The 40,914-nt window shown below is 59.4% G+C and carries 36 protein-coding genes; 22 read left to right on the forward strand and 14 right to left on the reverse strand.

Going from position 1 to position 40,914, the window contains the following annotated elements:
* Nucleotides 1–548: 548 nt before the first annotated feature.
* The 3 genes from ccoM to ACP7EE_RS26445 all read right to left on the reverse strand — a co-directional run bounded on the left by ccoM (nucleotide 549) and on the right by ACP7EE_RS26445 (nucleotide 1,448).
* Nucleotides 549–662: a cytochrome c oxidase subunit CcoM gene (ccoM, locus tag ACP7EE_RS26435; RefSeq protein WP_003222396.1), complete on the reverse strand. Its 114-nt coding sequence runs from the start codon at nucleotides 660–662 to the stop codon at nucleotides 549–551.
* Between the two features lie 150 nt (nucleotides 663–812).
* A complete protein-coding gene (locus ACP7EE_RS26440; RefSeq protein ID WP_420648190.1) occupies nucleotides 813–971 on the reverse strand; it encodes a hypothetical protein in 159 nt (52 codons plus the stop codon).
* A gap of 135 nt (nucleotides 972–1,106) precedes the next feature.
* Entirely contained in the window at nucleotides 1,107–1,448 is a 342-nt protein-coding gene (locus ACP7EE_RS26445) for an aspartate-semialdehyde dehydrogenase (RefSeq protein ID WP_426205544.1), read from the reverse strand.
* A gap of 241 nt (nucleotides 1,449–1,689) precedes the next feature.
* On the opposite strand from ACP7EE_RS26445, the gene rapA reads away from it, so the two are divergent.
* Entirely contained in the window at nucleotides 1,690–4,536 is a 2,847-nt protein-coding gene (gene rapA, locus ACP7EE_RS26450; RefSeq protein WP_426205543.1) for an RNA polymerase-associated protein RapA, read from the forward strand.
* Nucleotides 4,537–4,720: 184 nt separating this feature from the next.
* Here rapA and ACP7EE_RS26455 read toward each other — a convergent pair whose 3' ends face one another.
* Nucleotides 4,721–6,070 (reverse strand): spinster family MFS transporter, encoded by a 1,350-nt coding sequence (locus ACP7EE_RS26455; protein ID WP_426237902.1) that lies wholly within the window; start codon nucleotides 6,068–6,070, stop codon nucleotides 4,721–4,723.
* 302 nt (nucleotides 6,071–6,372) lie between these two features.
* Here ACP7EE_RS26455 and ACP7EE_RS26460 point away from each other — a divergent pair, with 302 nt between their 5' ends.
* Together ACP7EE_RS26460 and ACP7EE_RS26465 are read left to right on the forward strand one after the other, a co-directional pair.
* Entirely contained in the window at nucleotides 6,373–6,741 is a 369-nt protein-coding gene (locus ACP7EE_RS26460) for a YkgJ family cysteine cluster protein (protein WP_426205541.1), read from the forward strand.
* A gap of 147 nt (nucleotides 6,742–6,888) precedes the next feature.
* Nucleotides 6,889–9,171, forward strand: coding sequence for a putative bifunctional diguanylate cyclase/phosphodiesterase (locus ACP7EE_RS26465; RefSeq protein WP_426237904.1), 2,283 nt, complete (start codon nucleotides 6,889–6,891; stop codon nucleotides 9,169–9,171).
* On the opposite strand, the gene ACP7EE_RS26470 is transcribed toward ACP7EE_RS26465, so the two are convergent.
* Nucleotides 9,062–9,958, reverse strand: a complete 897-nt coding sequence (locus tag ACP7EE_RS26470) for an NAD(P)-dependent oxidoreductase (protein WP_426237906.1) — start codon at nucleotides 9,956–9,958, stop codon at nucleotides 9,062–9,064. The two genes, ACP7EE_RS26465 and ACP7EE_RS26470, sit on opposite strands and share 110 nt — an antisense overlap.
* 198 nt (nucleotides 9,959–10,156) lie before the next feature.
* Between ACP7EE_RS26470 and ACP7EE_RS26475 the strand changes: the two genes are divergently transcribed.
* Nucleotides 10,157–12,358, forward strand: a complete 2,202-nt coding sequence (locus ACP7EE_RS26475) for a hypothetical protein (RefSeq protein ID WP_426237908.1) — start codon at nucleotides 10,157–10,159, stop codon at nucleotides 12,356–12,358.
* A 319-nt stretch (nucleotides 12,359–12,677) separates the two neighbouring features.
* Here the strand turns inward: ACP7EE_RS26475 and ACP7EE_RS26480 are convergent, their stop codons facing one another.
* Nucleotides 12,678–12,983 carry a DUF2288 domain-containing protein gene (locus tag ACP7EE_RS26480; RefSeq protein ID WP_420648198.1) on the reverse strand — a complete coding sequence of 102 codons (306 nt, stop codon included), beginning with the start codon at nucleotides 12,981–12,983 and terminating at the stop codon, nucleotides 12,678–12,680.
* 353 nt (nucleotides 12,984–13,336) lie between these two features.
* Between ACP7EE_RS26480 and ACP7EE_RS26485 the strand changes: the two genes are divergently transcribed.
* From ACP7EE_RS26485 to ACP7EE_RS26525, 9 genes are all read left to right on the forward strand, one after another.
* Complete coding sequence (locus ACP7EE_RS26485) at nucleotides 13,337–14,464, forward strand: branched-chain amino acid ABC transporter substrate-binding protein (protein ID WP_426205536.1); 1,128 nt, start codon at nucleotides 13,337–13,339, stop codon at nucleotides 14,462–14,464.
* A 230-nt stretch (nucleotides 14,465–14,694) separates the two neighbouring features.
* A complete protein-coding gene (gene livH, locus ACP7EE_RS26490; protein WP_420648200.1) occupies nucleotides 14,695–15,618 on the forward strand; it encodes a high-affinity branched-chain amino acid ABC transporter permease LivH in 924 nt (307 codons plus the stop codon).
* Nucleotides 15,615–16,871, forward strand: coding sequence for a high-affinity branched-chain amino acid ABC transporter permease LivM (locus ACP7EE_RS26495; RefSeq protein ID WP_420648201.1), 1,257 nt, complete (start codon nucleotides 15,615–15,617; stop codon nucleotides 16,869–16,871). The genes livH and ACP7EE_RS26495 overlap by 4 nt, the downstream gene beginning before the upstream one ends.
* The gene (livG, locus tag ACP7EE_RS26500) at nucleotides 16,868–17,635 is read left to right on the forward strand and encodes a high-affinity branched-chain amino acid ABC transporter ATP-binding protein LivG (RefSeq protein ID WP_420648202.1); all 768 of its coding nucleotides are present in this window, start codon (nucleotides 16,868–16,870) and stop codon (nucleotides 17,633–17,635) included. The genes ACP7EE_RS26495 and livG overlap by 4 nt, the downstream gene beginning before the upstream one ends.
* Nucleotides 17,636–18,337, forward strand: a complete 702-nt coding sequence (locus ACP7EE_RS26505; RefSeq protein WP_420648203.1) for an ABC transporter ATP-binding protein — start codon at nucleotides 17,636–17,638, stop codon at nucleotides 18,335–18,337. It begins immediately after the preceding gene.
* A 186-nt stretch (nucleotides 18,338–18,523) separates the two neighbouring features.
* Complete coding sequence (locus tag ACP7EE_RS26510) at nucleotides 18,524–18,829, forward strand: DUF2282 domain-containing protein (RefSeq protein WP_426237910.1); 306 nt, start codon at nucleotides 18,524–18,526, stop codon at nucleotides 18,827–18,829.
* 26 nt (nucleotides 18,830–18,855) lie between these two features.
* The gene (locus ACP7EE_RS26515) at nucleotides 18,856–19,743 is read left to right on the forward strand and encodes a DUF692 domain-containing protein (protein ID WP_426237912.1); all 888 of its coding nucleotides are present in this window, start codon (nucleotides 18,856–18,858) and stop codon (nucleotides 19,741–19,743) included.
* Nucleotides 19,740–20,498, forward strand: a complete 759-nt coding sequence (locus ACP7EE_RS26520; protein ID WP_426237914.1) for a DNA-binding domain-containing protein — start codon at nucleotides 19,740–19,742, stop codon at nucleotides 20,496–20,498. The genes ACP7EE_RS26515 and ACP7EE_RS26520 overlap by 4 nt, the downstream gene beginning before the upstream one ends.
* Nucleotides 20,495–21,010: a DoxX family protein gene (locus tag ACP7EE_RS26525; RefSeq protein WP_426237916.1), complete on the forward strand. Its 516-nt coding sequence runs from the start codon at nucleotides 20,495–20,497 to the stop codon at nucleotides 21,008–21,010. The genes ACP7EE_RS26520 and ACP7EE_RS26525 overlap by 4 nt, the downstream gene beginning before the upstream one ends.
* Here the strand turns inward: ACP7EE_RS26525 and ACP7EE_RS26530 are convergent.
* On the reverse strand, nucleotides 20,959–21,867 hold the full coding sequence (locus ACP7EE_RS26530) for a LysR family transcriptional regulator (protein WP_426237918.1): 909 nt from the start codon (nucleotides 21,865–21,867) through the stop codon (nucleotides 20,959–20,961). The two genes, ACP7EE_RS26525 and ACP7EE_RS26530, sit on opposite strands and share 52 nt — an antisense overlap.
* Before the next feature lie 104 nt (nucleotides 21,868–21,971).
* On the opposite strand from ACP7EE_RS26530, the gene ACP7EE_RS26535 reads away from it, so the two are divergent.
* The 3 genes from ACP7EE_RS26535 to ACP7EE_RS26545 all read left to right on the forward strand — a co-directional run bounded on the left by ACP7EE_RS26535 (nucleotide 21,972) and on the right by ACP7EE_RS26545 (nucleotide 24,993).
* Nucleotides 21,972–22,571, forward strand: a complete 600-nt coding sequence (locus ACP7EE_RS26535) for a short chain dehydrogenase (protein WP_426237920.1) — start codon at nucleotides 21,972–21,974, stop codon at nucleotides 22,569–22,571.
* A 59-nt stretch (nucleotides 22,572–22,630) separates the two neighbouring features.
* Complete coding sequence (locus ACP7EE_RS26540) at nucleotides 22,631–23,284, forward strand: COG3650 family protein (protein WP_426237922.1); 654 nt, start codon at nucleotides 22,631–22,633, stop codon at nucleotides 23,282–23,284.
* A 95-nt stretch (nucleotides 23,285–23,379) separates the two neighbouring features.
* A complete protein-coding gene (locus ACP7EE_RS26545; RefSeq protein WP_420648211.1) occupies nucleotides 23,380–24,993 on the forward strand; it encodes an NAD(P)/FAD-dependent oxidoreductase in 1,614 nt (537 codons plus the stop codon).
* Nucleotides 24,994–25,144: 151 nt separating this feature from the next.
* On the opposite strand, the gene ACP7EE_RS26550 is transcribed toward ACP7EE_RS26545, so the two are convergent.
* A complete protein-coding gene (locus tag ACP7EE_RS26550) occupies nucleotides 25,145–26,239 on the reverse strand; it encodes a PLP-dependent cysteine synthase family protein (protein WP_426237924.1) in 1,095 nt (364 codons plus the stop codon).
* A gap of 249 nt (nucleotides 26,240–26,488) precedes the next feature.
* On the opposite strand from ACP7EE_RS26550, the gene nhaA reads away from it, so the two are divergent.
* The 5 genes from nhaA to ACP7EE_RS26575 all read left to right on the forward strand — a co-directional run bounded on the left by nhaA (nucleotide 26,489) and on the right by ACP7EE_RS26575 (nucleotide 31,214).
* Complete coding sequence (gene nhaA, locus ACP7EE_RS26555; RefSeq protein WP_426237926.1) at nucleotides 26,489–27,676, forward strand: Na+/H+ antiporter NhaA; 1,188 nt, start codon at nucleotides 26,489–26,491, stop codon at nucleotides 27,674–27,676.
* Nucleotides 27,677–27,796: 120 nt separating this feature from the next.
* Entirely contained in the window at nucleotides 27,797–29,017 is a 1,221-nt protein-coding gene (locus ACP7EE_RS26560) for an S-type pyocin domain-containing protein (protein ID WP_426237928.1), read from the forward strand.
* A 7-nt stretch (nucleotides 29,018–29,024) separates the two neighbouring features.
* Nucleotides 29,025–29,279 carry a colicin E3-like toxin immunity protein gene (locus tag ACP7EE_RS26565; protein WP_426237930.1) on the forward strand — a complete coding sequence of 85 codons (255 nt, stop codon included), beginning with the start codon at nucleotides 29,025–29,027 and terminating at the stop codon, nucleotides 29,277–29,279.
* 116 nt (nucleotides 29,280–29,395) lie between these two features.
* Complete coding sequence (locus ACP7EE_RS26570; RefSeq protein ID WP_426237932.1) at nucleotides 29,396–29,893, forward strand: hypothetical protein; 498 nt, start codon at nucleotides 29,396–29,398, stop codon at nucleotides 29,891–29,893.
* A 133-nt stretch (nucleotides 29,894–30,026) separates the two neighbouring features.
* Nucleotides 30,027–31,214, forward strand: a complete 1,188-nt coding sequence (locus tag ACP7EE_RS26575; protein WP_426237934.1) for a colicin E3/pyocin S6 family cytotoxin — start codon at nucleotides 30,027–30,029, stop codon at nucleotides 31,212–31,214.
* Nucleotides 31,215–31,528: 314 nt separating this feature from the next.
* Here the strand turns inward: ACP7EE_RS26575 and ACP7EE_RS26580 are convergent, their stop codons facing one another.
* The 6 genes from ACP7EE_RS26580 to dinG all read right to left on the reverse strand — a co-directional run bounded on the left by ACP7EE_RS26580 (nucleotide 31,529) and on the right by dinG (nucleotide 40,060).
* Nucleotides 31,529–31,993 (reverse strand): glycine zipper 2TM domain-containing protein, encoded by a 465-nt coding sequence (locus ACP7EE_RS26580; protein ID WP_214511613.1) that lies wholly within the window; start codon nucleotides 31,991–31,993, stop codon nucleotides 31,529–31,531.
* Nucleotides 31,994–32,185: 192 nt separating this feature from the next.
* Entirely contained in the window at nucleotides 32,186–32,833 is a 648-nt protein-coding gene (pdxH, locus tag ACP7EE_RS26585) for a pyridoxamine 5'-phosphate oxidase (protein WP_426237937.1), read from the reverse strand.
* 24 nt (nucleotides 32,834–32,857) lie between these two features.
* The gene (locus ACP7EE_RS26590; protein ID WP_426237939.1) at nucleotides 32,858–33,958 is read right to left on the reverse strand and encodes an OmpA family protein; all 1,101 of its coding nucleotides are present in this window, start codon (nucleotides 33,956–33,958) and stop codon (nucleotides 32,858–32,860) included.
* Nucleotides 33,959–34,071: 113 nt separating this feature from the next.
* A complete protein-coding gene (locus ACP7EE_RS26595) occupies nucleotides 34,072–35,217 on the reverse strand; it encodes a serine hydrolase domain-containing protein (RefSeq protein ID WP_426237941.1) in 1,146 nt (381 codons plus the stop codon).
* A 116-nt stretch (nucleotides 35,218–35,333) separates the two neighbouring features.
* Nucleotides 35,334–37,820, reverse strand: a complete 2,487-nt coding sequence (locus ACP7EE_RS26600) for a beta-galactosidase (RefSeq protein ID WP_426237943.1) — start codon at nucleotides 37,818–37,820, stop codon at nucleotides 35,334–35,336.
* A gap of 95 nt (nucleotides 37,821–37,915) precedes the next feature.
* Nucleotides 37,916–40,060 carry an ATP-dependent DNA helicase DinG gene (dinG, locus tag ACP7EE_RS26605; RefSeq protein ID WP_426237945.1) on the reverse strand — a complete coding sequence of 715 codons (2,145 nt, stop codon included), beginning with the start codon at nucleotides 40,058–40,060 and terminating at the stop codon, nucleotides 37,916–37,918.
* A 98-nt stretch (nucleotides 40,061–40,158) separates the two neighbouring features.
* On the opposite strand from dinG, the gene ACP7EE_RS26610 reads away from it, so the two are divergent.
* Nucleotides 40,159–40,623 carry a CopD family protein gene (locus ACP7EE_RS26610; protein WP_426237947.1) on the forward strand — a complete coding sequence of 155 codons (465 nt, stop codon included), beginning with the start codon at nucleotides 40,159–40,161 and terminating at the stop codon, nucleotides 40,621–40,623.
* Nucleotides 40,624–40,914: the final 291 nt, after the last annotated feature.

Raw genomic sequence — 40,914 nt, forward strand, 5'->3', positions numbered from 1 at the left:
TTGCAACTTCTGTTTAGGCAGGCTTGAACGCGATGCCAAACGCGTATCAAGCCTGTAAAGGTGTAAACGATGTCCCCGGTCTAATGTGTAAAGGATGTGCCGGTCTCTACAGTGAGGGGTGAATCCACCGCAAAACCAAAGCCGAACACCCGCCCCTCACCACTCAACACAATGAGCGTTAGCTCGAGTGCAGCTTTTGATCTCAAGCGCCCGTCGGCAGGCTGAGTGGAGGGATTGATCCGGGGGTGGGAGCGTAGCGACCGTTCGACGAAGTCGAACACATCGAGAGGAGGTGCAGCGCAGCAAACCGGAGGCGATGCCCCCGGATCAATCCCGGAGCGAAGGAACCCGAGCCTAAGCGAGGGCCGAACGTCAGGGTAAAGCCTTTTGGGTTACCTTTTCGGCGTCTGGAAAAGGTGACCCGCCGTAAGGGCGGAACCGTCAGCCGCAGCACCCGAAGCAACGGATAAACCCCCAAAACAAAAACAAAAAAAGGGGCAACCGAAGTCGCCCCAAAATGCCTTGCGTGCTCATAAAATCCAGAAGAACTACTTCTTGCGCTTATTCGCATCCTTCCAGATAAAAAATCCAAACCCTGCAAAAAACAGAACCATGAGGCCAACTGTCAGCACCCCGGCAAACACCACGTTATCGAAAAACATGACTGGCCTCCTGGCCCCTGCTCTGCTGCGATGAACCTAAGTTAACCAATCACGCAGGCACAGCAATTGACCGGGATCAATGCCGGACGATAAGCGAGGGAAGAAGGAGGGAATACAACTGACCTGCATCAAAAGATGCAGGGAGGGGGATCAACGCTTTTTCGGTTTCTTCGACTTTTTCTTGGTTTTGCCCAACGGCATCGCCTGCTCGAACGCCTGACGCACTTCATTCAGGCGCTTGTCGTTGAGGTCGTGCACACGCTTGGCACGTTCGGAATTGAGGTCGATCAGTTTGTCGTCTTGGCTCATGGCGTTCGGTACATCGCTGGTCAGAATCACAACTGCCGCTTCACAGGCAGGACTGCGCCAATCATGCCGCCTGACGCAAGCGCTGACCAGCCATCGAGATAAACGCTCTACAACAATTCATGTAAATGAGCGGACTCAGATCTGAATATCGACCCACAAACCCTGACGCGGCTGATCTTCCATCAGCGGCACCACCGGCACGGTATTGTCGGCATTCAGCTCGTCACCAGGCACGGCAAGATGTTCTTCAGGATCGTTGTCAGCTTCGCGGCGCCGGCGTTCCCGTTCCTGCTGACGTCGCTGTTCTTCGCGCAGCTGGAATCCCGCCTCTTCCGGGTCGCGTTTTTGCAGGTCGATCGTGCTTTCGTTGGAGCTTTCCTGCACCGGCACCACCGGCGGGATCTCCGGCCGTGGTCGAACCGGATCCTGCTGGGAAGTGACCGGCACGGCACTCAGGGGGAGCATCGGTGGCAGCATATAGAAGGTTCTCCTGTCGGCAGGCTATCGGCTGCGGCGGGGGTGCCTTGAGCCATCGGTCGCAAACTTGTGACCGGGTTGGCACTCACTGGTGCCCTGCCCCCACGTAAAACTGACAGATGACCGCATTTCTTCAGGCTTGCAGCTCGCAGCTAAAGCACGTCGCAACACCTAATCCTTTGGCCCTGAGCCCCTCATTCCGTTAAGATAGCCCGCTTTTTCAAGGTGGGAGACAGGCAGCATGGCGCAGCAGTATCAACCGGGGCAACGCTGGATCAGTGACAGCGAAGCCGAGCTGGGTTTAGGCACCGTTCTGGCACAGGACGGCCGCTTGTTGACCGTGCTCTATCCGGCCACTGGCGAAACCCGCCAGTACGCGCTACGGAATGCGCCCCTCACCCGTGTGCGATTCTCGCCGGGCGATTCGATCACTCACTTCGAAGGCTGGAAGCTGACGGTTCAGGAAGTCGACGACGTCGATGGCCTGCTGGTTTACCACGGCCTCAATGCGCAAAACGAAGTGGTCACCCTGCCGGAAACCCAGCTGTCGAACTTCATCCAGTTCCGTCTGGCCAGCGACCGCCTGTTCGCCGGGCAGATTGACCCGCTGGCCTGGTTCTCCCTGCGTTACCACACCCTCGAACACACCAGCCGCCAGTTGCAATCGGCACTCTGGGGTCTGGGTGGCGTGCGTGCGCAGCCCATCGCGCACCAGTTGCACATCGCCCGTGAAGTCGCTGACCGTATCGCGCCGCGCGTATTGCTGGCCGACGAAGTGGGTCTGGGTAAAACCATCGAAGCCGGTCTGGTGATTCATCGCCAACTGCTTTCGGGCCGCGCCAACCGCGTGTTGATCCTGGTTCCGGAAAACCTCCAGCACCAGTGGCTGGTGGAAATGCGCCGCCGCTTCAACTTGCAAGTGGCGCTGTTCGACGAAGAACGCTTCATCGAAAGCGATGCCTCCAACCCGTTCGAAGATACACAGCTTGCCCTGGTAGCCTTGGAGTGGCTGGTCGACGACGAGAAGGCGCAGGACGCGTTGTTCGCCGCCGGTTGGGATTTGCTGGTGGTCGACGAAGCGCATCACCTGGTCTGGCACGAAGAGAAAGCCAGCCCGGAATACACCCTGGTCGAGCAGCTTGCTGAAACGATCCCGGGCGTGCTGCTACTCACTGCGACCCCGGAACAGCTCGGTCAGGACAGCCACTTCGCGCGTCTGCGTCTGCTCGACCCGAACCGCTTCCATGACCTGGCCGCATTCCGCGCCGAGAGCGAAAACTATCGCCCGGTGGCTGAAGCCGTTCAGGAACTTATGGACAAAGGTCGCCTGTCACCCGCCGCGCACAAAACCATTCACGGTTTCCTCGGCAACGAAGGCGAAGCCTTGCTGACCGCCGTCAACGATGGCGATGCCGAAGCCAGCGCACGCCTCGTGCGTGAGCTGCTTGACCGCCACGGCACCGGCCGCGTGCTGTTCCGTAACACCCGCGCCGCCGTGCAGGGTTTCCCCGAGCGCAAACTGCATCCGTACCCGCTGCCGTGCCCGGACGAATACCTCGAACTGCCACTGGGCGATCACGCCGAGCTGTACCCGGAAGTCAGCTTCCAGGCCCAGCCGGATGCCAGCGAAGAAGAGCGCTGGTGGAAATTCGACCCGCGCGTCGAGTGGCTGATCGATCAGCTGAAAATGCTCAAGCGCACCAAAGTGCTGGTGATCTGCGCCCACGCCGAAACCGCGATGGATCTGGAGGACGCACTGCGCGTGCGTTCCGGCATCCCGGCCACGGTGTTCCATGAAGGCATGAACATCCTTGAGCGTGACCGCGCCGCCGCTTACTTCGCTGATGAAGAGTTCGGCGCCCAGGTATTGATCTGCTCGGAAATCGGCAGTGAAGGTCGCAACTTCCAGTTCGCCCATCACCTGGTCCTGTTCGATCTGCCGTCTCACCCGGATTTGCTCGAACAGCGTATCGGTCGTCTCGACCGGATCGGCCAGAAGCACATCATCGAAGTTCACGTGCCGTACCTGGAAACCAGCCCGCAAGCGCGGCTGTTCCAGTGGTATCACGAAGCGTTGAATGCGTTCCTCAACACTTGCCCGACCGGCAACGCCTTGCAGCATCAGTTCGGCCCGCGCCTGCTGCCGCTGCTCGAAGCAGCCGACGACAGCGAGTGGCAAGCGCTGATCGACGAAGCGCGCACCGAGCGCGAGCGTCTGGAGCAAGAGCTTCACACCGGTCGCGACCGCCTGCTGGAGCTCAACTCCGGCGGCGCTGGCGAAGGTGATGCGCTGGTCGAGGACATCCTCGAGCAAGACGATCAGTTCGCCCTGCCGATCTACATGGAAACCCTGTTCGACGCGTTCGGCATCGACAGCGAAGACCATTCGGAAAACGCGCTGATCCTCAAGCCGAGCGAGAAGATGCTCGACGCCAGTTTCCCGCTGGGCGACGACGAAGGCGTGACCATCACTTACGACCGCAACCAGGCGCTGTCGCGTGAAGACATGCAGTTCATCACCTGGGAACACCCGATGGTGCAGGGCGGCATGGATCTGGTGCTGTCCGGCTCGATGGGCAACACCGCCGTCGCGCTGATCAAGAACAAGGCGCTCAAGCCGGGCACCGTGCTCCTGGAATTGCTCTACGTCAGCGAAGTGGTTGCTCCGCGCTCGCTGCAACTGGGCCGTTACCTGCCACCGGCCGCTCTGCGCTGCCTGCTCGATGCCAATGGCAACGATCTGTCGTCGCGAGTGGCTTTCGAAACCCTCAACGATCAGTTGGAAAGCGTGCCACGCGCCAGCGCCAACAAGTTCATCCAGGCCCAGCGCGATCAGCTGACGCCACGGATCAACGCCGGTGAAGAGAAGATCGCCCCGCGTCACGCCGAGCGCGTGGCCGAGGCTCGCCGTCGTCTGGCGGCCGACACCGACGAAGAACTGGCGCGCCTGACCGCGTTGCAAGCGGTCAACCCGACCGTGCGTGACAGCGAACTGGTCGCCCTGCGCAATCAGCGTGAGCAAGGTCTGGCGATGCTGGATAAAGCGGCGTTGCGACTCGAAGCGATTCGGGTGTTGGTGGCGGGTTAACTCCCCTGCTCTGGCGTCGTAAATGAAAAGGCCCGCAGCGATGCGGGCCTTTTTGTTTGTCTGCTATTTTCAGCTGCCGCTGATGGCCTCATCGCTAGCAGGCTAGCTCCCACAGGTTTCGTGTTGGACACAGATTACGCGTACGACTCGGTCACTGTGGGAGCTGGCTTGCCAGCGATAGCGGTTAAGCAGTCACCGCTGCAACCTCTGGCTCAACCACAGCCACCAACCCCTCTTTCATCCGCTGCGCATCGCGCACAAAACACCGCGCCGCCAGAAACAGAAACACCATGGTCAGAAACAGCGCCACCGGAATCAGGTACATCGCGTCATGCAAGCCGACAGCCTTGAACGCTTCCGTCATCTGCTCCGCCCCCGCCGCGACCATCGCCGATTTGGCAAAGTGATCTGACAAACCACCAACCACCACCGGCCCCAAACCGCCACCGAGCAGATACAACCCGGCAAAGAACAGCGCCATCGCCGTGGCGCGCAGGCGCGGTTCGACGACATCCTGAATCGCCGTGTAAACGCAGGTGTAGAAGTTGTAAGCGAACAACCAGCCCAGACTGAACACCGCCACAAACACACCGATTTCAATCCGCCCCGCATGCAGCGCCCAAGCGGTGCACACCGTCGAAACAATCAGACTGAACGCCGCGAACAGCAGCCGCCCATTGGCCACGCGCTGGTGGATCTTGTCAGCAATCCAGCCGCCGAGGGTCAGGCCAACCAGCCCGGTCACGCCGACAATCACGCCGGTAGCCACCGCCGCTTCCTGCAACGGCATCAGAAAATAGCGCTGCAGCATCGGTACCAGAAACGAGTTGCAGGCATAGGTCGCGAAGTTGAAGCACAACCCGGCCATCACCAGCCACAGAAAGGTCGGCACCGCGAGAATGCGGCGGATCGGCTTGTCGACTTTCTCTTGCGACACCTGCACGGCCTCCGCAGCACCGCGCTTGGGCTCCTTGATGAAAAACATGAAGACCGCCAGCAACAACCCCGGCACCGCAGCGATAAAAAACGGCGCGCGCCAGCTGTCGAACGCCTTGACCATCCAGCCAATGGTGAAGAATGCCAGCAGCAAGCCCAATGGCAAGCCGAGCATGAAAATGCCCATGGCCCGCGCCCGGCGATGCGCCGGGAACAGGTCGCCGATCAACGAGTTGGCGGCCGGCGCATAACTGGCCTCGCCAATGCCAATCCCCATGCGCACGATCAGGAAACTCCAGAAACTGCCGACCAGCCCGTTGACCGCCGTCAGCGCGCTCCAGGTCGCCAGGCCCCAGCCCATCAGTTTGGCGCGCGAGCCGGTGTCGGCCATGCGCCCCAAGGGCAGGCCGGCGATTGCATAAACGATGGTGAACGCGGTACCGACGATCCCCAGTTGAAAGTCGCTGAGGTGCCATTCCATGCGGATCGGCTCGATGATGATCGCCGGGATGGTGCGGTCGAAGAAATTGAACAGGTTGGCGAGGAACAGCAGGAACAGAATGCGCCAGGCATTCGCCGCTTGGGTCGAGTTCTGCATGGGTCCGTCTCTTTATTGTTATTAGGGCTTCACTGCCAACGCATCCGAGCCCGGAACTGGCAATTTAGTCAGCCGCGCGGGGGCTGTCTGTGATCATTCGTCTGACTGATATAGACCCATTGCACTGTAAAGAAACGTAAGCCCTTGAAAAGCCTCGAATCGCCCAAAAACAGGGGCTTTTCCGGCAAAACCCGGCAACGAAAAAATACTTCAGCGCCCCCCTTCCCAAGTCCGTGGCGAAGCCTAGAATGGCCGCCGGATCTGTCCAGATCCAGCCGATCAATCCCTTTGATGCCCTCCCCATGTCCGAAGTCAGTCCGTGTCTGAATTGCGGTGCCTGTTGTTCCCATTTTCGCGTGTCTTTTTTCTGGGGTGAGTGTGCGTCCTCCGGTGGGACGGTGCCCGATGATCTGGTGACGCAGATCACGCCGAGCCGCGTGGCGATGAACGGCACCGACTGCAAATCACCGCGCTGCATCGCGCTGGAAGGTGAAGTCGGCAGTGAAGTGAAATGCACGATTTATGAGCAACGCTCCAGCCCGTGCCGCGAGTTCGAAGCCTCGTGGGAAAGCGGCGAGCAAAACACCGACTGTGATGCCGCCCGCGCGCGCTTCGGCTTGCTGCCGCTGGAATCGGACTGGAATCTGATCCCTTTCGACCGGAGTGCCTGACCTTTAGCGCCAATCGTTATGACGCTAATTCCAAAATGGTTAGCACCAATATGCCATCACCACATGCTCGGCAAAATCCGCCTCTATACTCCAGAAATTCGCCCGCGCACATGACGCGGGCAGGATGTCTCTGAGACGGAGCATGCTATGGAGTGGCTGGGTTTGCAGTTTGTTACCGAGCTACCGGAGAGCGGACAGCTCATTCTCGATTGCACACATAACCCATTATTGGTGCTGGTGGCCTATCTGGTCGCCTGCGCCGCGAGTTTCGCCACCCTCGACATGGCTGAACGGGTCGGCCATGCCGAAGACCGGAGTTCGCAACGGCTATGGCGCTGGATCGGTGCAACCTGCCTGGCTGGCGGCATCTGGGCCATGCACTTCATCAGCATGCTGGCGTTCCAGGCGCCGATCGACATTCAGTACGACCTGCCCATCACCTTCTTCTCGCTGCTGATCGCCCTGCTCGCTTCCTGGCTGGCCATGCACTCCCTGAGCAAACCAAAGCCAAGTCTGTTGCAATACTTCAAGACCGCTCTGGTCATCGGCCTCGGCATCGCGGGCATGCATTACGTCGGCATGGCGGCCATGGAATCCGCCGCCACGGCCTACTATCAACCGACCCTTTTTGTGTTATCCATTGTGATCGCCATCGCGGCCAGCTTCGCTGCGCTGTGGGTCGCCAGCTATTTACGCGAGGGCAGCGGACTGCATATCCAGATGCTCAAATACCTCGCCGCGCTGATTCTCGGCGCCGGCATCATCAGCATGCATTTCACCGCAATGGCCGCGCTCAATCTGGTGCTGCCTGAGGAAAGTTTCCCGACACTCGGCACGGGCACCGGCAGCCTGCAACTGGGCCTGACCGTCGCACTGATTACCTTGCTGATCCTAGGTAGCGCCGTCAGCGCCGCGTTGGCCGACAAGAAACTGCAACACAAGGACGACGATCTGCGCCGGGTCAACGCCCTGCTCAGCCAGCTCGATCAGGCGCGCATGTCGCTGCAACACGTAGCCAACTACGATGCGTTGACCAACCTGATCAATCGCCGTGGTTTCAATCAGATCTTTGCCGAGAAACTCAGCCAGAAAACCAGCGAAGGCGGAATGCTCGCAGTGATGTTTCTCGACATCGACCACTTCAAACGCATCAATGACAGCCTCGGGCATGACGCCGGCGATGAGCTGCTCAAGGTCATTGCGCAGCAGATCAAAGGTTCGGTGCGCGGGCATGAAGACGTGGTTGCGCGCTTCGGCGGCGATGAGTTCTGCATCCTCATCGGCCTGCGTGACCGTGAAGAAGCGCGCAACCTGGCACAGCGCATCATGCTCAAGATGAAAGAACCGATCGAGCTGGCCGGCCGACGCATGGTGATGACCACCAGCATCGGCATCAGCCTGTTTCCCGAGGACGGCAGCACCTGCGATGAACTGCTCAAGCACGCGGATCTGGCGTTGTATCAATCCAAGGGTGCCGGGCGCAACGGCGTGCATTTTTTTGATTCGACCCTGAAAAACCGCGCCAGCCAGGAGCTGCAGATCGAAGAAGAACTGCGCCAGGCCCTGCGCGAGGAAAACGGTTTGATGCTGTATTACCAGCCGATCTTCGAACTGAAAACCGGCCGTGTCACCAAGCTCGAAGCATTGATTCGCTGGCAACATCCGGTACACGGCCTGCTGACACCGGATCGCTTTATCGCCATTGCCGAGAACAACGGGCTGATCGCCGAGCTGGACAACTGGGTGCTGCGCAAAGCCTGCGAAGACCTCGGCGAACTGTCGCGCCACGGCTGCGCCGATCTGAAAATCGCCTGGAACTGCTCGCCGCTGAATCTGGCCCGCGAAGAACTGGCCGACGAAATCGAGCGCGCCTTACGCACTGCTGGTGTGGCACCTGAAAGGCTGGAACTGGAAGTCACCGAAAACGCGCTGATGGGCAACATCGCCGACACACTCGTGTTGTTGCGGCAGATTCGCGCCTTGGGCGTGTCATTGTCGATTGACGATTTCGGGACCGGTTATTCGTCGCTGGCCTACCTCAAGCGCCTGCCGCTGAACACCTTGAAAGTCGATCGCTCGTTCATCCTCGATATCCCCAAAGCCACTGCCGACATGGAGATCGTGCAGGCGATCATCGTCATGGCGCACACCCTGCATTTGCAGGTGGTCACCGAGGGCGTGGAAACCCTCGAACAGTACGAGTTTCTCGAACGTTCCGGCTGCGACTTCATTCAAGGCTATTTGCTCAGCCGCCCCGTGCCATTGGACGAATTACGCGCGGTGCTCGAGGAGATCAATCAGCGCAAGCACTCGCACGCGGTCAATCCGTTGAGTCTGGCGCGCGGTACATTTGCACCAGTGTCGCTGGATCCTGCTGTAAAAAGCCTTGCGCCCCGTGCAGGCGCATCAGTTGTGCGGCCAATCCGCTGATGGGCGTGGCCGACCCGACTTCGCGGGAAAACTTCACCGCTGTATCCAGATCTTTAAGCAACGTGCGCACGTGCCACTTCACCGGTTCGAAACGGCTCTCGGCCATTTGCGGCGCGAGAATCTGCAAAGGTCTGGAATCGGCAAACCCTCCGGCCAGCGCTTCGGCAATCAGGCTCGCGTCGACCCCGGCCTGCTCGGCCAGCGCCACCACTTCGGCAATCACCAACGCATTGCAGGCGACGATCATCTGATTGCACGCCTTGGTCACCTGACCGGCACCGACGCCGCCCATGTGCGTGACACGCTGGCCGAGATTAAGCAGGATCGGACGTACGCGCTCGAGATCCGCCACCGCTCCGCCGACCATGATCGCCAGACTGCCGGCCTCGGCGCCGACGACTCCGCCGGACACGGGCGAGTCGAGCCAGGCCATGCCGGTTCGCGCGGCCAGCTCGGTGGCCATCTCACGGGTGGCGGTCGGTTCGAGGCTGGAGAAATCCACCAGCAACTGGCCTTTGCGGGCACCTTCGATGATTCCGTTTGCGCCAAACACCACCTCGCGCACCACCGCCGTGTCGGCCAGGCACAGCATCACTACCTCCGCGTGTGCGCACAGTTCGGCAGACGTCGCTACTTGTCGCGCACCCGCTTCGACCAGCGCTGCGCACTTGCCCGGATTGCGATTCCACACCGTCAGCGGGTAACCCGCAGCCAACAAACGTCGGCACATTGGCAAGCCCATCAAGCCGATTCCGGCGAACCCCAACGAAGGTAGCGTTGACATCATTTAGCCTTCTTTTGATTAAAGATCGCCGAATAATGGCCGATCCATCATCAATCAGGAAAGGATTCCCCCGCGCGACATTCAGGCTCATTGCCTTGCGCACGGGCAAAACACGCGCAGTCAAAAGACGCGAGATCTCTATTTCCGTGAGGCTCGACGACAACGGTCGTCGTGCCAACCAGTCCAGGTATATGGCGCACCATGACTTCTAAAAATAATCCGGCCACTGCGGTATCCGATCTGACTTTGAGCCCAGCCGCCAACAGCCCGGCACCGCTGAAGCCATCGCCGCCCGCGCGCCCGCTGAACACTCAGCAATACCTGTACTTCACCGAAACCAACACCGACCGCATCCTCGACAACCTCGACGGTCTGCGGGACATGGTGTTCCCGCGCCCACCGCACCTGGAAGGCGACAACGAGCAGCACAGCGAGCAGGAATTCCCCTCGGTGTGCCTGATCGGACTCGGTCGCTGCGGCTCGAACATCGCCCTTGATGTGGCGGAGCTGGTGTACAACGCGCGCAAGTTCTACCTCAACGAATTCAACAACGAAGATCGCCCGGCCAGCGACCGACGCTCGGCCGACAAGGGCTACAGCCCGGCGCAGTGGATCAAGAACAACCTGCGCCTGGGCCACAACAAGGCGAGCAAACCGGTGTTTCTGGTTGAGCCGCTGGTGATGCTCGGCGACCTCGACAAGGACATCGCCGGGCGCATCCGTTTCTCGCGCAAGGGCGAGAAAAGCGGTTTCCTGCGCGATTACAGCAAGATGAAGATCATGGACTTGTCGGAAGTCCACGCCGGTGGCGCCGGTAACGCGCCGATCCTCGGCCAGTACCTGGCGAAGATCATCCTCAACAAGGACACCCAGCGCTTCTCCAGCCCGGACTGGAAAATGATCCACTCGTACCTGATCGACAGCTGCGGGATCAAGGCCAACCAATCGCGGCTGTATTTCTCGATTTTCAGTGCCGGCGGCGGTACCGGCTCGGGCATGGCCTCGGAATTCGGCCTGGCCCAGCAGCATTCGTACATGAACAAGACGTTCGACACCAAGCCGATGGACGAGCACGACGGCAAGAGCGGTCATTCGTTTGTGTTCGAGCCGATCTTCACCAGCGGCATCTGCGTGCTGCCGAACATTTCCGACCACCGCAGCGAAATGTCCGAGGCGCTGCACATCAACGCCGGACGTCTGCTGTGCAAATACCTCTCGGAAGAATGGGATTTCTCTTACAACTTCGCCAACGAAGACAGCAGCGAAGCCAGCGTCATGGGGCGCATCCGCCCATGGAACGCGATGATGCTCATCTCCAACGACATCATGCGTTACGCCGAAGAAAGCGATGACGGCAACATTCAGAACATCGACGTCAACGCGATGGAAAAGCACGCCAACCAGTACATCTCGCAGCAGATTTTCAACATTCTGACGGCGCAAGCGGTCACGACCGATTACGACCAGAACTATTTCCGCCGCGCCGGCATCGACATCGGCGAAACCATCCGCCTCGACGCCAACGACTTGTTCATGAGTCTGGCCGGCCCGGTGGCAATTGCCTACGCCGAATCGGTGGTGCCGGAAACCCCGCCGCCGAGCAGCGACAAGTTCAAGGTGTTCGACAAAGAGCCGCAGCGCCTGAACATCGACGACCTGTTCTTCCGCTCGATCGACCTGCCGCACTTCAACAAGGTCACCCAGGCGATCGAGGGCATCAGCCTGCTGCCGATCGAATCCAAGCGCTATCGCGCGTCGCTGGAGCAGTACAAGAATTCCGGCTACGACGCCGCCGCGCTGCACGACCTGCACTTCTTCAAGAACTGCTCGTCGGTGGTTTCGATCGTCTCGCTACCGAAAGACTACAAGCTGTCGTACATGGATCTGAACCGGCTGAAGACCCATCTCAACAGCCTGTTCCCGAACACCACGCTCAAGCGTTATGCGCTGGTGATCGGCGCCTCGGCCAACTTGTCGCTGACCACCTTGATCGCCAAGAGCCCGTGCCTGTCGGACGACTTCCTGACGTTGATCGTGGCGTTCATCAAACGCTGCTTCGCGAAGAACCCGTACCGTTTCGACGAAACCCTGGACAACTCGATCCTCGACTTCATCATCAATGAAGAATTCGACGAAGACCGCATCGACGAACTGCTCAACGAGTTCGAAAACCCGGCGAAGATTCTCGACACCAACTGGTACGCGATCAAGCCGATGTACGAGAAGAAGTACCGCGAGCTGATCAACGATAAGGATAAGTTCGTCTCGATCAACGACATTCGCCTGTCGCGCGATTGCGTGAAAAAGTCGATCAAGTACCTGCGCGAGATCTACCGTCACCGGATTGGCAAGACCAAGGTTATTTCGCTGAATAACCATACTGGCAAGACTTTCTCGGTCTGATCCGAGACCCAGTCGCCCCAATCGCTGGCAAGCCAGCTCCCACAGGTTTCGTGCCGTACACAGATTTTGTGTTCCACACGAACACTGTGGGAGCTGGCTTGCCAGCGATGAGGCCCTGAAATTCTCTGAAGACTTCAGCCTTTCCAACATCCAGAAACAATTAAGCAGCCGTTAGGCTGCTTACTAAACTGTGCCCGTTACGTTTACGTCACCGTTATGCCACCCAGGCCTGTGGCATTTCTCTACGGCAACCTGCCATCACGCTACTCGGCTACACACTTTCCCCCGCCGACGGCGCGCACCAACAAGGTGCGAGCAATCATTCAGCCGCCCTTTCCTGGATCAGAATCCACGGACTGACCACCACCGCCCACATCAGTGGATCACGCTCGAAAAGATCCAGCGCCCGCGTTTCAGACAGCTTGGCGACCTTGTCCTCGGCCAGCCAGGCAGCGACTTTCTCGCCTTCATCCGACGCCACGGCTTCGGCGACCGCGATCAGATCCAGCCCGGAGTCGACCCACAATAGGGCACCCTTGGCGAAGAACGGTTCGAGCTCCTTCCAGGTAATAGATGCAGTCTCACCAAGCAGCTTGGCATAGAGGGTGCTAGGTTCTTGATTCATGGGAAGTGTCCGGAAAAGAAATCAGCGCGAATAATAACGTTGGTGGTCCGGCAGCAAAACCCGGTTGCAAATGCTTGATCCGAACGAAAAGAGCAGGAACGCCAAGGAATGCTGCTGATTGGGGCATAAGCCCCGGGAACGCCACGCCGCAATTCTGTCTTTTTCTTTCAAAAAAGCGACACCCTCAGGTTTTGCCCCTCGGCCCCAGCTTCCCAGGCCAACAACCGGCGCTCTACACTGTACCGGTACAGTTGCCGGGGGCTTTTCCGGAGGGTATCGCCAAGATATCTGTCCCGGTTCTGCTGCTACGGCGTCAGGACTCTAAAAAAATACAACATCAAGAGTGGAGCACTATGACTAAGGCTACTAAGCAGATTTCCAAACTGTTTGCCGCTATGGTTCTGGCCGGGGTTGCCAGCCATTCGTTCGCAGCTGACACCATCAAGATCGGCATCGCCGGCCCTAAAACCGGCCCTGTAGCCCAATACGGCGATATGCAGTTCAGTGGCGCGAAAATGGCCATCGAGCAGATCAACGCCAAGGGCGGCGTAGATGGCAAGAAACTCGAAGCCGTTGAATACGATGACGCTTGCGATCCGAAACAAGCGGTAGCCGTAGCGAACAAAGTCGTCAACGACGGCGTCAAGTTCGTGGTCGGTCACCTGTGCTCCAGCTCCACTCAACCCGCTTCGGACATCTACGAAGACGAAGGCGTGATCATGATCACCCCGGCTGCCACCAGCCCGGACATCACCGCCCGTGGTTACAAAATGATCTTCCGTACTATCGGTCTCGACAGCGCCCAGGGCCCTGCCGCCGGTAACTACATTGCCGATCACGTCAAACCGAAAATCGTTGGCGTGCTGCACGACAAGCAACAATACGGTGAAGGCATCGCGACTGCGGTGAAGAAAACCCTCGAAGGCAAAAACGTCAAAGTCGGCGTGTTCGAAGGCATCAATGCCGGCGACAAAGACTTCTCGGCGATCATCGCCAAACTCAAGCAAGCCAACGTCGACTTCGTTTACTACGGCGGCTACCACCCGGAGCTGGGTCTGATCCTGCGTCAAGCCCAGGAAAAAGGCCTGAAAGCCAAGTTCATGGGTCCGGAAGGCGTGGGTAACGACTCGATCACCCAGATCGCCAAAGACGCTGCCGAAGGCCTGCTGGTAACCCTGCCGAAATCCTTCGACCAGGATCCGGCCAACGTTGCCCTGGCTGATGCATTCAAGGCGAAGAAAGAAGATCCGAGCGGTCCGTTCGTGTTCCCTTCCTACTCGGCTGTGACCGTGATTGCCGAAGGCATCAAAGCGGCCAAATCCGAAGACGCGACCAAAGTGGCTGAAGCCATCCACGCTGGCACCTTCAAGACCCCGACTGGCGACCTGAGCTTCGATGCCAAGGGCGACCTGAAAGACTTCAAATTCGTGGTCTACGAGTGGCACAACGGCAAACCTAAAACTGAAGTAGCGCCTCAGTAAGGCCTTGCCTGACTGACTGCCAATAAAGCCCACGGCGTGCCGTGGGCTTTGTTTTACGAATGTAAGGGCCGCGCTGGCGTGATCCGCCAGTCTCCCCACCTGAAAATCTCAAAACCGTCATCAGCGGTTCGCTGGCAAACCCCGGATTCGAAGTGGATATAGATCCACGGGGCCGGGCGGGAAAATGACTCCACCAGTGAAATGCGTATCAGGTTTTTAGGAGCGCTGTAATGCCTGACATCTATCACTTTTTCCAACAGCTGGTTAACGGCCTCAACGTTGGCAGCATGTATGCCCTGATCGCCATCGGCTACACGATGGTTTACGGCATCATTGGAATGATCAACTTCGCCCACGGCGAGGTGTACATGATCGGTTCCTACGTGGCGTTCATCGCCATCGCCGGACTGACCATGATGGGACTCGACAGTGTCCCGTTGTTGATGACAGCGGCGTTCATCGCCAGCATCGTCGTCACCAGTTCCTTCGGTTACAGCATCGAACGTATTGCCTACCGCCCGTTGCGCGGCAGCAACCGTCTGATCCCGCTGATTTCCGCCATCGGTATGTCGATCTTCCTGCAGAACACGGTTCTGTTGGCGCAAGACTCCAAGGACAAAGCCATCCCCAACCTGATTCCGGGCAACATTGCCTTCGGTCCAGGTGGGGCACATGAAGTGCTGATTTCCTACATGCAGATCGTGGTGTTCGTGGTGACGCTGATCGCCATGCTCGGCCTCACGCTGTTCATCTCGCGTTCACGCCTGGGTCGCGCCTGCCGCGCCTGTGCCGAAGACATCAAGATGGCCAACCTGCTGGGTATCAATACCAACAACATCATCGCCCTGACCTTCGTCATCGGTGCTGCACTGGCGGCCGTCGCGGCCGTGCTGCTGAGCATGCAATACGGTGTGATCAACCCCAACGCCGGTTTCCTCGTCGGCCTCAAGGCCTTTACCGCTGCGGTACTTGGCGGCATCGGCAGCATCCCCGGCGCGATGCTCGGCGGGCTGGTGCTCGGTGTAGCGGAAGCGTTTGGCGCTGATATCTTCGGCGACCAGTACAAGGACGTCGTGGCATTCGGCTTGTTGGTTCTGGTGCTGTTGTTCCGTCCGACCGGCATTCTGGGCCGTCCGGAGGTTGAGAAGGTATGACTAAGAATCTTAAACAGGCGCTGTTCAGTGCCTTGCTGGTGTGGGCAGTTGCGTATCCTGTGCTCGGACTGAAACTGACCATCGTCGGCATCAACCTGGAAGTGCACAACACCAGCCCGGCCATTCTGGCGACCATCGCCATTTGTTCGGTGCTGATGTTCCTGCGCGTGCTGTTCAACCAGCAGATCAGCAAGGCCTGGCGTTCGTCGCCGGACATGCCGCTGATTCCGGCCAAGGCCAGCAACTTCCTGACCCTGCCAACCACCCAGCGCTATTTCATCATTGCGCTGATCCTCCTTGCGCTGGTGTGGCCGTTCTTCGGCTCGCGTGGCGCGGTGGATATCGCGACGCTGATCCTGATCTACGTGATGCTCGGCCTCGGCCTGAACATCGTGGTAGGTCTGGCCGGTCTGCTCGACCTCGGTTATGTCGGCTTTTACGCCGTCGGCGCCTACAGCTATGCGCTGCTGTCGCACTACTACGGCCTGAGCTTCTGGATCTGCCTGCCGATTGCCGGTCTGATGGCGGCGACGTTCGGCTTCCTGCTGGGCTTCCCGGTGTTGCGTCTGCGCGGTGACTATCTGGCGATCGTGACCCTCGGTTTCGGCGAGATCATTCGTCTGTTCCTGCGTAACCTGACCGACATCACCGGTGGCCCGAACGGCATCAGCAACATCGAGAAACCGACGTTCTTTGGCCTGACCTTCGAACGCAAGGCTGCAGAAGGCATGCAAACCTTCCACGAGTATTTCGGCCTGCAATACAACTCGATCAACAAGGTGATCTTCCTCTACCTGGTTGCGTTGTTGCTGGCGCTGGCGGCGCTGTTCGTGATCAACCGTCTGCTGCGCATGCCGATCGGCCGTGCGTGGGAAGCGCTGCGTGAAGACGAAATCGCCTGCCGCGCTTTGGGTCTCAATCCTACGGTGATCAAGCTGTCGGCCTTCACCCTCGGTGCTGCGTTCGCCGGTTTCGCCGGTAGCTTCTTCGCTGCGCGTCAGGGGCTGGTCACACCGGAATCGTTCACCTTCATCGAGTCGGCGATCATCCTCGCCATCGTGGTGCTGGGTGGCATGGGCTCGCAACTGGGCGTGATTCTTGCGGCCGTGGTGATGATCCTGTTGCCGGAAATGATGCGTGAGTTCAGTGAATACCGGATGTTGATGTTCGGTGCGCTGATGGTGTTGATGATGATCTGGCGTCCACAAGGTCTGCTGCCGATGCAACGCCCACACATGGAGTTGCGAAAATGAGCCGCGAGATCCTTAAAGTCGAAAACCTGAGCATGCGCTTCGGTGGCCTGCTGGCGGTCAACGGCGTGGCCCTGACCGTCAAAGAGAAACAAGTGGTGGCGCTGATCGGGCCGAACGGCGCGGGCAAGACCACCGTGTTCAACTGCCTGACCGGTTTCTATCAGCCATCGGGCGGCAGCATCCTGCTGGACGGCGAGCCGATCCAGGGCCTGCCGGGCCACAAGATCGCGCTCAAAGGCGTGGTGCGCACCTTCCAGAACGTGCGGTTGTTCAAGGACATGACGGCGGTCGAGAACCTGTTGATCGCCCAGCATCGGCACCTGAACACCAACTTCCTGTCAGGCCTGTTCAAGACCCCGGCGTTCCGCAAAAGCGAGCGCGAGGCGATGGAATTTGCCGAGTACTGGCTGGACAAGGTCAACCTTACCGAGTTTGCCAACCGTACCGCCGGCACCCTGGCTTACGGTCAGCAACGGCGCCTGGAAATCGCTCGCTGCATGATGACCCGTCCGCGGATCCTCATGCTCGACGAACCGGCCGCCGGTTTGAACCCGAAGGAAACCGAAGACCTCAAAGCGCTGATCAGCATGCTGCGTGAAGAGCACAACGTCACCGTGCTGCTGATCGAGCACGACATGAAACTGGTCATGAGCATTTCCGATCACATCGTCGTGATCAACCAGGGCACACCGCTGGCCGACGGTACGCCGGAGCAGATCCGCGACAATCCTGAAGTGATCAAAGCCTATCTGGGGGAAGCGTAAATGCTGCAATTCGAAAACGTTTCCACCTTCTACGGCAAGATCCAGGCGCTGCACAGCGTCAACGTCGAGATCCGTCAGGGCGAAATCGTCACCCTGATCGGCGCCAACGGTGCCGGCAAGTCCACGCTGCTGATGACGCTCTGCGGTTCACCGCAGGCGCACAGCGGCAGCATCCGCTACATGGGTGAGGAACTTATCGGCCAGGACTCGTCGCAGATCATGCGCAAGAGCATCGCAGTCGTGCCGGAAGGTCGTCGGGTATTTGCCCGTCTGACCGTGGAAGAGAACCTCGCCATGGGCGGATTTTTCACCGACAAGGGCGACTATCAGGAACAGATGGACAAGGTTCTCGGACTTTTCCCACGCCTGAAAGAACGCTTTGCGCAACGTGGCGGCACCATGTCCGGCGGCGAACAGCAAATGCTCGCCATCGGCCGTGCGCTGATGAGCAAGCCGAAACTGCTGCTGCTCGACGAGCCGTCGCTGGGTCTGGCACCGATCATCATCCAGCAGATCTTCGACATCATCGAACAACTGCGCAAGGACGGCGTGACGGTGTTCCTGGTCGAGCAGAACGCCAACCAGGCGCTGAAAATTGCTGACCGCGCGTACGTTCTGGAGAACGGCCGGGTGGTGATGCAAGGCACTGGCGAAGCGCTGTTGACCGATCCGAAAGTACGCGAGGCGTATCTCGGCGGTTGATGCATTTCGCCCAACAAAAAAACGGCCTGCGGGCCGTTTTTTTGTGCATGCCGATCCCCCTGTAGGGGATCGTGGTTTTTCTGAAAGTTTTTTGTTGGGGGCTGTAACGCATCTGCATGTCGTTTCTCTAGTGGAGCAAGCAAGCGCATTCGCTTGTTCAATCCAGCTACACATCGGAGAAACATCATGACTGCTACCACTCGCACCCTGTCCGCCACCGCCCTGGTTCTGGCCCTCGGTTCCGCGCTGAGCATCGCTGCCGTTTCCACCGTCCACGCCGCTGACGAAAACATGGAAAAATGCTTCGGCGTGGCCATGAAAGGCAAGAACGATTGCGCAGCAGGCGCTGGTACCACTTGTGCCGGCACGGCGAAAATGGACTATCAAGCCAATGCCTGGAAACTGGTTCCGAAAGGCACCTGCGCGACCACCGAAAGCAAAACCTCGCCGACCGGTTTCGGTCAGCTCGAAGCGTTCAAAGCCAAGTCCTGATCCCGTCGTCTGCCTGAGTGTCGATCATGATCCCGACTTGCGAACATGCCCTCCTCCGCACTCAGGCAGCCCGCGCCGGGCTCCCGCCCCGTGCGGGGCTGGGGCTCAAGACCGGGCACTTCAACGAAGTGCTCGACTCCCGCCCGGACCTTGGCTTCTTCGAGGTCCACGCCGAAAACCACATGGTGGCCGGCGGCCCGTTTCATCATTTTCTGGGTTTGATCCGTGAACAGTATCCGCTGTCGCTGCATGGCGTCGGGCTGTCGATCGGTGCCGAAGGCGCACTGGATGCACAGCATCTGCAACGCCTCACCGAGCTGATCGAGCGTTATCAACCCCACTCCTTTTCCGAACATCTGGCCTGGTCGAGCCACGGCCCGGTGTTCCTCAATGACCTGTTGCCACTTGCGTACGACACGCCGACGCTGAAGCGTGTCTGCGAGCATATCGATCAGGTGCAGAACAGGTTGCAACGCCCGATGCTGCTGGAAAATCCGGCGACTTATCTGGCGTTTCAGCGTTCGACGATTGATGAACCCGAGTTCATCCGTGAAGTGATTCAGCGCACTGGATGTGGCCTGCTGCTGGACGTGAACAATGTCTACGTGTCGTGCATCAACCATCAGCGCGATCCCTTGGCCTACATGGATGCGCTGCCGCTGCACGCTGTCGGTGAGATTCATCTGGCGGGGTTTGCCGAAGATTCCGACAGCCTCGGTGATCGACTGCTGATTGACGATCACGGTGCGCCGATTGATCAGGCTGTATGGGCCTTGTATCGGCAGGTGTTAGCACGGGTCGGGCCAGTGGCAACCCTGATCGAGCGAGACAATCAGGTGCCGACGTTCGATGTGTTGCTGGCCGAAGCGCAACGCGCCGAAGCTTTGCTGATCCGTGCGGGAGATCGGTCATGAGTAATCAGGCCGATTTTGCAGCTGCGTTGATCGACATCCGTCTGCCCTGCCCCGAGGGTTTGTGCAGCGCCAACGGTGCTGATCCGGCGAGCCGTTTTGCGGTGTATCGCAATAACGTACAGAGCTCGCTGATTGACGCACTGGCTGATAGCTATCCGGTCGTAGGGCAATTGGTCGACGAGGAATTCTTCCGCGCCATGGCCGGAATTTTCGTACAGAGCAACCCGCCCCGTAGTGCATTGATGAGTAATTACGGTGAGGGTTTCGCGCAATTCATCAATGAGTTCGAACCGGCATCGAGCGTGCCTTATCTGGCCGACGTCGCCCGACTGGAGCGCCTGCGCACCGTGGCTTATCACGCTGCCGACGCTGCACCTTTGAGCCAGTCAGAGATTGCGGCGAGATTCGCTGACCCGCTGTTGCTCAACGACTTGTGCATCGGCCTGCATCCCTCGCTGCACTTGCTCGATTCAGCATTCGCCGTAGTGGATGTTTGGGCGGCACACCAGAAAGAAGCAACGCTGGCCGGGATCGATCTTTCTAGTCCGCAAACTGCACTGGTGCTGCGTAACGGTCTGGAAGTTGAAGTCTTTGCCCTCGATCACGCTGCCGGGCAACTCATCCAAAACCTCAGCCTTGGCCAGCCCCTGATGCAGGCACTGGAATCGGTCGAGGCCTTCGATCTGAGCCAGACCCTGGCGCTGTTGATCACCCACAACGCCATCACCCACTTACACCACAAGGTTTCGCCATGAACAACCTCATCGCCCGCGCCATCGCCCTGCTGGAAAAAATACCCCACAGCCTGATCGCCTTCCTCGCGCGTTTTTCGATTGCGGCGGTGTTCTGGAAATCCGGCCAAACCAAAATCGAAGGGCTGGCCATTGACCTGTTCGACGGCACCTTCGAACTCGGCTGGCCGCATCTGGCGGACTCGACCATTCCGTTATTCCAGAGCGAATACCATGTGCCGTTGCTCTCGCCAGAGGTCGCTGCGCATCTGGCGGCGTCCGCCGAGCATTTCTTTCCGATCTTGATTCTCGTCGGCTTCGCCACACGATTTTCGGCGCTGGCGTTGCTCGGGATGACCCTGACCATTCAGGTATTTGTGTACCCGGATGCGTATCCAACCCATGGCACCTGGGCGGCGGTGTTGCTGTATTTGATGGCCACAGGTCCCGGAAAGCTGTCGATCGATCATCTGATCGCAAGACATTACAACCGATCCAGCGCCTCGCCGCTGCGCTTGAACCAGCCGATCAAGTAATCCGCGAGCACTTGCGTACGCTTCGGCAAACCACCCTGATACGGGTGCACCAGATACATCGGCATGCGTCGGGTCTGATAATCGCGCAGGAGCCAGCGCAATTGGCCGTCAGCCAATTCCGTCTGCAGCAGGTAGGACGGCAGGCGCGCGATACCGGCGCCGGCCAATGCCGCTTTCTTCAGCAGACTGTAATGATTACTGGCGAACGGCCCGGAAACCCGCACCCGCAGCAATTCGTGCTGTTGGTGATACAGCCATTCCTCGCGACCGCTGTAATGGCTGTTGAGCAGGCACCGGTGTTCGCTCAACGCCTGCGGGGTCAGCGGCTCGCCAAAGCGCTCGAGATACGCCGGGCTGGCGCAGGTCATTTCCTGCCACGCCAGTAACGGCTTGGCTACCAATCGCTGGTCATTCGCCACTTCGCTGCGAATCGCCAGATCAAAACCGTCGCGGGACAGATCGCGATAGCTGTTATTCAGCTCCAGCTCGATCTGCACCTCGGGATACTTTTGCGAAAACTCCAGCAGCAGACCATCGAAGAAGGTTTCCCCCAGCGAAACCGGAACCGTCATACGCACCGGGCCAGCCATGTCGTCCTTCAGTCGCGCCAATGCCTGACGCGCACGTTCCACCTGGACTACAAGTGCCTGGGCTTGCGGCAACAGCGCCGCGCCCGCCGCCGTCAAACTCAGTCGCCGCGTGGTGCGTTGCAGCAAGACCACGGAAAAACGCGTTTCAAGCAGGCTGATGCGCTTGGACAACTGGCCCTTGCTGCAACCCAATTGCTGTGCCGCCAAGGTGAAACTGCCCGCTTCAATCAGAACGGCGAACGCCGCCAAATCATCCATTTCGCTCATGGATTGTTTCCATTTGAAAACCAAAGGTTGCCCATTAGTGCGCTTATCAACAGAAAAAACCACTCTAGACTGAAACCTCATTCAAACACTTGAGGCACAGCACAATGAAAATCCTGTTGATCGGCGCTGGCGGCACCATCGGTTCGGCCGTGGACAAAGAACTGTCGCAACGTCACGAAGTCATTCGAATCGGTCGCAGCAGCGGTGATTTCAAGGTCGATATCAGCGACAGCGCATCGATTCGCAAGCTGTTCGAGCAGACCGGCAAGTTCGACGCACTGATCTGCGCAGCTGGCAACGTGACCTTCGCGCCACTGGCCGATATGGACGCAGACAGCTTTGCACTGGGTCTGAAAGACAAGCTGATGGGCCAGGTCAATCTGCTGCTGATCGGCCGCGAATTCGCCAACGACGGCGCCTCGTTCACCTTCACTACTGGCGTGCTCAGCCACGACCCGATCCGCAGTGGCGCCTCGGCCGCACTGGTCAACGGCGCACTCGACAGCTTCGTGCGTGCGGCGGCCATCGAACTGCCGCGCGGCCTGCGCGTGAACTCGATCAGCCCGACCGTTCTGCTTGAAGCGATGGGCAGCTACGCGCCGTATTTCCGCGGCTATAAGCCGGTTCCCGCAGCCGATGTGGCGTTGGCCTACGCGAAAAGTGTCGAAGGCTTGCAGACAGGTCAGACGTTTCACGTGGGCTAAACCCTTGTGATGAACGGTCAGGCTGCGTAACGTGGCGGCACTTGTCTGGAGAGCCGAAGATGCGTGTTGCCCGTTGCCTGATCGTTGCTGCCTTGCTGCCATTGTTTGCCGCCTGCCAATTGTTTGATGGCCAGCGCGAAAGCGCCTCGCATGTCGGCCAGACCCGCATGCAGGGTCAACTGACCGCTGCCGACGGCAAACTGCTGTTCCAGCCCTGCCACGAGCAGCGCCAGTTAATCGTCAATGACATCGGCGGCACCAGCGTCCTGCAAGAGGCCGCGACCCTCGCCGATGAGCAGGGCAAGCTGTTTGCCGACGTGCGCGGCAAAATCAGCGGTGACCGTCTCGACCTGGCGCAGCTGTACCGCGTCGAACGCTCAGGCACGGCTTGCGACGATCAAAACTTTAAACAGCTGATCTTGCGTGCCGCCGGCCATGGTCCTGAGTGGAACGTCAAAGTCAGCGGCAAAGGCATGGTCATCGAACGCGACGGTCAGCCACCGCTCGCCGTGCCCTACGTCGAAGAGCAATCGGGCGATGGCCGTTTCAATCTGAGCAGCGAAGCCAACAATCAGCGCATCGAATTGTGGGTCGCACCGCAGCGCTGTGTCGACAGCAGCACCGGCAGCGTGCAGCACATGAGCGCCGAACTGCGCATCGACGGCCAGGTGCAGCGTGGTTGCGGGTATTTCGGCGGTTCGCGTAACGACTGATCGTTTTACCCTCACGGGATCCGGCCGTTGCGGCTTATAATCGCCGCCTTCAAACGCCCTGGCGCAGTTGTGCGCCCCGCGAACCGGATCCTGTCATGTTACGAATCACTGAACTCAAGCTGCCGATCGACCATCCCGAAGAAGACCTGCGCCCTGCCATCGTGCAGCGCCTGGGCATCGCCAGCGATGACCTGCTCGATTTCACCTTGTTCAAGCGCAGCTACGATGCGCGCAAAAAATCCTCCGAACTGTGCTTCATCTACACCATCGACCTCGAAGTGCGCGATGAGGCCAAGGTGTTGGCCAAGTTCGCCGACGACCGCAATGTCAACGCGGCGCCGGATGTCAGCTACAAATTCGTCGGCCAGGCGCCGAGCGACCTGAGCCAACGGCCGATCGTGGTCGGTTTTGGCCCGTGCGGGATTTTTGCCGGCCTGCTGCTGGCGCAAATGGGCTTCAAGCCGATCGTCCTCGAACGCGGCACCGAAGTGCGCCAACGCACCAAAGACACCTGGGGCCTATGGCGCAAAAGCGTGCTTAACCCCGAGTCCAATGTGCAGTTCGGCGAAGGCGGCGCGGGTACGTTCTCCGACGGCAAGCTGTACAGCCAGATCAAGGATCCGAAGTTCCTCGGTCGCAAAGTCCTGCATGAATTCGTCAAGGCCGGCGCGCCGGAAGAAATCCTCTACGTCAGCAAACCGCACATTGGTACCTTCCGCCTGACCGGTATGGTCGAGAACATGCGCGAGCAGATCCGTGAACTCGGCGGCGAGGTGCGCTTTCAGGAACGCGTCACCGACGTGCTGATCGAAGACGGCCAACTGGTCGGCGTCGAACTGGCCAGCGGCGAAACCCTGCATTCAAAACATGTGGTGCTGGCCCTCGGTCACAGCGCCCGCGACACCTTCCGCATGCTGCACAGCCGTGGTGTGTTCATGGAAGCCAAACCGTTTTCGGTAGGTTTCCGCATCGAACATCCGCAATCGTTGATCGATCGTGCACGATTGGGCAAATACGCCGGCCACCCGAAACTCGGTGCCGCCGATTACAAACTGGTGCATCACGCGAAGAACGGCCGTTCGGTCTACAGCTTCTGCATGTGTCCGGGTGGCACCGTGGTGGCGGCGACCTCCGAGCCGAACCGTGTGGTCACCAACGGCATGAGCCAGTACTCGCGTAACGAGCGCAACGCCAACTCCGGGATCGTTGTCGGCATCACCCCGGAAGTCGATTATCCTGGTGGCCCGCTGGCCGGGATCGAGTTGCAGGAGCGCCTGGAATCCCACGCCTTTATTCTCGGCGGCAGTGATTACAAGGCTCCGGCGCAACTGGTCGGCGACTTCATTGCCGGCAAGCCATCGACCGTCATTGGTGAAGTCGAGCCATCCTACAAACCTGGGGTTTCGCTGGGCGATCTGGCCTTGGCGCTGCCCGACTTTGCTATCGAAGCGATTCGCGAAGCACTGCCGGCGTTCGAGAAGCAGATTCGCGGTTATTCGCTGCACGATGCGGTGCTGACCGGGATCGAGACGCGCACGTCCTCGCCGCTGCGCATTACTCGTGATGCGACGTTGCAGAGCATGAATGTGAAAGGTCTGTTCCCGGCGGGTGAAGGCGCCGGTTATGCGGGCGGGATTCTGTCGGCGGGTGTTGACGGGATTCGCATTGCTGAAGCAGTGGCTCGCGATATTCTTGGCCTGGACGCCTGATACACAAGCTTTGAAGCAATACAAAACCCTGTGGGAGCTGGCTTGCCAGCGATGACGGACTCAGATTCAACATTGATGTTGACTGATCCTCCGCTATCGCTGGCAAGTCGAATCGTCGCACCGCAGCTCCCACATTTAGTTATAGGGTTTGTCAGATATTCGCGCGCAACACTGAAGTCGGCAGCGCTTCCCCACGCTCCGCGCTCGCTGCTACCGCAGCGATCAACCCGCTCAACTCATATCCCTGAGCCTTGAGCCAATCCTGATCGTAATAAGTGTCGGCATACCTCTCGCCGCCATCGCACAGAATCGCCACGATCGACCCCGACTCCCCCGCCGCTTTCATCTGCTGCGCTGCCATCAACGCGCCGATCAGATTGGTCCCGCTCGACCCGCCGACATGCCGCCCCAGCCGCTGCGCCAGATAATGCATGGCCGCCAGCGACAAGGCGTCCGGCACTTTTACCATCGCATCGATCACCTTGGGCAGGAACGACGCTTCCACCCGTGGCCGGCCAATGCCTTCAATCCGCGAACCGTGATCCAGACGCAAACTCGCGTCTCCCGTCCGATAGAAGTCGAAGAACACCGAACGCTCGGCATCAGCGCACAGCACGCGCGTGCAGTGCTGGCGGTAACGCACATAGCGGCCGAGGGTCGCGGTGGTGCCGCCGGTGCCGGGGCTGGAAATCAGCCAGCTCGGTTCCGGGTGTTGCTCATAGCGCATCTGCTGGAAGATCGACTCGGCGATGTTGTTGTTCGCCCGCCAGTCGGTGGCACGTTCGGCGTAGGTGAACTGGTCGATGAAGTGGCCGTCGTGCTCGCGGGCCAGTCGTTCGGATTCGGCGTAGATCTGCGTCGGATCATCCACCAGGTGGCTTTTGCCGCCGTAGAAAGCGATCTGCGCGATCTTCTCTTTCGAGGTGGTCGCCGGCATCACCGCAATAAACGGCAGCCCGAGCATGCGCGCGAAATACGCCTCGGAAATCGCCGTCGAACCGCTGGATGCCTCGATCACCGGCGCTCCGGGTTTGAGCCAGCCATTACACAAGGCGTAGAGAAACAGCGATCGCGCCAGCCGATGTTTAAGGCTGCCGGTGGGATGGCTCGATTCATCCTTGAAGTACAACTCGATACCGGGAAAACCCGGCAGCGACAACGGGATCAAATGCGTGTCGGCGCTGCGCTGGAAGTCGGCTTCGATGATGCGGATGGCTTCGCGGGCCCACTGTCGGTTGTTGCTCATGGCGGTTGTTCTCGTTGAATCGGGCAGGAGGCGCCTCGTCACAGGCTCAGCCCCCAAGCTTAGGAAAAATCCTGCAGCAACGACAGATACAGCTGAGCTTCAATACCTTTGGCAACTGCTAGGCTCTGCTGCACATCGACCTGATGCTCTGTAACGGCATATAACAAAAAAGAATATAACTTTTGTTTTAACAACTAACGGTACGGGTTAGGGTGTGCCACCTTTTGCCTTAATCGATGGAGAGCGACCTTGCCTCTGCGTAGCACTTTCACGCGTTTCTTTCAGTTGGAAGCTGCCAGCGGTCTATTACTGATCGCCGCGGCCATTCTGGCTTTGATCATCAACAACTCGCCGTTGTCGTGGTTGTATAACGGCCTGCTCGACACCCCGGTGGTGGCGCAGATCGGTGCGTTGAAGATCGCCAAACCCCTGCTGCTGTGGATCAACGACGGCCTGATGGCGCTGTTTTTCCTGCTGATCGGCCTCGAAGTGAAGCGCGAAGTGCTTGACGGACAGCTGTCGAAACCGTCGCAGATCGTCCTGCCCGGCGCAGCGGCAATTGGCGGTATGCTGGTGCCGGCGCTGATCTACTGGTTCCTCAACCGCCACAATCCGGCGGCCCTCGATGGCTGGGCGATCCCGACCGCGACAGACATCGCCTTCGCCCTTGGCGTGCTGGCTTTGCTCGGCAAGCGCGTACCGGTGTCGCTGAAGTTGTTCCTGATGACCCTGGCGATAATCGATGACCTCGGCGCCATCGTGATCATCGCGATTTTCTACTCCGGGGAACTGTCGACCCTGTCGCTGGGCTTGGCCGCAGCGTGCATCGCGTCACTGGTGGCAATGAACCGGCTCGGGGTGGTCAAGCTCGGCCCGTACATGATCATCGGTTTGATTTTGTGGGTCTGCGTATTGAAGAGCGGCGTCCACGCGACGCTGGCCGGTGTGACGCTGGCGTTCTGCATCCCGCTGCGCACGAAAAACGCCGAGCCGTCGCCGCTGCTGACACTCGAACACGCGCTGCATCCGTGGGTCGCTTACGGCATTCTGCCGCTGTTCGCCTTCGCCAACGCCGGCCTGTCGCTGAGCGGTGTGACCGTCGAAAGCTTCACCCATCATGTGCCGATGGGCATTGCCGTCGGCCTGCTGCTGGGCAAGACCGTCGGCGTGTTCGGCCTGACCTGGCTCGCGGTCAAAATCGGCATCGCTTCCCTGCCGCAAGGCGCGAACTGGGGCCAGGTGTTGGGCGTGGCGATCCTCTGCGGCATTGGCTTCACCATGAGCCTGTTTGTCGGCTCCCTGGCCTTCGTGCCCGGCGCCAGCGAGTTCGCCGGGATGGATCGGATGGGCATTCTGACCGGCTCGCTATTCGCTGCGTTGATTGGTTATGCGGTGACGTTGGCGGCTAGCAAAAGGAACCCGGCGCTGCCTTCCTGATTCAAAGCGAACAATCCCCACGTCTTTAGAGACGCGTCCTACAGCCACAGATTTCCCGCTTCGTTAACGTCGTGCAGCCCCTTTCGAGGGGCTGCCGATGCATGAACGAAAGGACAATCAGTGGCTGGTCAAAAGGACATTCCCCGGATCCCCAAACCCGGTGAGGGCGACGGACATTTCGTCACCCACCGCTATATGACGGCCAGCGAACTGGCCGAACGGGAAAAACGTCAAAACACCTATGACGCCATGCTGGCACGGCAGGAAGCTTTCGAGCGCAGCCGTGAGATAGCGGCGAAAAAGCCTGCGCCGGAGCGCGCCGGGTGCGTGTTTGCCAAGTCCTGCAAACTGCCGGACGCGATCATTGATTACTCGAATCCTTCAGGGATGGTGCCGACCGATAGCCTGAAAGACTACGGCGAAATCGCCTGGCTCGGCGCCCGCGAAGTGGATGAAGCGGGCCTGCTGAACCTGGAAGCGATCAGTGGCAGCACCGTTCCATTGGAACTCGGCAGGCTCGCCCTGCGAACCCCGGCGCTCGCAACATCAAACATTGCAGCGCTCGGCGCAGGCGGAGCCGCTGCACTCGCCGGTCTGGTCGCTTTGCTCTGGACGCCAACCCTTGGCGACAGCGCCCTGTATACCGAAGAACAACTGCGCAGTCTGAAACAGGCACGGACACGCGTTCGCCTGAGGATCGAGCAACAGGCTGACGGCACCCTCAAGGGCTATGGTTTCTACACGGGTAAGAATCGCGACTGGGAAATGGTCGATGTGGTGCATTTCGCGCCACGCGACAGCCGCTTTGTTGCAGACCTTGGCGAAGGTATTGAACTGATCTGGACACCCGCCGTGGACGGCGCCGACATCCTCGGCATCCCCGCCCTCGAAGCGGCTCCGCAAGCGCCGCATATCTGGGTGTATCCACCGACGAAAGCGGCGGACGGGATTCTGGTGAACCCGGTTTATCCGCCGGAGTATCGGGATTTCATATTGGTGTTTCCGGTCGGGTCGGGGGTTCGGCCGCTTTATATTGTTGTTAACACTCGGGCGAAAGGCACCGCAGAGGCGGGACACACCTACCATCCGGCCCCGGAAACGGAGGAAATTACCGCATTTCCTGACTTGAAAAGAGCAAAAAAGAAAACACCTTTCAACGGTGGGCTTCGTGATCGCTGGATCAATGCAAAGGGCCGAATAATCTACGAATGGGACTATCTGCATGGAGAACTTGAAGCCTACCGCTCAAGTGATGGCAGCCACTTGGGTTCCTTCGACCACATAACCGGCGAGCAAATAGATCCGCCAAAAAAGAACCGCAGTATCAAAAAATACTTGTGAGGAATACATGGGACTCAAAGCCAGACTTGAGTGGTACGACAAGAAAACCGAGATAGGGGAAGGAGAAGAGTTATCCAAAGATTTTGGTGACGATGGCTCTTTGATCGAAGCATTGGGGCTGCCGATCGCCAATAACATCAACATTGGCGGATTTAATGTTAAAACCGAATGGATCGATGTTCTCCAGACCCACTTCAAGCATGCAATCGAATTTTCGTCTTACGACTACCAGATATCGTTTGTCTATCGCGATCGTTGGTAGGAATCAAAAAAAACCCCGACCAGTCACCTGATCGGGATTTTCTTGCACCGCTTGCTCCCGCTTAATGCGAAGACGCTATGAATACAACGAAACCTGGTAAAACGTAAGGATAAGTAATGGAACTACGTCTTGAGTTAATGCCACCACAGCTCGATGAATCGGCCGTAACGGAGCTCGCAGACCTTGCAGCCGAGATTGATGGTGGATGTGAACACCAAACCGTCGTTAAGTTAGCAGAGTTCAATCGGCGGGCAATGACAAACCTGAGGTTCATAGACTTTCAGGGCATATATGGAGGGCAGGATCACGACACATGGGTCCGTCAGATTCTCGCTCAACCCTATGAGAAACACCTGACAGACATCACCTTGCCTGAGCTGGTAGAGCTCGCTCGAAGGGTTATGGAATGTGATGGCGCTGAGCACGCAATTGGCTTTTGGTTGAACATGCTTGAACTCAACCTGCCCAACGAACGAATCAGTGACCTTATTTACTGGCCTGGGGAGTATTTCGGCGACGGAGACAACATGCGGGAGCTGACACCGGAGCAAGTGATCGATATTGCTTTGAAGGAACAGGGCTCTGCTAGAAATTACATCACACCGTCGACCTGACCTCCCACACGACAACAAGTCGAACAATCCCCACGTCTTTAGAGACGCGTCCTACAGCCACAGATTTCCCGCTTCGTTAACGTCGTGCAGCCCCTTTCGAGGGGTTGCCGATGCATGAACGAAAGGACAATCAGTGGCTGGTCAAAAGGACATTCCCCGCATCCCCAAACCCGGTGAGGGCGACGGACATTTCGTCACCCACCGCTATATGACGGCCAGCGAACTGGCCGAGCGCGAACAACGTCAAAAAACCTATGACGCCATGCTGGCACGGCAGGAAGCTTTCGAGCGCAGCCGCGAGATAGCGGCGAAAAAGCCTACGCCGGTGCGCGCCGGCTGCGTGTTCGCCAAATCCTGCAAGCTGCCGGACGCGATCATTGATTACGCGAATCCTTCGGGGATGGTGCCGACCGATAGCCTGAAGGACTACGGCGACATCGCCTGGCTCGGCGCCCGCGAAGTGGACGCTGCGGGCATGCTGCGTCTGGAAGCGATCGGTGGCAGCACCGTGTCGCTGGACCTCGGCAAGCTCGCCCTGCGGATCCCGGCGCTCGCGACATCAAACATCGCAGCGCTCGGCGCAGGCGGAGCCGCTGCACTCGCCGGTCTGGTCGCTTTGTTCTGGACGCCAACCCTTGGCGACAGCGCCCTGTATACCGAAGAACAACTGCGCAGTCTGAAACAGGCGCGGACACGCGTTCGCCTGAGGATCGAACAACAGGCTGACGGCACCCTCAAGGGCTATGGTTTCTACACGGGTAAGAATCGCGACTGGGAAATGGTCGATGTGGTGCATTTCACGCCACGCGACAGCCGCTTTGTTGCAGACCTTGGCGAAGGTATTGAACTGATCTGGACGCCCGCCGTGGACGGCGCCGACGTCCTCGGCATCCCCGCCCTCGAAGCGGCTCCGCAAGCGCCGCATATCTGGGTGTATCCACCGACGAAAGCGGCGGACGGGATTCTGGTGAACCCGGTTTATCCGCCGGAGTATCGGGATTTCATATTGGTTTTTCCGGTGGGATCAGGAGTTCGGCCGGTTTACATTGTGGTGAATTTGTCACATGGCGACTACCACCAAAAACCCAACAACTTGCCTGCATATCCCGATGCCCGCTGGGCCACACCAAAAACGCCAATAAAAGGTGGTGGTGGGTTACGTCCGCGCTGGAAAGATAGAGGCGGCATAATTTATGAATGGGACTTTCGACATGGGGCAATAGAAAAATACACAAAGCGTGGAAAACATTTGGGTGAGTTCAACCACGAAACAGGAGAACAGACGAAACCAGCGGATCCGACGAGGTGGGTAGAACCATGACACATCGAATAATGGGAGTTAAAACAGGGGAGGATTTTCCTCTCTATGAGCAGACCATCTCCATCGCTACTTTGGACCTGAAGCGAATTATGGGTTGGAGGAATGATGAGGATTCTCTGCATGACTACAAACTGACGTCACAACAGATTATTGATATTGAAAAAGCATGCGCCTTGAGTCTTCCGCCAGATCTTGACTTGTACCTAACATCACAACTCTGAGCGGACTGATACTCACTGACATCGAAAGCTTGAACAAACAAAAAACCCCGACCAGTCACCTGATCGGGGTTTTCTTTTACCGCTCGTTCCCGCTTAGTGCGAAACGCGGCTGGTCCCGTCAACAGTCGAAATCCGTACCCGCTCGCCAACGCGGAACACTTCATTTTCCTGAACCTGCTGCACATAGGCGCGCATGCTGCCGTCGTCTTCGCGCACGGTGATTTCCACGCCTTGCGTACGGGTCAGGCCTTCTTCGGTAGCCGAACCCAGCAGACCACCGGCCACTGCGCCGATCACCGCTGCAACGATACTGCCGCGACCACCGCCGATGGCGCTGCCGCCAACGCCGCCGACCACTGCACCGGCTGCGCCGCCAATCGGAGTCTTGGTGCCTTCGATTTTCACCGGTCGCAGGGATTCGATGGTGCCCATGCGAATCGTCTGCACACGACGCGCTTCGTCACGGGAGTAGGAGTCACCGGTCAGGCTCGATTGGCAGCCAGTGAGCAACATCGCCATCGTGGAAAAGGAAGCAACCAGCAGAACAGACTTACGCATAGCATCAACTCCAAAAGGACAGGTATTCATTAAACTCCGCAGCTTGGCGCGTGTCACGGCGCTGCGCGGATAAAATGGGTTTCATTCAGGCCTGGTACAGGGCCTTGCACGAAGTCACCCAACAGTAGCGCCAAATTCGACAACCTGCACCGTTGCGAGCCGCTGTTAAGGCTATCCCGCTCGGTAGACTGCTCAGGGTGCCAGTCGTTCAAGAATCCAGTCGGTGCCCTGCGAGCGGTAGTTGAGGCGATCATGCAGACGGCTCGAACGGCCCTGCCAGAACTCGATGCGCTCCGGCAGCAAGCGGTATCCGCCCCAATGTTGCGGGCAGTCGGGCTGGGTATCGCTGAAGCGTTGCTCGGTAGCCTTGAGCAGATCTTCCAGTTCACCACGGCCGTTGATCACCCGGCTCTGCGGTGAAGCCCAGGCGCCGAGACGGCTGCCCAGCGGACGTACCTGATAATAAGCATCGGACTCTTCAGGCGTGACCTTGACCACCCGCCCCTCGATGCGCACCTGACGTTCCAGCGTCGGCCAGAAGAACGTCATGGCGGCAAACGGATTGACCGCCAGATGCTGCCCCTTGGCACTTTCGTAGTTGGTGAAAAAGGTGAAGCCCTGCGCGTCCAGGCCCTTGAGCAGCAGAATGCGGCAATGCGGACGTCCGTCCGCATCGACCGTGGCCAGGGTCATGGCGTTGGCCTCCACCGGTGCCTGTTCGGTTTTCACCGCGTCGGCGAACCACTGGTGAAACAGCGCGAACGGCTCGGCCGGGGCTTGCGCCTCGGTCAGGCCATCACGGGTGTAATCACGACGCATATCTGCCAGGGCCTGGGTCATGGCGCATTCCTTTTCGTTAGCGGATTACTTCTTCGCGGCATCGGCAGCGGCGACTTTCTTGTCGGTCGCGGCGGCTTTGGCTGGAGCGGTCTTTTTCGCTGGCGCTTTGGCCGGGGCCTTCTTGGCTGGAGCCTTGGCTGCGGCCTTCTTCGCTGGAGCCTTTTTCGTGGCTGGCACAGCGGCTTTCTTGACGGCCGGTGCCGGAGTCACTGGTTTGGCGACTGGCTTGACGTCCTGCGCAGCGACCATGGTCACTGGTTTCGGGGCTGGCATGTTGTACTTGCTGAGCAGCGCAACCATGGTGTTCTGCGGGGTTACCAGCAATTCGACACGACGGTTCAGGGCACGGCCTTCAACGCTGTCGTTGGCCGCACGCGGCGCTTCGGAACCCATGCCACGCAGCATCAGGCGATCACGCTGCAAGCCGCTGAGACGGAAAATCGCCGCGATGGCCTGGGCACGCTCCTGGCTCAATTTGGTGTTGGCCGGCGCCGCGCCAGAGCTGTCGCTGTGACCGAGCACCAGTACCGCGGTTTTCGGATCGGCTTCAAGGATTTTTGCCACGCGAGTGAACGGGCCAAGGGTGACCGGCAGCAGCATGGCCGGGCGGTCCGGGTTGAACGAGCCTTCGACCGGCGCAGTCACCACCAGCACATTGTCCCGGCGTTCGAGCTGCAGATTGCTGTCCTTGATCGCGGTACGCAGACGTGGTTCGTAATCGTCGAGCCAGGCTTGGGTAACTTTCGGGTCCGGCATTGGCACTACTTTGGCGGTTGGCTGATCCTTGCCGCCGAACGGCCACCACCATTTGCCACCGGCGTCGGCTTCAGCCTTGGCGACGGCGACCGGTTGGGCTTCGGGTTTCACTTCAGGCTTGGCATCGGCCTTTGCGGTGTCGTCCGAACCAAACGGCCAGTACCAAGGATTGCTGCTTTCAGCCTTGGCCACAGGCGCGGTAGCGGCAGGCTTCAGCGGAGCCGGAGCCGCTGCTGGCTCTTTGGCCGCGACCTTGTCGGAAGAACCGAACGGCCACCAGCTGCCGCCATCGGCGTCATTCGCTGGGGTCTGAGCACAACCGGTAATCGCAAAACACAGGGCCAGGGCGAGAGTTTGTTTGGACGACATTGGAAACCCACAAAATGAAGTAAAGGAAAATCAGAGCACTTTCGCCCGGATAAACAGACGCTTTGAATCGAAAAACTGCATGAGGTTCCGGCCCTGGAGCCTCAGTTGAAACTTTACAGACAAGTGGCAAGTACCCGCGCAAGCTTCTGCGCACGCGGATCCATCAAAACGTATGGCCCAAGGGTATTTGTCACGAAACCGAAGGCGACATCATGCTCCGGATCAGCAAAACCGATGGACCCGCCCGCCCCCGGGTGACCGAACGCGCGCGGGCCGAGGCCGTAAGTCGCGTTTGGCACGTCAGGTTGATCGAGCATGCAACCCAGGCCGAAACGGGTCTGGGTCAGCAGAGTCTTGTCATCGCCGAGGCTGTGTTCGCGGGTCAGCTCGTCGAGCATTTCGCTTTCCAGCAGGCTGCCGTCGAGCAGACCGGCGTAGAAGCCGGCCAGACTGCGCGCATTGCCGTGGCCGTTGGCCGCCGGTTGCTGCATGCGCTGCCATTCCGCTTTGTTGGTGCTGGTCAGCACTGAAGGCGGATTGGTGAAGGCACGGGTAGTCATGGCGGTCGGTTCGCGCATGGTCACTTGCAGCAGGCGCTGGGCCGCGGCGTCGCCGCTATTGCCCTTGCCGCGGGCGATGTGGGCCACGCGGTGGAATTCTTCGTCAGCCAGGCCGACATGGAAATCCAGCCCCAGCGGTTTGGCCACTCGCGCGACGATCGATTCGCCCGGCCCACGGCCATCAGCGCGACGCAACAATTCGCCGACCAGCCAACCGTAAGTGATCGCGGCATAACCATGACCGGTACCCGGCGCCCACCATGGCGCTTCGCCCGCGAGGGCATCGACCATGGTTTGCCACTCGTACAAGGCTTCTGGCGCCAGCAGTTCACGCAGGGCTGGCAGTCCGGCCTGGTGGCAGAGCAATTGGCGCAGGGTTACAGATTCTTTGCCGGCAGCAGCGAATTCCGGCCAATAACGCGCGACCGGAGCGTCGAGTTGCAGCTTGCCTTCGGCGACCAGTTGCAGCGCGGTGACGGCGGTGAAAGTCTTGGTGCAGGAGAACAGATTGGCGATGGTGTCGCTGTGCCAGGCTTCAGCGCCGTCCTTGTCGGACGTGCCGGCCCAGAGATCGATAACGGTTTCCCCGCCGACCTGAATGCACAAGGCTGCACCGCGTTCCTGGGGATCTTCGAACAGTGCGGCGAAAGCTTCGCGCACTGCTTCGAACTGAAGCTCGTAATGTCCCTGAATCTGCACCCGCAACTCCCCTTCGAAAACGCTCTACAAAGTGGCCCGCATTGTTCCAGCCCTTGAGGGTTTTGGGAACAGCTGTGGGCCGGGCGGTCGCAGGCCTGAGCCTGCGCCATTTGTGATCACTGGCCTTTGCCCGAATGCCCACCGACGTGCCCGGCACCCTGCCCCGGGCCCTTTCCGGCGTCGGCTTTGCGTCCGCCCTCGGCGTCGTGGCTGGCCTTGTCGGCGGTCTGCGCGGCTTTTTCAGCTTCTTTCGCCAACTGATCAACCGTCGCCAGATTGCTCTTGCGCACTGCCTCGACAAAGCCCTGGAACGGCAGATCGGTCACGCCGACCAGGCCAAAGTGGCCATTCTCGCCATCGAGCAAACGCCCGGTCACTGGTTGATCGAGATACTGGAACCAGTGCACGCCGACAATCGACGGTTCACTCAAGGCATGCTTGAGGAAGTTCGCATAGGCCGCGCCGCGATCTTCTTCTTTGGCCAATTGCGTCACGCCGCCCCAGAACGGACCACGATCAGTCGAGCCGAAGTTGAACTCGGTGATCAGCACCGGTTTGTCCAGATTGCGCAGCACGGCGAAGTCGTAACCGTCCTGCGGTTGCAGGGTGTACATGTTGAAACTCAGCACGTCGCAATATTGCGCACAGGCGTTCACGGCTTCCGGGGTGCTGCTGGCGAAGCGGCCGCCGAGCAGCAACTGATTCGGTGCGTGCCATTTCAGCGAGTCGGAAATGGTCTTGAAGTAGGTATCGGCAAATACCTGCTGGAAGTATTTGAAATCGGCTTCGATTTCCGGGTGTTCAGCGCTCGGCAGTGGCGGCACAAAACCCGGATCTTCCATCAATTCCCACGCCGGTAGATCGATGCCCCAAGCCTTGGACAATCCCGCCTGATTGCGGTACTTGTCACGCAACTGCTTGAGAAACGCACGCTTGGCCGGCACGTCGGTGGTCATCTTCAAGGTGCCATAAGCCAGCGCATAGCGCGCTTTCGGATCGGCGCCCGCGCCGGCCCAGGCCAGTTCGTTGTCGGCGAAGTAGCCGATCAGCCACGGATCGTCGCGGTGGTCGCGAGCAGCGATGGCCACGGCGCGTTCGGTGGCCATGGCGAAACGCGGGTCAAACGGATCGGGCATGGCGCCCCACCAGTCATTGCCGGTGCTGATGCTGGTGTAGTCGCCGACGATCGACAGCGGCAAGGTGTACGGCACACGTTCGGCGTCGCCGAGCGTGTCCTCGCTCCAGTTGCCAACGGTGTTGAAACCCCAGGCTTGCAAGCGATCAAGGGTGTGATGGGTCCAGCGCGGTTCGTCGAACGTGGCTTTGCACGGCGCGGCGGCGGGCTGCTGAGGTGTCGCAGTCTTGGCCGACTCGGCGACTCCGGCATTCGGTTGTTCAGACGCGGCCACCGGCTCGGCGGCGTTGACCGTCGTTTCCTCGGCCGCACTGGCCTTGGCTGCTGCCGCGACCCCAGCCTTGCTGTCGCTATCGGATTTGCACGGTTCGCCATACAGGCGTTGCAGGTTGGCGCCGTAGAAATCGTACCAGCGCCCGGCGTTATAGCTGCGCCCCTGATCGACGCCGTTGCCGCCACGGTTGTCGCCTTCGCCAAAGTGGCTGGCCAGTGGCTCGTCGGCTTTGGGCAGGGATTCGAACATCCACTCGCGCCCGGCCACGTAAGTCTGGTTGACCTCGGGGCTGACGGTGTTCACGCCAAGGGAATAGAACGGGTGGCCTTCCGGCGTCACCAGATACCAGCGGCCGTCACGTTTTTCCGTACGGAAGAAGCCGCTGGCCTTGAACGCCGGGCCTTTGCTCCAGCCGCCAAACTTGTCCAGCGAGGATTTGTCGCGCTCGGCCAGCCAGGTTTTCAGCTGTTGCTGTTCTTTGCTGGCGGCGGATTTCAGTTGTTCGTCACTGGCGACTTTTTCCGGCCACTTGCTGCGGGTCGACTGACCGTAGGCGTCGACCAGATTGCCATACGCAGCTTTGATCACCGCATCGCCGTTCTGCACGCCGAAGCGCTCGAGCAGCAGACTCTGCGCGGCTTTCGGCTGATCCATCGACAGGCTCACCGACACCACATTGCTGCGGTCCAGTTCACCGCTGCTGCTTGCCAGCAAAATCCGCTGTCCATCGAGGGTGATCGGCATCGGCGGCCCGGCCTTCATCCCTTGGCTGAGCGGCGAGTTCGCAACCAATGGCACCAGCAACGTCTGCGCCGGGCCAGCCGGCAGATCGACGCGGCTGACCAAGGTCTTGCCATCGTTGCTCTGAATCTGCACGTAAACCGTCACCGCCCAGTTCATCGCACTCTGCACACGCAGACTCATCATCCCCGACTGCGACCAGTCCCACGCACCAGTCTGCGGCGTCAGACGCAAGGTTGGCCGCTCGACCGGATTGAACGTGACCCGGCGCAGCACTTCGCCCTCGGCGGTCTGCTCGGCATTGGCCTGTGGCAGATCGGCGTTTTCGGTGACCACTTTGACCACATCGGCCGGGCGCACAAAGTTGAACAGCGTCTGCTGAGCGGCAGGCGCTGCCAGCAGAGGGGCGGCGAAGATCAAGGCAAAAACGGCAGGCAGCGAACGGCGGATCATAAGAACGGAGTTCTCCCTAACGACCAACAATGGCCAATGGAAAAGCGATGGCAGAGAGATAGACAACACGGCGGGCAAAACTGCCCACCGATGTCTCAGGATATTTCACGACGGAAAGGAGGCAATGCATTGAGGATCGCCTTGCCATAGCGCTGGGTGACCAGCCGCCGATCAAGCAAGGTGATGGTGCCGCGATCTTCTTCGGTGCGCAGCAGTCGGCCGCAGGCCTGAACCAGCTTCAGCGAAGCATCCGGCACCGAGATCTCCATGAACGGATTACCGCCACGGGCTTCGATCCACTCGGCCAGTGCGGCTTCGACCGGATCATCCGGCACCGAGAACGGGATCTTCGCGATCACGACGTGCTCGCAATACGCGCCGGGCAAATCCACGCCTTCAGCGAAACTCGCCAGGCCAAACAGTACGCTGGAATCGCCGCCATCGACCCGCGCCTTGTGCTTGTTCAGGGTTTCCTGTTTCGACAGGTTGCCTTGAATGAACACTTGCTTGCGCCAGTCGCGGTCGAGGCCGTCGAACACGTCCTGCATCTGTTTGCGTGAAGAGAACAGCACCAGCGTGCCGCGCGAGCCTTCGACCAGATCCGGCAGATCACGGATGATCGCCGCGGTGTGCGCGGCGGCATCGCGCGGATCGGCCTTCAGATCCGGCACCCGCAGCACGCCGGCATCAGCGTGATGGAATGGGCTCGGCACGACAGCGGTGACGGCTTTTTTCGGCAGACCGGCGCGCATGCGGAAACGGTCGAAGGTGCCGAGAGCGGTCAGCGTCGCCGAGGTCACCAGACAGCCATACGCCACGTTCCACAGATTGCGCCGAAGCATTTCCGCCGCCAGGATCGGGCTGGCATTGACCTCGATGTCGAACAGCGAACCACTTTCAGCCAAGGTCAGCCAACGCGCCATCGGCGGGTTGTCTTCCGGGTCTTCGACGGTGAACGCCGTCCACAGCTCCCAGTTGCCGGAGGCGCGCGACAGCAGACTGCCGAACAGCGGATACCATTCCTCGGCCTGATTGCTGGCGATGCCGATGTTGACCTCGCCGTCCATGCCTTCCTTGAGCAGGTCGGTAAGACGCGTAAACAGATCGGTGAGACGGGAAAAGCCCTTCTTCAGCTCGATGCCCATTTCGCGCATATGGTCAGGGATCACCCCGCCGACAAAGCGGTGGCGCGGCCGCTCGCGGCCTTCGACGTCTTCACCGGGCTTGAAATCGGCGACCTGCTCGCAGGCACTGAACATGAATTGCTGCTGAGTCTTGATCTCGCGCGCCAGCTCCGGCACTTGCTCGATCAACTTGCCCAGATCGCCCGGCAGCGGATGCTGGGCGAGCAATTTGGTGAGGTTCTTGGCGGTGGTTTCCAGCCAGTCGGCGGTCGAGCGCAGGCGCGTGTAGTGCGCGAAGTGACCGATGGCCTTGTCCGGCAAATGGTGGCCTTCGTCGAACACGTAAATAGTGTCGCGCGGATCGGGCAACACTGCCCCGCCGCCGAGCGCCAGGTCGGCCAGCACCATGTCGTGGTTGGTGACGATCACGTCAACCTTGCCCATGCCTTCGCGGGCCTTGTAGAAGGCGCACTGGCCGAAGTTCGGGCAATGGCGGTTGGTGCACTGGCTGTGATCGGTGGTCAGGCGCGCCCAGTCGGCGTCTTCCAGCGCGGTCGACCAACTGTCACGGTCGCCGTCCCACTTATTGCCGGCGAGCTTCTCGATCATGCTGGTGAACAGCTTCTGACTGGCCTCGTCGACCTCGATCTTGAAGCCTTCTTCTTCGAACAGCTGCGCGGTGGCGGTTTGCGCGTGGCCTTCCTGCAACAACATGTCGAGCTTGGACAGGCACATGTAGCGGCCACGGCCCTTGGCCAGGGCGAAGGTGAAGCTCAGCCCGCTGTTGCGCATCAGGTCGGGCAGATCCTTGTAGACGATCTGCTCTTGCAGGGCGACGGTCGCGGTGGCGATCACCAGACGCTTGCCGGCGGCCTTGGCCGTCGGGATCGCCGCCATGCTGTAGGCCACGGTCTTGCCGGTACCGGTGCCGGCTTCCACCGCAACAATCGCGGGGTCGCCACTGCGCCGGCCTTCGTCGTCGGTGTCGATATCCCCGAGGACTTTGGCGATTTCGGCGATCATCAGGCGTTGGCCGTAACGCGGCTTGAGGCTCTTGGCTTCAAGAAAACGCGTGTAGGCGCCCTGGATCGTGGTTTTGAGTTCAGTGCTGATCATGTGTCGTCGGGCGCAAAAACGCTGGATAAATTTTCAGTGGTTCGGATCGGCGGCTATCATACCCCGCGAATCGATCCTGCGCAGAACGGAGTACCCCAATGACACCTTTTAGCATCGTTTATCCGATCCATTTGCTGGCGGCGCTGGTGTGGGTCGGCGGCATGTTTTTCGCCTGGATGGTCTTGCGCCCCGCGGCTATGAAGGCTCTGGACGGCCCCGCCCGACTGACGCTGTGGGTGCAAGTGTTTCAAGGTTTTTTCCGTTGGGTGTGGGTCGCGGTGATCGTGTTGCCGATCAGCGGCGTGGGCATGTTGCATTTGCAGGGCGTCGGATTTGAGACCGCGCCGAAATATGTGCAGGTGATGATCGGGCTGTACATCGTCATGACGGCGCTGTTCATCCGGATTCAGGGCTTGATGCTGCCGGAGTTGCGCGTGGCGGTTGAAGCGAAGGACTGGCCGGCGGGTGCTGCGGTGCTCGGGCGGATTCGGCGGGTGGTGGGGATTAATTTGTTGGTGGGGGTGGTGTTGGTGGGAATTGCTGGTGCGCGGCCGATGTATTGACAATCAAAAGCAAAAGCCCCTCACCCTAGCCCTCTCCCGGAGGGAGAGGGGACTGATTGGGGGATATTCAGGAAGTACGCCGACTTGAATGAAATCTGCCGAATCCATAATCGCCACGATTTTTCAGGTCGATGTTTGACGCCAGACACTTCGGTCGGCCCCCTCTCCCTCTGGGAGAGGGCTGGGGTGGGTAAATACCGGGTACATCCTTTACGTTTGAGACCGGGGACATGGTTTACAGGTATCAATCATGGTCAGGAGGTGCTGACCATGCCCTGGAATCAAGAGTCC

The sequence above is a fragment of the Pseudomonas sp. TWP3-2 genome (assembly GCF_049897765.1).
Taxonomy (GTDB): Bacteria; Pseudomonadota; Gammaproteobacteria; order Pseudomonadales; family Pseudomonadaceae; genus Aquipseudomonas.

Bases quoted from the DNA above. Each gene is read 5' to 3' on its own strand.
- ccoM (WP_003222396.1), bottom strand. From the start codon at position 662: ATGTTTTTCGATAACGTGGTGTTTGCCGGGGTGCTGACAGTTGGCCTC.
- ACP7EE_RS26440 (WP_420648190.1), bottom strand. From the start codon at position 971: ATGAGCCAAGACGACAAACTGATCGACCTCAATTCCGAACGTGCCAAG.
- ACP7EE_RS26445 (WP_426205544.1), bottom strand. From the start codon at position 1,448: ATGCTGCCACCGATGCTCCCCCTGAGTGCCGTGCCGGTCACTTCCCAG.
- rapA (WP_426205543.1), top strand. From the start codon at position 1,690: ATGGCGCAGCAGTATCAACCGGGGCAACGCTGGATCAGTGACAGCGAA.
- ACP7EE_RS26455 (WP_426237902.1), bottom strand. From the start codon at position 6,070: ATGCAGAACTCGACCCAAGCGGCGAATGCCTGGCGCATTCTGTTCCTG.
- ACP7EE_RS26460 (WP_426205541.1), top strand. From the start codon at position 6,373: ATGTCCGAAGTCAGTCCGTGTCTGAATTGCGGTGCCTGTTGTTCCCAT.
- ACP7EE_RS26465 (WP_426237904.1), top strand. From the start codon at position 6,889: ATGGAGTGGCTGGGTTTGCAGTTTGTTACCGAGCTACCGGAGAGCGGA.
- ACP7EE_RS26470 (WP_426237906.1), bottom strand. From the start codon at position 9,958: ATGATGTCAACGCTACCTTCGTTGGGGTTCGCCGGAATCGGCTTGATG.
- ACP7EE_RS26475 (WP_426237908.1), top strand. From the start codon at position 10,157: ATGACTTCTAAAAATAATCCGGCCACTGCGGTATCCGATCTGACTTTG.
- ACP7EE_RS26480 (WP_420648198.1), bottom strand. From the start codon at position 12,983: ATGAATCAAGAACCTAGCACCCTCTATGCCAAGCTGCTTGGTGAGACT.
- ACP7EE_RS26485 (WP_426205536.1), top strand. From the start codon at position 13,337: ATGACTAAGGCTACTAAGCAGATTTCCAAACTGTTTGCCGCTATGGTT.
- livH (WP_420648200.1), top strand. From the start codon at position 14,695: ATGCCTGACATCTATCACTTTTTCCAACAGCTGGTTAACGGCCTCAAC.
- ACP7EE_RS26495 (WP_420648201.1), top strand. From the start codon at position 15,615: ATGACTAAGAATCTTAAACAGGCGCTGTTCAGTGCCTTGCTGGTGTGG.
- livG (WP_420648202.1), top strand. From the start codon at position 16,868: ATGAGCCGCGAGATCCTTAAAGTCGAAAACCTGAGCATGCGCTTCGGT.
- ACP7EE_RS26505 (WP_420648203.1), top strand. From the start codon at position 17,636: ATGCTGCAATTCGAAAACGTTTCCACCTTCTACGGCAAGATCCAGGCG.
- ACP7EE_RS26510 (WP_426237910.1), top strand. From the start codon at position 18,524: ATGACTGCTACCACTCGCACCCTGTCCGCCACCGCCCTGGTTCTGGCC.
- ACP7EE_RS26515 (WP_426237912.1), top strand. From the start codon at position 18,856: ATGATCCCGACTTGCGAACATGCCCTCCTCCGCACTCAGGCAGCCCGC.
- ACP7EE_RS26520 (WP_426237914.1), top strand. From the start codon at position 19,740: ATGAGTAATCAGGCCGATTTTGCAGCTGCGTTGATCGACATCCGTCTG.
- ACP7EE_RS26525 (WP_426237916.1), top strand. From the start codon at position 20,495: ATGAACAACCTCATCGCCCGCGCCATCGCCCTGCTGGAAAAAATACCC.
- ACP7EE_RS26530 (WP_426237918.1), bottom strand. From the start codon at position 21,867: ATGAGCGAAATGGATGATTTGGCGGCGTTCGCCGTTCTGATTGAAGCG.
- ACP7EE_RS26535 (WP_426237920.1), top strand. From the start codon at position 21,972: ATGAAAATCCTGTTGATCGGCGCTGGCGGCACCATCGGTTCGGCCGTG.
- ACP7EE_RS26540 (WP_426237922.1), top strand. From the start codon at position 22,631: ATGCGTGTTGCCCGTTGCCTGATCGTTGCTGCCTTGCTGCCATTGTTT.
- ACP7EE_RS26545 (WP_420648211.1), top strand. From the start codon at position 23,380: ATGTTACGAATCACTGAACTCAAGCTGCCGATCGACCATCCCGAAGAA.
- ACP7EE_RS26550 (WP_426237924.1), bottom strand. From the start codon at position 26,239: ATGAGCAACAACCGACAGTGGGCCCGCGAAGCCATCCGCATCATCGAA.
- ACP7EE_RS26565 (WP_426237930.1), top strand. From the start codon at position 29,025: ATGGGACTCAAAGCCAGACTTGAGTGGTACGACAAGAAAACCGAGATA.
- ACP7EE_RS26570 (WP_426237932.1), top strand. From the start codon at position 29,396: ATGGAACTACGTCTTGAGTTAATGCCACCACAGCTCGATGAATCGGCC.
- ACP7EE_RS26580 (WP_214511613.1), bottom strand. From the start codon at position 31,993: ATGCGTAAGTCTGTTCTGCTGGTTGCTTCCTTTTCCACGATGGCGATG.
- pdxH (WP_426237937.1), bottom strand. From the start codon at position 32,833: ATGACCCAGGCCCTGGCAGATATGCGTCGTGATTACACCCGTGATGGC.
- ACP7EE_RS26590 (WP_426237939.1), bottom strand. From the start codon at position 33,958: ATGTCGTCCAAACAAACTCTCGCCCTGGCCCTGTGTTTTGCGATTACC.
- ACP7EE_RS26600 (WP_426237943.1), bottom strand. From the start codon at position 37,820: ATGATCCGCCGTTCGCTGCCTGCCGTTTTTGCCTTGATCTTCGCCGCC.
- dinG (WP_426237945.1), bottom strand. From the start codon at position 40,060: ATGATCAGCACTGAACTCAAAACCACGATCCAGGGCGCCTACACGCGT.
- ACP7EE_RS26610 (WP_426237947.1), top strand. From the start codon at position 40,159: ATGACACCTTTTAGCATCGTTTATCCGATCCATTTGCTGGCGGCGCTG.